Genomic DNA, 52,394 nt, shown 5'->3' on the forward strand with positions numbered 1-52,394 from the left:
CAAGTCCAGCAATGGATGAGCACCTTACCCAGTTATATCAAGGGTTTGTTTGCCAATCTAAGCTGCGAAAGTTGAGTTAATAAAATTGGGGTCTTCCAGCGTGTCTATAGCCTTCAGTTCTTTGCTTCCGCGGGGAATAGCCAGGTTCGCCACGATTCCATCGTAATTCGCCGCTTCCCAAATATTCGTAAATTTACTTGATACGATCGGTGTAACTTCCGGCTCATTTTCCTTGATCGTCTGGAACATAGCTTCCATATCCTCGAGAGATTTCACGCCATTGATATCGAACTTGTACTTGTCAACCAGTTTCTTGTCGAGCAGAAAACCGAAGCCCTGCCCGAACTCCTTCTTGGTAGGAAGCGCGTACAGCTTGCCCCCGATTCTCGAGCCTTTAATGAAATCCTCACCGAGAATCCCTGGAATATCCTTGCCGTATTCGGCCATTAATTCGTCAAGTTCCAGATACTGCCCCTTGGCCACATCCTTCGCATACGAGAACCAGCTGGCCGTAAACATCAGATCGAACGGTTCGTTGGATATCTTCATCAGATTGGTTTTATCGTCCCAGGAAGCCCATTCGATAGGTTTAAGCTCAATCGTAGCATTGATCTTTTCCGTCAAATATTTGCTCATTTCATCCTGCACAAGCTGCAGATCTTTGGGTGCGGTCGCAGGGTATACAAGCGTGATTTTGTAAGGACTGGTACCTCCCGTCTTTGTTGCGGGCGTAGTTCCGGAATCCGTTGTCTTTCCGGCTTCCCCTTTAGCGCAGCCTGTTAAAGCCAGCATTCCGCATAACATAATCATCCAAACTAAATGGTAGGTTTTTTTCATGTCATGGCGTCCCCTTCCTCGTTTAATCTTTGTAAAACATGCATGGAAGCCGCAGTATCCTGCCAACCTCACCTCCTCTAAGGCATCCGATTCTATCTAACCTTTGACCGCGCCGCTCGTAATCCCGCTGATGTAATATTTCTGGAAGAACGGGTAGGCGAACAATAAAGGGGCAATTCCGACAATGGCAAGGGCCATCCGCACCGTTTCGCGCGGCATTTTGGCAAGCAGCTCGCCGACCTGGGCCGAACTGTTGGACTTCATCAGAAGATATTGGATATTGGTGAGTGTCTTCGTCATCAAATATTGGATATTGTAGAGCTCGGGCTTATCGATAAATAGCATGCAGTTATACCAGTCGTTCCAGTAGGATAATGTGTTGAACAGCCCGATCGTAGCCATAATCGGCAGAGAAAGCGGTACGACGATTTGAAAAAATATTTTCAGCTCACCGGCCCCGTCAATGGTTGCGGATTCGATGACCGATTCGGGGATGGTCGAGGCGAAGAAGCTGCGCATCAGCAGCACGTTAAATGCGCTAAGCAGCAGGTTGGGAATAATCATGGCAAAAATCGTATTCTTCAGATTAAACATCGTTACATAGGTGATGTACCAAGGCACCATCCCTCCGCCAAACAGCATCGTGAAGAAGATATAGAAGGAAATGGTGCGGCGGAAGGGAAGGTCCGGCCGGGATAACGGGTATGCAAAAAAAGCGGTGATCAACAGACTGGCAGCCGTGCCGACGAGAGTGGTCAGTATGGTGACTCCATAGGCTCGCGCGATTTCTGAAAAATCATTGAACAGAAATTGATAAGCCGCAAAGCTGATTTCACTCGGAAACAATGAGTAACCATTCTGGAGAATAGATTCCTCGCTGGATATGGATACCATGAATACAAGAAGGAACGGAACTATCGAGGCAATGGTAAATGCCCAGAAAAACAGGTGAATCAAGGATGAGCCCATGCGTTTTTTCAGGGTCAATTTCACCGCAATTTCTTCCTTCTTCCCGTTTAGGTTCAACTCCATTCCCATTTCCCCCTTGTCTAAAATAATGCGTCCCGTTTATTGATGCGTCGGACAGCCGTATTCGCCGCCAAGATGAGAACGAAGCAGACTACCGATTGATAGAATCCCGCCGCCGTCGACATTCCGATATCGCCCGATTGAATCATGGCCCGGTACACAAAGGTATCGATCGTATTTGTCGTCGGAATTATCCGAAATCCGACCGCAGGATGCCGCTGATTGCAAGCAGAGTCATGGTGATGATGACGGGTAATATGAGCGGAATCGTAATCCGGGTCATCTGTTTCCACTTGTTAGCGCCATCGATAGTGGCGGCTTCATAATATTCCTTGTCTATTCCTATAATCGAGGCAAAATAAATGATGGAGAGATAGCCGACATTTTTCCAGGCGTTAACAATGACGAGAATATACGGCCAATACTTCGGTTCGCCGTACCAGGATATCGCCTCGGCGCCGAACCATTTGATCAACAGCCTGTTCACAAGACCGCTGTCCGCATTCAGAAAGCTGTACACCAGATAAGCGACTACAACCATAGAGATAATATTCGGAAGCAGGAAAGTGCTCTGATAGAACCGGCTGATCACTTTGTCCTTGATTTCATTGATCAGAAGCGCCACCAGTACGGATAGAACCAAATTCAGAACGATAAAGACGAAATTGTAGAGGAAGGTATTCCGGGTAATGATGTAGGCGTCCTGCGAGTTGAACAAAAATTTAAAATTATCAAGCCCGGCCCACTCGCTCCCCCAAATCCCATCGACATAATTATAATTTTTGAATGCAAGGATGACGCCGTACATCGGGATGTAATTGTTGATGAACAAATACACAATTCCCGGCAATGTCATAAGAAGCAGCCATTTGTACTTTTTCAGACTTTTCCTTAAATGCGACAACCTTCTCATGATCCAGCCCCTTCTCATCAAGGTGAAGTAAGCCCTTACAACTTCATTCTATATTGCAGGCGGAATAGCCGGCCACCATCCTTATGACTTTCTGATGCCACAATGATGACTTCTTCCAAAAATAAAAACCATCCCCTAAACTTAGGAGATGGCTGCTTTTCAAAGCTATTTATCATTGTCGCGTTTCGGCCAAATACTCTCTCTGGAGAAGCCCCATATGAACGATGTCATGCCATGCCCCTCCACGGAACAGGCACTGCCGGGAAATCCCCTCATGTTGAAAGCCCAGCTTCTCATACAGCTTGACCGCTTTGTCATTGAAGGAAAAGACCCTGAGCGACACACGATGCAGGTTCATTTCGAGAAACGCATAATCGAGCAGCAGCCGCAGCGTCTCCTTCCCGTATCCTTGTCCCCAGTACGCTCTATTTCCAATATCGATAATGCATTCGGCATTGCGGTTTTTCAGATCGATATTAATTAATGAAGTGATTCCGATCGGCGTTCCGGTCTCTTTATCCATAACGATGTAGCTCTTCGAGGAGGGAGAGCCCAGGATCACCTGCTGGACGAAGCTTCTCGTCTCCTCCAGCGGATAAATATCCAAATAAGGATTGGTCGTGTGCATCACTTCCAAGTCATTGCGCCACTCATGATAGAGCTCTGCATCCTCCGCCGTCATTTTTCTGAAAGTGATTTTCGAAGATTCGAATAACATCACTGTTGCTCCTTTCCCGCCGTGAGGCTAATGGTTGACCGGACCCAGCATTCCCTGCAATGAGAAAAGCAGAGCCTCAAGCTGCTCCTTGACCCGGGTTCTCTCCGACCCTAACTGGTACGTGTCCAGCATCAATCCATCCATAAATGAAATTAAATATAAAGCGACAGACGCAGGAGCCAGCCGGGGCTGAAACTCTCCCTGCTCCATCCCCAATTCAATAAATCTCGTAATAGCGTCCGCCAAAGCTTGATACCGCTCCGTAACATAAGGGTGGGCCTGCGAATTTCGCACATCATGGACCGTCAGGAAAAACTCCGCCTTAGCCCGCAGAAGAGAGTTCCGGATGCACTCTATGCTCCCTTCTTGCTGTCGGATCCATCCGGCTAACGCCGTCCACGAAGGGGCTCGCTCCTCCGATGCGAAGAAGAGTAGCTCCCGCTGGTCCTCCTGCTGCATAACCTCTACAAACACATGCTCTATATTGTCAAAATAAGAGTACAACGCCCCTCTGGATACTCCAGCCTCCTCCATAACATCCTGCATCGTCGCTTGAGTCAGACCTTTGCGAACGAACACTCTCTCCGCGGCTTCCAGCAGTTCTTTCTTCTTCTGAATTTTGTATTCATCGCTGACCTTCGGGGCCATGAAGCTTACCCTCCTTTGTAAAACGACACTGTTGTCGATTTATGATTATTATAAACGACGATGGTGTCGTTTTTCAAGGAAGATTTTAGCCCGCAGCATGATTCTGGGGAACCCGCTTCGGGCTATAGGTGTTATGGGGAGCGGAGTGGCGAATATAGGGGTTACAACGCCCCTTGTTTTATCATTTTCTCTATTTCGTACGTAAGTTATTCAAAGTAGGTATCTTTTTACTGATTCCACATTTTTTATAACCAGACATGGTGTTCGAAAAAAATAAATTATTAGACTTGGGTCTTTGCTGTCAAGTGATTTTCGAGTTGGAAAATTGTCAGCTTTTGAGAAATAAGTATTAGACTGAAGTCGATTTGTTTTCTGATAAGATAAACAGAAAATTATTGTCATTAAACAATCGTAATCTCCACTAAAAGCTCAAAAACTCCTATTAATTTACTCAACAGGGGTTTTGGGTTTTCTCACTATAACTATATGTTCTTCCATCATCGTCTTTATTTCATTTTTACGTGTTACTGTAGAATTTATATGATGGGGTAATCTTTTAAAAGAATATTGTCTGTGCAAAGTAATAACTTTATCGTATCCAAGAGATACAAACCAATCGTTTAATACTTCTGCCATATCTACAGTAATGGAACCTAAAATTGTTCTATGCCCTACAATCCATGCTTGAACTCCACCATCTACTAAAATCCTATCTGTCTGCTCTACAACTATATACAATTCTTTGAAGAAATGTAGCACTGACTTGACCCTGCGGGGCAAAGCAGTTACTTTTCTATTAAGTGTATCCTTAACATATGGGAGCTTACTAGCTAATTCTTGAATCAATTCAGAACTACGATCAACCTCAGTTAATTTATTCATAAACATTTCAGTTAGTTCTCTTGCTCTTACTTTAATTTCTTTGTTTGATAATTCTCCTGATTTATTGAGCATCCTATAGTAATCCAACCGAACTCTCTCTTTGGTTAGCTCAAATAACTCTTTATTACTTATTAATATACTAATATCAGAATTATTTTCTTTTATACCTTTCATAACTTTCATCAATTCATAGACTAAATCCTGATAATGTTTTGCATCTTGTTGACATACTCTTTTCATTTCTAAAAATAATTTCTTTAAGGTTTTAGAGGAACGAATTACATGTCTCAGTGAAGTATTACAAGCTGATTTTTTCCCACCTAATAAATACTCATCCACATTATCAACTGTAGTGGTGATGCCTAGATAGCGAGATAATAAATCTTTAGACCATTGTAGTGATAATCTTGAGAATTGTCCGTAAGCTACAGTACTTTGAGAATCACCATACGGTGGTGATGTAAGAATCGCATCAATTTTCTTACCACTGAGATGTGATAAATCCTTTGCATTCTTCATTTGAATGTCAGTTATTGTTTTACTCTTAGATATCTTCTTGGTCTCGACTAGCAAACTTAATAAATTCTCTATTTTATCTTTAAAGACTAGCAGAGAGTCAATATTAAACTTATCAATATCACCAGGTGACATTCGATATAATTTAAATTCGCTATTCCGTGTTAATGAACTCTCACGTATAGTTGAACTGAAAGCAGTTAGTAAAATCAATGCAAAAGTTTCCTTGTACTTTTGTGAGCATCCCTGTAAAAAGATATTTATCTCCTGCTTTATAAAAGACAGCTCTTTTATAGTCTGAGGCTTAAACCAATATTCAATATTATCAAATTTAGAAAGCTCAACTAAACTTGCAGTTTTATATTTTTGATTGATTGAGTCAGTAAATGTTTTTAATGACTTCTCAATATATGATGTGTTAGTTACAGTTAATGACTTTGTTCTAGCTAATAAAATTGATAATGGATTTAGATCAGATCCATAAAAATCCAACCCTAGATATTTACATTCCAACGCAACAGTGCCACTACCAACAAATGGGTCCGAAACCTTAGTGATCGAGTATTCTTCTTTTAATTTTTTTAGTAAAGAAACCACCATTTCAGGAACAGCCTTTGCTGGATAGGAATGGATATTTCCGTTAGACGAAAAGAAAGATGCAAAGTTATTTTCTCCAGTATAATTAAGATCCAGATCTTTCCACCATTCTTTTTCAACACTAGCTACCACGTCCAACACCTCCAAACTGAATCCAGGATTAAAGCCGCGCATTAATAGAATGCACGGCTCAAGCATATTATACTACTTATAAACATCCTAAAGCAATAAAATCAAACTTATGAGAGCAATAACCCGGGAAGCGCCTGTCTTCCCTGATATTCTGTACTCTGCTTTATTACATTCATTATATATTCATCATTTAATCTCGCGATTCTGGTTAAAGTAAATCCTTCTTCGTCTATTAGATCAATTTCATTAGGAACAATAATTCCATTCTTTAAGGAAACTTTCTTTACTTCACTATTTATCGAAGCCTTAAGTTCCTCAAAGGTTATTCTCTCTTTTTCGTATCTACGAAATTGAGCCGCTATATTTTCATGTTCAAAGTTTTTAAGCCCAGAAATAAATCTATCTATGTCTTCTAAATAATACCTTTTTGATATTGTTGGCATATATCTTGTCCTGTCTAAATTTTCATATTTCAATAGTGCCTCTCCGTTGGGATCTAAAGAACACAAATCTAATATCCTAAAATCAATTTGATAAATATTCTTTAAATCAAAATCAATCATCCCATACTTATTGTTTATTTTAATAAAGTGCACTTTGATTTTATTTGGAACATTATTTCCAACAGATCTAGTATACCCAGGTGACCCATATTCTAAAAACTCACCTTTAATTAAGTTTGCATTTTTAGTGCCCCTCCGTACTTTACCATTATTTTCACGCAAAATGGTGTCACATGGCTGAGTAATGAGCAAAAAAACACTTTTGCTACTTCTCCATTTACCCTCTTTTTTATTATAATTTGTTTTAACAAATAAATCTCCAGTATAAATACAACTTCCCAATAAATTCACATTGTAATCCCATTGTTCAAACGAGTGAATTGGAATAACCTTATCATCTTGAGTTATATCAGAAATGTTATTGCCTTTTGTGGCCGCAACTAATTTCATGCTTTCCCTTGTCGCTTCACATTCAAATTCGACTGGGGATTGTATTTCTTCTAGAAGCTCTCTGTTTCTTAATAAACTTTCTACATATTTGGGTTCAGTAGAAATAATCTTATGAAATGATTTATACGCCACAGCACGTCTAATTCGTAACAGGGTGTCACTCAATTGTGAACCTTCTGAAAACGAACTTCTAAAAAATGCATCTAAATCTTCAGGTTCAAGAAATCTTAGAAACTCATCCGTCTCGGCTTCTGCCTTTTGATTTAAATCGTTATAAATTTTCAATGTGTTATGTAGGGTTACTCCCTTGAGAACATTTTTCACTGAACTCATTAGATCGGTTTCAATTTTATCTTTCCGCAATACCCAAAGAAAACTGGTTGCTAGTTTCTGGTGTTTTTTTAAGTTATCAACCACAAATGCACTTATCTGACTTCGGTTAGATAAATTACTATCATCATTAGTTATGATTAAAGCTACATCTTCGTTTTCTATAATAAATTCAAGAGTCTCAAATACTTTAGTGCTGTCTCCGCTTATCTCCCTATCGAGAAGCCATAATGTCTTCCCTTCCAACTCCTCTTTAAGTTGACTGCTGTATTGGCGTGCATTTCTTACAGTAAACCCTTTTTCTATTAGCTGCTGTAGTACTCCTACAAGTACGGTTAATGATTCTTCGCCAGCAATAAATTCAGAAGTTGAAGAAGAACTTGTGCTTAATATAATTCTATTAAGCTCATCTTTATCCGAAGGTAAAAGTTCCCTATATAGTGAAATAAAATCATCTTCATCTGTAGCAGCTATCACCAAATCAATAGCACTAGGATCCTCAAATTTGCTTGTTTCTTCTAAACAGATTTGAGTAATATCAAGATTATTTTCAAGCAGCACACTGAAGATAGACTCTTCAGTGTGCTGATTATCTGTTAACCATCCATCATCAATACTAATAACATTATTTATCGACCATTTTCTTAATAGTTCAACAAGCACATCGATTGGTTCAGTCAAGGTGATTTATCTCCTTTTATAACATAGCTTTTGAAAAATCAATCTCAAATATGAATCTCCTATTATGCATATTTTTTTCTGGGAGTAGCCTTATAGTCGACCCACTGATTTCCAATATGGAACTAACAATATATAGACCAAGGCCCCTTCCTTCATTCTTTTGAGTTTCGAATGGTAAAAATAAGCGATCTTCTATAATTGGATCAATACCTAATCCACTATCCCACACTCTGACTAACCCCTTGGAAGTAAGCTGAATATTAAAAACCTTTTTATCGATTTCTTTTGCAACATAAAAATATTGCAACCAATACTCTGAATTAATATATAGATTGTCGAATACTTGAATAACCAGACCCAAAGATGACTCAACTATCACTTCTGCATCTTGAATTAAACGTATCTCTATACCATTCCTCTCTGCTCTCTCAGCTATTACTCCTTGTTTATAAATATTATTGAGTTCTTTGTTAAGGTTTACCTTTTCATTTGTCCTTCTACGCTTTCTAAAACCAGGAGCTAAGTGCCTTACTTGACGATCTATGGAGTTACTTTCAGCCTCAATTAATCTGGCCTCTCCATGTGATTTTTTTAGAAGCTCCATTATTTTTTCGTTGTTAGCATCTTTCAAGCCACTAACCATATATTTCTGAATACTTTGTGCCCTAAATCTTGTATTGGTAATAGATTTATTCATTTCATGAGTTAACGCTTCCGCAATAATCCCCAATGCAGACAATTCTAATAAAGGAGCCATCTCTTCTTGAGAATATTCATATAAACGCTTTGCAGCTTTTATTTCTTCAGATGCCTTCTCTAAATTACTTGTAATATTTATAGTCTTTTCAACGATCTTTATTAGAGATTCACCAGCTTGGTTAATAATTTCTTCTTTTTCTTCTGCATCAAACAAACTTAATTGATTCTTGTATTTTTCTTCAGTTAGTTTACTAGCTATTTTTTTTGTCTGTGATAGCATATCCTTAACATCCAACGAGGTTTTTGATATAATTTCATTCGCTTCTTCATGAGCATTTGGAGCAGATATCCTCGGATACTGTTTTCCAAATTCATCCGCTTGCCTTCTAACTTCTCTATAAACTAGAAAAGCCACCTCCCGACAAATAGCTAGAAAGTTTTCGCCGTAAGCATCGAGTATAAATCCTTGCCGATTGGTCATTTCCTTTAATTGTGCATTATCTAATGAATTAATTTCCACATAGCCAATTGTATTTGCAACTTTAGGAGCAAGATAACTTCCTGCACTTTGAGAAATTTTAGTCAAGCCTAACCAATCACTCTCTTCATTACCATAAGGTAGCACTCTGAATTTATCTCGATATATTTTCACACCTGCATTACTTTTTAAAAACTCTTTTACTTCTTTATCATTTTCAAATAAATTTGGTACTTCTCTTGCTAATGCTGTATAAAATTCATTAAGTTGCTGTTCTACTGCATAGTTATAATTAAATAGAACACCATGAAATTTTCCAGGGTTAGCAAAGTCAACTTTATTTTCCAAAATACTTTTCTTTAAGATTCTTCTCAATTTATCATTATCTTCTAAAATATTTATTACCTTAGACTTATCTGATATAGGAATATGATTCTCCTCATAATTCCTAGGTAAATTCTTCCTAGGTTCTTTTCCTTCTAGTTTTTTATAAAACATTGGTTTAAAAGAATAATCCATTGTTAAGAATGGATAATTAAAATCGAACTTTATTTTATACATCGAAGCATTTTCTAAGAAATCCTCATCAATTGCTTCTGTTTTTATTATTTTATTCGATACATGCTCGTTGGTTAATTCAATTGTTATGTCGATACTGTCATTCTTCTTAAATGGTGATACTAGTCTCAAAACCTCATTCCCTAGAATTTTATCAATTCCTTCTTGATTCCAAAAACTAATATTATTCAGGCCCAATAAATTCAATTGAGTGAAACCAAAATCACCATCATCAACTTGTTTGGGGACGTATGACTTTATGTGAATGTCATCAAAATCTTTCATATTTTTTATGTTAATTTCATTTGTATTCAATTGGGCAGATACACTTCCTAAAGTAACATTTTCATTAAATCTACTCCAATCAATAGAGAGTAAATATTCGTAATTATGTTTCCAGCCTTTTGTACGAAGGTTCAAAAATGATGCCAATCTCTGAGTAGAAAGTCTTCCGACTCCTTTTTCACCTAAAGGCACTCTATCATGCCTTATGCTTCTTAGCTTTTCGGTTTTGTTAATAGTAGAAATTAGCAAAAACCCATTTGAAATTTGCTCTCTATTCATTCCATTCCCGTTATCAGTTATTTTAATATATCCTTGTCCACGATTTGTTAAGGTAAGCGTATTGATCTCAATAAATACATGTTTAGCATCAGCGTCATAACTGTTTTTTATTATCTCTAATAATGCAACTACTTCATTTTCAATTAGTTGCTCACCTAATTGAATAACAACTCGCGCCATTGCATTTATCGGCAACTCTTCAAAATCAGCTGTAGTTATAAAAACTTCTTCCTTTTCGTTTTGATCCAATTTCATCATCCTTAAGGATTTTTTAAAAGGCATATACTAGCTAATTAATTTTCTTGAACAAAGAACTATGAGTATCAGTTTGAGACCAAGGAAAACTAACTATATAAGTTGAACTAAATAATTTCCTGAAGCTCGCCTGATTCCATCCTGATGCAAACGGTCAATGATCTTTAGGGGATCTCCCTTGATCTTATCCATGAATGCGTGCACGTTTTTGCGAATTTCAGAAACCGTATGGTAGAAGACATTATTCACCACATCCGCCTTTAACCATTTCCATAGCCCTTCTACCACATTCAACTCAGGACTATAAGGCGGAAGGAAAATGAGGGTGAGTCGATCTTGCTGTTCTTTAAGAAATGATTCCAGCAGTTTCGCATGGTGAATTCGAGCATTGTCCAATACCATTGCGATTTTGCCTGTAGGGTATTCCGACATAACTTTCTGTAGAAACATCAGGAACTTATCGGCAGTGTATTGTTCATCTTCTTGCCAAACGATTTTGCCAGTGACATAATCCACCGTGGAGAATAGTTTTATGCCACGATGTTTACCGGTTGTTTTTAGGATACGCTGCTTCCCTTTGGCAAACCACGTATGTTGAAGCGCTTGGTAATCACGAATCATGGATTCATCTTCAAACAAAATATGATCAATTTCGCCATCATCGTAATTTTTTTAACCCTGGAAAGGTTTTTTCGACAAACTCTTTTTGCTTTTCTTCGTCAGCGGCTGCCAAAGTATAGGTGGGTTTTGTGTAATTCATGTTTAGACGATGCATCAGCTTGGAAGCCCCACGGAGGGAGTAGCTTTGTCCAAATTCCCGCTGGATGAACGCACAAATCAGTTCAAGGGTCCAATTGAACTTTGCCGAAAATCCAACCTCATGGGGAATAGTTTCCATGATTGTCTTTTTCAGTTGAGTTTGTTGTTCTCCGTAAGCCGTTCACTCCTGCCTGGAGGGGACTGGATCTGCAAGCCATCAAGACCCGACTCTCTATAGTGTTGTATATACGTTCGTACTGTTCGATCCGATCTTCTAATAATGGAAGCAATTTGCTGATTATTGTATCCAAGCAGATGTAAACGAACAGTTTGGTAACGTTCGAACATTCGGCGGCTCTTTTCCTGTATTAATCGGTTTTCAACTTCTTTTAATTTTGTTTTCCAAAGTCATCACCCGTCCATAAAGTGGTTCTCACTTATTCGACGTTTGAGGGTTGGAATTCCTTCCTCATAATAGGAAACTTACTGGTTCAACTTATATAGTATGATTCTAGGTACAATTTTACAATTTGTTTCTTCTATTTTACTATCTTTCTGCACTTAAATCACAGTAAATTTTCCAAATACTCTACTAGCTAATCACTAAATGTAAATTTCGATAATGTTTCAACTTCTCAACTATCATACCAATAAACCGATCAAGTACTTTGCTATCCCAATTGTACCTCTGTCAATAGAGTAGAAACATAGAACCGAGAAACTGATGAAAAACGGTGCATACGTTCTTATTGTTTATCCTATGGACGAATAGATTCTTTTCCATTGTACGAGCATGTAATATAGGAATGATGTCACGGTAGTAACATTGACTTCAGGAACCAATTCCAACTTTACAGCAGGAAATAAAAATTGTATCTAATGAGATTATGGAGCCTGTCTATAACTCGAACGGGACATTTAAATCAGTTAAGGCTTGGGTTTATTACTATACTTCAATGTCAGAGTACGTCTTTACACAATTCAAGGCATTGCGATACATGAATTAGGTCATGGTTTAGGACTTGCCCACGAATCAGAAAGAACATTCTTAGTGATGGTGCCATCCGTCTTATTTTCAGATGGAACGTTTGCCCGTTATCAATACTTTCCTGGAATTGGAGATGAGAACTCTGTAAACAAAATTTATGAGAGTAATTTTTCCTTAATCGAAAACAGCTTAAATGAAAATGATTTTATAGAAAGTACTTGGAGTAATTAGAGGACCTTGCTAGGGATACAGATTTAGTTGTTAAAAAAATCGTAAGAGCGAAAATAGGCTCGGTTATTACAGGAGAGAACTATTAGATCACCACATCAAAAACCCAGCTTTGCAATTTGTCTTGATTAGCGATAAAACAAGACACAAGAAACAATATCAGAGTAAGTATTAATGCAATTGCCTTTCTCTTATCAAATCATCCTTATTCATCTGATGGTCGCTTCTAATTTTAGGTTTTGCTAGTTTAATTACCATCACTTATATGTTAAGACGCTTTCAATCAATGAGCAGTTGGTATTTTCTAATAGTCGGTACCAAAAAGAGAACTTGAGCTTAGACCGATGCCATCAATTGTAACGCGCGAAAGACTTCATTTGCGATGATTTGGATAAAAGGCTTGGGGTTGCCTTGGTCCGCCTGCTCCAACGCAGTATAATATTCTTGCCGGTCCTCATTTCGGATGATCGCCGGAGGAAAACCATTTTGCATCAAGATAAAGTTCATGGCTAAGCGCCCAACCCGCCCATTGCCATCCGAAAAAGGATGGATAGCAACGAATCTATGGTGAAACAAGGCGGCAAGTTCTACCGGATGTTTCTTAGACTCCTCATACCATCGTATCAAATTCTCCATTTCTTGCTGAACCTGAACATGTGATGTGTAATGATGGATTTTCCCTGAAATCGTTAGGACATGATTATCTTTCTTTTTATATTCGCCCGGCTGAAAATCAAGATTTCGAACGCCCTGAAAGAGGATGGCATGAAAATCCTTAATTAATCTTTCGGTGAGCTTTCTGTCTTGGATAGCGTCCTGGAGATAATCGATTGCTTCGGCGTGGTTTACAATTTCAAGATGTTCCCGCAACGTCTTTCCCTTTATGGTAAGTCCCTCACGGAGAAAAAAAGCGGTTTCCTGATATGAAAACGTATTGCCCTCAATAGCATTGGAATGATACGTCCACTCTTCACGAAATTTTTGAGCGATTGTTTTCATTAGATCCGGATGCAACGGTCGCTTCGCATCAATCTGACGCTTTAAATCATCGATTTGTTCCCACATTGGATTGATTCCCTTCCATTTTCAGAAAATTTCATCATTGTTATCGCTACTTTTTTTGTTGTTCATGTAACGTTTGAACCCTTAATAGTCTTGTCCCTAATTTCAAATCCTCATAGGTAGTTACTAAACATGAGGTATCTGCCAGGTATGTTGAGGAATTATAAGAATTTCAAATCCTCATAGGTAGTTACTTAACCCGTAAAAACAGCGTCATATAAACATTCTACATCCTGCTCTTATGTCCTGCTTGCTATTTCCACCAAAATAAAAAAGGATGATTACCTCACGATATCTTTACTTTTCTCCGCATTCCTACGATCAGTTGGATTTGGACGGACATGAGAGCCCTTATTTCGTTAAATTAGGCCATTCTTTTATTCTAATGGAAGCAGATGCGCTTATTTTATAGATTTCTTCTATTTTCGCCTACATTTTTTTGAATAAGGTCATCTGAGTCCGGTAAAGTTGCTGGCCCTTTTGGACCGATTAAGGTCTCTGGTGTCCCTTATAGTCCGACCGCGCAGGTTTTCGTACGAACGGAGATGGCCGCAGGTCTGTTTGGTGTGGTCACAAAGACGGAGCCGTGTAATCCCGGCTCCGTCTGATGGTTCAATCCTCTTCCACTGCAAGGCTTCCATGCGATTTCAACGCTGCCCGCGAAGTCCTGAACTCTCCGGGAGTTGTGCCGTGGATCCGCTCGAACACCCTGAAAAATCCTGCGAATTGTTGTATCGCAGCTTCCGGGCGATTTCCACCACTTCATGCCCCCGTAAAAAAATGGAGCCGCTGTTTCGACTGGTCAATGATCTGCCCCGGAACCGGTTAATGGTCGGCTATCCCGTTTTCCTCTTTGCCGCTTTCCACGGCATTGGCTTTGTTGCCTTTTGCTTTGTTCCCGGGCTTGAACGCCAAGCCTATTGACTGCAGCGCATTCCGAAGAATAGGCATTGAACGCGGTCCAATCCCGTGAATTTGCAGTATCTCGTGTTCGGTATAGGCTGACAGCTTGTGTAATGTAGTGATTCCATGGTGCTCCAATGCCCGTCTGGCCGGGCTGGAAAGCAGTAACAGGAATCCGGTGTCCGGCTTCTGCTCTTGTTCGCAAACCGGACAGACTGGGCAGTCGCTGCTTTTGTAGTATCGATGTCCTTTGTCACAAATCCTTAATGTCTTCTTTGAGGCCGCCATTTTGTTTACCACCTTCCCGAAATTTAACTTTAAGATCCATCCTCCGCCCCATTCGATAAGAGCCCCTTCTCCAGACAAACCCGGATGGAGAGCTTCTTGACTCCCCTTTGGAACCGTATGCTGATGCTTTCCTCACTTAATTCGACGATTTCCCCGTGTCCGAAGACGGAATGCTTTACCGTCTCGCCCATCTGCAATTCCGATAGAGTCCTTATCGCGTGGGGATCGATTGCCATGGGCACCTGTCCCTGACTGCCCTTCTTCCCCCTTCGCCCCTCATTTCCGCTCCCTGCCTTCCCGGCCTGCGAAATCGGCTTCGGCGGGTTGAGGATATTTCTGACTTCCGTAACGAATACGGATTCCTCCGTCTTTTCCCCATCCCTCTCCCGATAGGCCAACAATTCCAGGTGCGTTCTTGCCCGCGTCATTCCCACATAGAAGAGACGGGCCGCTTCCTCCATCAATGGTGCCCCGCCCGAATCGTCCTTCCGGTCTTCCGAAGACGGAATAATGCCCTCGATCAGATCGATCATGTACACCCTGTCGAACTCCAGGCCCTTCGCGCTATGAAACGTGGACAGCGTCACGGCGTCCTGCCCCTTCCGCGATTTCGCGGACTTCAGAACCGACTCCAAATATTTCAACCGTCCTGCAAACTCCTCCATCGTCTCTAGGGAATGGGCAATTTCCTCCAGTGTATTGAGAATTCCGATCAGGGATTCCTTGCGGAACCCGAGACGCTCACACATCTTCTCCAGAGCCTTCTCGTAGCCCAACCGTCCGCGAATGACCCGGATGGCGTGCAGCGGAGGCATTCCCTTCATTTGTCGAAAGGTTTCCTGGCACATCTGCAGGGCTTTAACCTGATAATCCTGCAGCGGGACATGATTCAGCAAATTGTCGAAGACCGATTCCTGATTGTCGATCTCCTTCAAGGCCGCCATCTGCCGCTTGCTGATGTACCCGTTAAATTTGAGATGGATTTTCTCCAGCAGGTCCGGGCGCTTGTCGGTAAAGGTCATCCTCATGAAGTTCAATATATCTTCCACTACCCAATGCGAGAAAAAACGATTATCCGCATCCTTCATATAGAAGGGAATCCCTGCCCGATCCAGCTCATTGATTAATGCAATGGATGAGGAATGGTTTCGGTACAAAATCGCCACTTCTCCAAGCAGTTCGGCATTCTGAATTGCCTCCGTCAAATATCGGGTCTGGTCTATGTAGCGGGCAAACACGTGAATCTTGGGAGGCTCTGAAGAGGCATTGTCGGTAAACATATTTTTGACGTAGCGATTCTTGTTGCGTCTGATGAATTGATTGGCCGCACCGACAATTTCCTTGGATGACCGGTAGTTCTGCTCCATTCGCATAATAACGGCCTCGGGGTAGGTCTGTTTGAAATTAAGCAAATAGGACGGATCCGCCCCTCTCCAGCTATAGATCGACTGGTCATCGTCGGCCACGACGCACAGATTCCGGTGCTCCCGAACCAGCTTCTCGATCATGGCATGCTGCACCCTGGAAGTATCCTGGCTCTCGTCCGTTAGAACATAATCATACCTCCCTTGATACCTGTGAAGCAGCTCCCGGTCCGTCTCCAGCGCATCGTTAGCAAGGATCAGCATATCGTCGTAATCGATCAATCGCTCGGGATGGCTCGACTCCTTGTACTTCTCGTATTCGCGCAGGACAGCCTCGGCTCCCGGAACGCCCACCTTAACCCCGGACCATTGGTCTCTAGGGACCATCCTGTTCTTGATAAAGCTGATATAGGTCGTCAGCTCGTCCATTTGGTCATCGGTGATCTGTTCGCCGACTATCGAATGGAACAGCATTCTCAGGATCATTTTCTTGTGGAGAGGCAGATGGTCCGGACCCGGTGCCTGGTTCTCCCCTTTCATATCCCCCTCAATGATTCGATAAGGCATTCCGGTTCGACGGAAGAGATCCCGCACCACTTCATAAGCGAAGCTATGAATTGTCGAAAATTCCACGGTCGGATGCTGCGGAAAAAAGAGCCGGTACCGTTCCTTCATATCGGTCGCCGATGCCCGGCTGAAGGTCACCGCCTTGATTCGTGAAGGATTCACGCCCTTCTCTTCAATCAGATAGCCTATCCGCATGATAAGGGTCGTCGTCTTCCCCGATCCGGGCGAAGCTAATAGCAGCAAAGGGCCCTCCGTCTGAAGAACGGCTTGCTTCTGAATATCATTCAGGGCCACCCCAAGCCTATCTCGACTGCGGGCAAAAAAATGCTCTCGTACGGTCATTCCCATATTCCCATCCATTCCACCGGTCAAATTGTGTGTCCCTTCATTATAACATCGCACGGATAGGGAATAAATTCGAATGGGACCTTGATGGAGAGTGCGGATGCCCATTTGTTTCTGTAGCATCATCCTTATACTTTTCATTTACAAACGTATGTTCCTGATTTATGCTTGAATTATGGGTAATAATGGAGGGTGGGCCCTTTGATTTGTTTCATTCGGTGTCCTGAACGACCCATGTTGCACAGAGGAATGCACGGAGCAGGCAAGTAATAAAAATATGGTCAAGGAGCTGATCAGTAATGTCTTTAAGATTGTCCCCTTATCTTGTGATGGACGGAAATGCAAGAGAAGCAATCGAATTCTACCAACAAGTCTTGGATGCCCAACTCGTCTTCAGCCAATCTTTCGGAGAGATGCCGGAGAATCCGGACTTCCCTCTGCCGGCGGAAGCGAAGGACCATGTAGCCCACGCCATGTTAAAAGTCGGCGAAACCGATCTTATGTTTTCGGACACGTTCCCGGGACAGCCTCATCAGAGCGGGAATCAAGTGACCATCTGTATCTCGACGAACGATAAGGAGAAGGCGAAGCAAATGTTCGAAGCCCTGCAGCAAGGCGGCCGTGTGAACATGCCATTGCAAGAAACCTTCTTCAGCCCTGCTTACGGCAGTGTAACGGACAAGTTCGGCGTCACCTTCCAAGTTTTCACCGAGGGCCTTCAGTAAGGAATCGTTGGCCAAACGAATTAAGAAGGGGGCGGCTAACCCCCTTCCACTCACCTTACATGTCGGTCCGCATGCGGCGGTTCCCAGAGAACAAATATCCAAATAATGTTAAAAATGATATTTTCTCCCTTTTCTCTTTCCACGGGAAATCGAATGGGGCTTTATTTATGTTCCGGACATTGGCATCCTCTCTTAAATGTATTTCGAAGAATCCCGATCCCCTGGATTTCCGCTTCGGTTACATCCCCATCCTGAAGCCAGACAGGAGGTGTCATGCCCATTCCGACACCTGGAGGGGTACCGGTGCTGATCACATCCCCCGGCTTCAGCGTCATCGTTCTGGACAAGAACGATACCAGATAAGGGATGTTAAAGATCAGCTCTCTAGTATTGGAGCTCTGCATCGTTGTTCCATTCAGCTTCAAAGAGATAGACAGCTCATCAGGATGTCTCAGCGAATCGGCCGTTACGAGCCATGGCCCCATCGGGGCAAAGCCATCGATCGCCTTCCCCCGGGTCCATTGTCCCTCCGTCAATTGAATATCCCTGGCGCTAACGTCATTAATAATCGTATAACCGAATATGTGCTCAACCGCTTGCTCCTCGGTAATGTTCCGGGCGGTTCTGCCGATAATCACCGCCAGTTCCACTTCATAATCGCATTGACTGACCTCGTCCGGGATCCAAATGTCTTCCTCCGGCCCGGCTATGGAGTTGTTATACTTGGCGAACAAAACCGGCTTCGCGGGAATGTCCATCCCGGACTCCCTGGCATGATCCGCGTAATTCAGCCCGACAAAAATCAGCTTCTCCGGATCGGTAAGCGGTGAACACAGCGTGACCTGCGACATGGGAAGGCTTGAAGTTAGCTCCTCCGCCTCTATCTCTATCTGCCGCTTATATTCGGGAGTATGGCTCACCTTCTCGATTAATTGTCTCATCGTCCCTGAGAAACTGAGAGGGATGACCTCTCCGTTCCGGTTGACAGCTCCTAAACGAAGGGCTGCCTCCTCTCCCCTAGCCGCCGTCCCTTCCCGGTCCCATGCCGTGTTTGGAGACCTGTTCCCTTCTTTCATTCGGTATTGTACCAGCTTCAACGGTTCCGCTCCTTCCTGCTTCTGTCTTTTTACAAGCTAATCTCTTTACCGGATTTCGCCGATTGCAAGATGGCCCCGGCAACTTCAATCCCGTGAACCGCATCTGCAAAAGAAGTGTACTGCGGCTCTTCTCCTTGCGCTATACATTGGCATACATAGTTCATTTGCTCCCGCAAAGCTCCGAACCGTAAACCGTTGATGTCCCGGTGAATCGCTAAATCCGGTGTTAGTCTTCCCCCGCTGTTCCAAATCTGCACACCAGTCTCACGCGTATCCACATGAGCGGTTCCCTGCTCTCCAATAATTTCAGCGGTGTCGGCGATGGCAATGCCCGCTTCATCGGGCGTCATCCAATGACTTTCCAATACAGCAAGCACTCCATTGTCAAACTCCAGGTTCGCCCACAAAATTTCCGGACACTCGGGGTCCGTCAGCGCTATCTCATAGGCCCTTACCCTGCGGACCCGGCTAGCCGCGTACCAGATGGCCAGATCAATATCATGAATCATAAGCTCATAAACGGTATGGGTTCTTCGGTAGGTGGCAAAGAGCGACCTGGCTCTGCCCCTTCTTAAATAAATGCTTCGTGGTTTTCCTATCGAGCCGCTGCGAATCCCTTCGTAAACCTCGGCATATTTGGGATCAAAACGAAGCAAATGACCTGGGATAATACTGCGATTCAGATTGATAGACGCATCCCGCATTTCGGCTGCTTCCTCCACGAGCGTCGCTACCGGCTTTTCCACGAGAACACGCTTACCGGACTTCAGGGCTTTTAGGGTCGGCTGCAGATGGTCCTTTTCGAACGTGACGACACTGACCAAATCAATCTCTTCCAGTTCACAAAGCTGCTCATAATCCGTATACCTTCCGCGAACCCCGTATTGGTCTGCCAAGCTGTGTACTCTCTCTTCACGGATATCGCATACGGCTGCAATTTCAACATAAGGGAGGGAATGAAAAGCTTGAAGATGGCATTCCCCCCAGCTTCCGAGTCCTATTACGGCTACCCTTACTTTTCTCAACCGATTCTCCCCCCTGACGCATCCAATAAAATCTTGCCATGATGGACTTGGCCTGCCACTAAATCCGCAAAAGCCTGGCCGCCTGAAGCAAGAGGCCTAACTTCCGTCCATCCCTCCTCTGTAACTGCCCCGCGTACAAGAAGCTCTACCGCTTCGGCAAAATCCTGGCGGGTGTAGCAGAAGGAACCCAGCACATTGATTTCGCTGCGGATCAGATGATTAACCGGCAGGCTGGTAGCATCTATTCCCAAACCAATATTCATTAAAGTTCCACCTGGGTTAAGCAAAGCCGCTGCAGCGGACCGGGTCGGCTGAAACCCTGCGGCATCTACGACCACGTCTACTCCCTTATCTCCATACATCTCCGCGGCGGCCTGTTCTACGGATCGCTCCAGCGGATTAATCACCATGTCCGCGCCGTTCACCAGTGCTATTTCCAATCTCCGGGAATTCGTATCCACCATAAGAACGGATTCGGCCCCAAGCAGCTTCGCCGATTTGGCGCAAAGCAGACCAATGCCTCCCGCTCCAAAAATAACCACATTCGGAAATACATATCCTTCCATCGCCCTCCTCACCGCCCTAAGCGAACAGGCGAGCGGTTCGGCGAGCGCTGCCCGATAAGGAGAAATACTATCCGGCAGCCGGATAACCGATGATACGGGAACCGTGACCAGTTCTCCATAAGCTCCCGGACGGTGAATCCCGATAATCTGCCGGTTTACACATAATTGAGGCGAGCCTTTCGTACAAGATCGGCAGCGGCCGCAAGCCAGGAGCGGATTAACAACCACCCTGACTCCTATGTCAATGAATTCATCCGCCTTCGATCCCGCCTCCTCTACGATGCCGCAGAACTCATGCCCCATTATGAGCGGCGGAACCCGCAAGCTGTTATGTCCCAGATATCCTTCGATTTCCGATCCGCAGATACCGACGGCTTCCACGCGGATCAATAGCTCATCTTCCCCCGGGCGAGGGGGCTCCACCTCGGTCCATTCCATCTCATTAGGCGCAGTCCAGATCAGAGCTTTCATCCATTCTCTCCCCCTTCCCCTTGAATCCCGGCCAACAGCGGAGCCAGCTTGTTCAGCAGCCTATCGACATCGTCCTTGTCGTTAAACAAGTGGAGAGAGATCCGGAACCGGCCGTCTCCTCCCCAGATATAGATTTGTTCCTTCAGCAGTCCCTCGGCAATTTGCTCTCCCGCCTCGTGCCTTACCGATATGTTTCCCGCCCGTTTCTCCGGCTGTACCGGAGTCATGACCTCAAGTCCCAGCTCCTTGAGCCCCCGGATGAGGTAACTTCCCAACTCAAGCACATGGCGCTCAATATTGGCGATTCCAATATTCAGGAGTAGTTGAACGGTAAAATTCATTGAGTAAAGAGTCGGATAACTCGGATAGCCCAGCTCGAATCTTCTGGCATCATCCTGCAGTTCAAAAGCTTGAAACCGATTCGGACCGAACATATCCTTGACGCTTCTCCAGCCTACATAAGCGGGGACCAGTGATATCCGTTCCCGGTTAATCCCGAATACGGCGGCACCATGCGTGGACAAAAGCCATTTATACGAGCTGCAGACGACAAAATCCGCCTCGTACATTTGTACGGGAACAACACCGAGAGACTGGGTTACGTCCAGCAGAAGCAGAGTGCGGGTCTCTTTCAGCTTGCGGTATAGAGAACGGTAATCCAGCCGCGCCCCGGTCAAGTAACTGACATGGCTGGTCATAACCAGCCTGGTCCGCTCATCGGTGACCCGAAGGATATCGTCGGCACCTACCTCGCCATTCGTATCCTCAACTATCCGGATTTCGACGCCCTTTTCCTTCAGCTTCAGCCACGGCAAAACTCCGGAAGGAAACTCCAATGTATGGAGGATCAGATTATCTCCGGCCTGCCAGTCCATGGAGCTGGCGATCATCGATATCACTTCGGAAGAATTGGACATGAATGCAATATCTTCCGGCCGGCCATTCATCATTTGCGCCAACAAGGCTTTGCTGTTGTTTTCCACGGACGTGTTGCGGTCCCTTCCGATCGGCCCCAGGCTCCGTGAACGCATATAATCCTCGACAGCGGCCATACTCCCCCTGTGCGTGGGGGTCTCCGCGCCGCTGTATAGCCAGGTCGTATTCTCCAGTCCCACAAACTCCGATTTATCTATAAGTGCTCTCATCATATCCCAATACCTTTCTTCATCCGTTGCCGGAATTTGTGCTTGATGGTTAATCTTCTTACAAGTTGGGCGGAATGTCCAACCTCACGAATTTCTCATGGGCCATCTCGATATGTTTCCACGCTTGAGTATTTAGGAAAGGGCCATGTCCGGGATAGAGCGCGTCTATCTTCAAGCCGTGAAGCCGCGCTATCGACCTCGCATAGTCTTGAATGACGCAGTCCCATGTGTTTTGCAGAACAATCTTACCTCCGGCAAAAATAACATCCCCGGAAAACAAGCTCTGTTTTCCTTCCTTTTCCCATAAATAACTGACATGGCCGCGGGAATGTCCCGGGGTATCGATCACGCGAAAGGTAACGCTGCCTATTCGGAGCTCATCCCCATCCTGAACCGTCCCTGCAACCGGGCAGGCGGGATAGGAGAAGTCTCTGGCGTAAACCCCGGCTTCTATCGCCTGATTCAAGCTGGTCTTGTCCCGATCCCCCTGTTCCAGCCACGGAGCCGCTTCTTCGGACACGATCACTTTCCAGCCATAAGTATTCTGGAAATAGAACGCTCCGGCAGCGTGATCCCCATGAACATGGGTAAGCAGAATGTGGGTGATCCGTTCAAGCGGAATACCGCTCTGTTCAATATTGGAAAGGATAGCCTGCGGCCGGACTCCCCCTCCGGCATCGATGAGCACAGCTTCCTCGCCGCAATCCACGAGGTAAACATTGCAGTCCTTCAAATCGCTGAGCTGCATGCCGAATTGGCCGCTGCCCACGAGATACAGATTATCGCTGATCTTCATCCGCTTCCTCCTCGCCTGCTATTTCTTTCTCACAACTTACGGTACATAGGCGACGCACTCGATTTCCACACACATTCCCGGCGGGAATTTCACGATCTCCACCGTGCTTCGGGCCGGGGGTTCAGCAGCGAAGACCTTGCCGTAAGCTTCGTTGTATTCTTGAAATCTGTCAAGTTCATTTATAAATGAAAGGACTTTGACTACATGCTCCAGGGAAGTGCCGGACGCTTCCAGAATTTCAGATATATAATGCAGAACTAGCTCTGTCTGCCGTTTCATGTCGCCGGGATACAGCACCTCGCCTGTAACTAAATCAAACGGACAAATCCCCGATACATAGACCATGTCCCCGAGACGAACCGCTTGTGAATAAGCTCCTGAAGGGACCGGCGCTTTATCGGTTCTGATGATTTGTTTTCTCACATGGCATCACCTCCTTGGCGACTTTCCGAACTGACGGGCAAGCTCCTTGTAAAACTCGGCCGCCAGTTCTACTTCATCCATAGGTACCCATTCCTCATCCGTATGTGCCTGCTGGATGGAGCCGGGGCCGAATACGATGCTCGGAATCCCCTTCCTCTGCTGAAGCTTGCTGGCATCGCTGCCATAAGAAGCGCCGCATAATGCGGTGTTGGTCCCCAATCGTCCGGCTGCCGCAAGGGCGCTTCTCACAACCTCGGATTCAGGCGGAGTATCCAATGCTTCATCCAGCAGCAGTTCATGAATGGCAAATTGTACATTTTGCCCATGCAGGAAAGCGGCCAACTCCTTCCTGATTTCGTTCAGTACTATATCCGGCCGTTCCCCGGGAATGAGCCTGCGGTCCACTTTAATCACACACTGATCGGGGACGATGTTAATTTGGCTGCCTCCATGAATCGTTCCTACCGATAAAGTGGGTGCGCCGCACAGCGGATGAACCTTGCGTTCAAGGTCCCCCTTGGACCTCTCGAGATACTCCATCACCTTCATCATATCGGTAATAGCATTTCGGCCTTCCCATGGCACCGAGCTGTGCGCAGCCTTACCCAACGTTTCCACTTCAAATCGGACACAGCCTTTATGAGCGATAACAATATCCAGATTGGTCGGTTCACCAACCACAGCCCCCTGGATGGGCAGATCCAGGTCCATGAATGCCAGCAGCCCGCGGTAGGCATGCTCCTCATCTACCGATGCGCACATAAGCAGATCGGCCTGCAGCTCTTCCCGATGCAGTGAGAAATATTCCATCGTATGAAGCATAGCTGCAAGCGCTCCCTTAGTATCGCAGGCCCCACGCCCGTAGAGGCGGTTTCCTTCACGCCTTGGCTGCAGCGGATTAGGCATCCCCCCAGGGATACGGTGTCCATATGGGCTTCGAACAGCAAGGTCCGCTGGGGATGACCGGTCTTTAATTCAATGATGAGGTTATCCCGGTTCGGCAGAACCGGCTGCCGATATACGGACAAGCCGGCGGCTCTGCAGCGCTGCTCAATGAATCGGGACAGCTCCATCTCTCCTTCCGCTCCTTCTTCATAAGCCGGGTTTACGGAGGGAATAGCAATCATTGCTTCCAGCAGCTCCAGCACTTCGGTTTGTTTGTCTGCCTCCACTTATACGCCCTCACTTCGTTCCATGATTTATTTATCCAACCGGGGCTTTGTCATCAGGAAGCAATTGGCCTAGGGCGGCCAAGGGCTTGGCTTGAGCGATCTTGGGGCCCCATTCCAGCAGCCATTCCCAGGGAAGGCTCTCGCCTCCGACAATGTAAGCGACCCTTTCCTTGGAGGCAAATTCCTCTCCCAGATCGGCTTCGAATTGTTTGCGGTATTCGTTAATCACCATCGGAATGTAATACTCTCCAATGGCCACCCCCGTCCAGGTATGCTCCTTCGAATCGAAATAATTTTCTTTGATCATCCGGTAATCCTCCTCGGCAGCGGCCAGAGCCTTCCGGGCAAAATGACGGAGCAGCTCCCGATTTTCCGGCATGTTCTTCTTGGCCTCCAAATAATGGTTGTAGGCGATTCCGGCTTCAGCGACTGCTTTCATGCGCAGCGCCATCAAATGAGTTGCCGAGGCACATTCTTGCTGTAGGCTGGTTAGACTGGAGCTTTGCAGAATGGCCTCCAGCGCGGCGATAACCGCTGCAGCCGAATCGAGGCATTGCTCCAAATACAACCGGCCCTCAGGTCCGATGTATTTGTTAGGCATGAATGGAAATGAAGGAAGCTCCGCACAAATTTGGGTTTCGTGAATACATGGAATTGTCCGGATGATGCGCTCGTAGGCAGGCCCATGCTCCGTACCGAACAGATGCCGGCTCGCCACGGCCAGGAACTCGTCTTGATCGAGCCTGCGGCTGTTCCACCCGTATTGGGCCGTTGCGAGGAAGTACAGCTCGTGACCGTACCACTCAAAGCCATAGCCGTTGATTCCCTTGCAGCCTGCATTGGCCGCCCCCTGAAACTGGGCGATGTCATTACGCAGGTGTTGAAAAGCGTAATTGCTGAGCTCTTCGGGGAACGTATCGGGAATCAGATAAGGGATTCTTCCTAGACTGGCGGCGAATCCGCTGCCTTCGCAGTTGCGAGAATAGATTCGTTCTCTTCCGAAAATATTGACCCACTTGATAAATTCCCGGTCGTCATCCTCCAAACCGGGTGCCCAGAACAGATTGACCTTGGGCGGAAGGAGAGACGCCCATCGCTTGAGTGCATCCGGCTCTTTAACAATCGGCGGTTCACGCAGCCACCTTACGCCGACGAGTGTATCCGGGTTAAGCACCCGGACATAATCCTTCAATAAATCGACAGAAACCTGGTGCTTGGCATCGTTGGGCGGCAAATGTCCGTAGGTGTTCCGGCAGGCGGAGCATTGGCAGAACCACTGCACCTCCTCGCTTTCCTCGAAGACAAGGCCGTTAAAGCCGAGACTTTCGATTTGCTTTACGCTTGCGATCAAGTACTGCCTTACCTCTGCCTTGGAAGGGCATAGCGCATCATAATTGTTCACATGCCCGGATTCCTTCAACTCTTCGGAAAGGACCGCCCTCATTTCCGGATGACGGACAGCATATCCTCCGCTGTATGAGTTGAGACCGATATAGGCGTATACGTCAATCCCTCGCCTGTTGGCATATTCGATAACTTCAGACAGGAAGGGCTGGAGCAGGTTGGGATGAGTAAACGAAACCTCCATCCACTGGCCTGTCTCTTTACACCAGGTCTGAACGGGCAGGTCCCTTAGAACGGTTTCCGGATATTCGGGAAACTCAAACGGCCAGAAGCCGTACATGACAACATTCAGCGCGTTCACTTTATGCCGGAAGCACCAATCGATAAAGGCTTTCCACTTCTCCCCGTTCCACAACTGCATGCCGAAGCCGGCTCTGGCATAGCCCGCATACCAGGTCAAGGTAGGAGAAATCACCCGTTTTTCCACATCGGGGCCATCCAGCATTTGCAAGCATGGGATGGTTTGCCTGCCGCTTTTGCCGATCATTTGGGTCAGCGTCGTCAGTCCGTACAAGGCTCCCTGAGCGGTAAGGGCAGCCAGTCGGATCCCATCTTGCTTCACAGCCAACACATACGATTGCTCCGGGACAGGACAGCCATTCAGCCGGCCGGCCTCTTCTTCGGTTAATTCCTCTTTCAGCGCAAATCGCAAATCGCACGATTCACCTTGCGATAACCATTCGGTCCCTTCTGCTCCGGCTTCCGTTAATTCCGCTGCTATGATGTCTTGAACCTTCGTAAGACTCTGTGGGACGAACACCTTCCAGCGAGATGCCGGCAGGGTGTATTCCCCGGGGAGCGACCCGGTCTCTTTAGGAGTAGGGAACAGAATGAACTTCTCTTCAAGGTTAACGTTCACTAAAGCTCAGCCTCCTCTAGGTATTCTTTAATCACTTTAAGTACTCATCCACGTTCTTGGCGGTAACGGGAACATAGTCGATCAATTCTTTCTTCTCGAATTTTTCCCCTTTGATCAGACCTACCGCTACTTCAACCGCCCGTTTGCCCTCTGCCGTCACATTATCCAATACCGTTGCCGCCAAACGCCCTTCTTTGACCGCTTTCAGGGCATCCGGTATACCATCAATTCCCATGACCACTATGTCTTTCCCTGCTGCTTCCACTGCCTGCAGCGCCCCCATCGCCATCTCGTCATTCTGGGCAGCGATCGCATCGATCTCGGGGAAACGCTGCAGCCAGTCTTCCGTTATTCTCATTGCCTCATCACGATTCCAGTTTGCCGTTTGCTGAGTTATCAGCTTAATATCCGGATACTTGTCGAATAGAGCTTCCTGAAGTCCCTGCCCCCTGGTAATCTCTGCGGAGTGGCCAATCTGCCCCTGCAGCAAGGCGACATTGCCTTTGCCGCCCAAGACCTCCGCAAGCATTTCTCCCATAAAAATACCGGACTGTTTGGGATCCGTACCGACAAATACGTCATAATTTTCATTCTTCGTAAATGTAATAACCTCTACCAGGGGAATGCCGGCCCCCTTTACCTGATCCACAGCAGGACCCAGGCCTACAAAGTCAACCGTATTCAAAATGACGGCATCCACTTTTTGCGTGACCAGGTTATCGACCTGGCTAAGCTGGGTTTCAATTTTATCCTGGCTGTCCATGACGAGCAGTTCGACATTGAGCTCCTTCGCTTTGTCCTGCATAGCTTCCACAAGAGCTTTAATAAACTCGTGCGATAATCCCTGGGCAGCAACGCCGATTCGGTATTTTGCATCCGATCCGCCGCCTTCCTTCCCGGTTCCCCCTTCACTCTGCGGCGGATTCCCGCAGCCGGCCAAACTTATACATAAGATAACAAGCAAACCTAGGATTCTGTTTTTCCAAGCGCTTCTGTTCATCTTCTGCACCCTCCATTATTGGGTTTTATTTTTTGGCTCTTTGGTCCAAGATGACTGCTCCTGCAATAATCACCCCTTTAATAATCTGCTGATAATAGGAAGACACATCCATCAAGTTCAAACCGTTATTGATAACCCCGATGATCAGCACTCCAACGACCGTGCCCGTCAATGTGCCGACACCCCCGAACAGACTGGTGCCTCCGATAACTACAGCGGCAATCGCATCAAGCTCGTACCCCAGGCCGCTATTAGGCTGACCGGAACTGATTCGGGAGGCCAGCAAGATTCCGGCCAGTCCGGCCAGGAGACCATTCAGCACATAAACCGAAATTTTGGCCTTCGTTACATTCACTCCCGATATTCTGGCCGCATTCTCGTTTCCCCCTATCGCATACACATACCTCCCGAACTTGGTTTTCGTTAACAGAACTCCAAAAATGATGCATACGCTTACAAAGATGACAACCGGTGTCGGTATGGGGCCGATATAACCTTGACCCAGCGTCAGAAACGGCTTGGATTCAATGACGATCGGCCGGCCGTTGGTATAAATCAGGGCGATTCCTCTCGCAATCGTCATCATCGCCAACGTTGCCACGAAAGGAGCCACGTTGAGCTTGGCCGTCATTGTCCCGCTGACTCCGGACAACGCTCCCGAAGCCAGCATTCCGGCAGCAACGGCCAGGAGGACATAATCGGGATTCATCTGAACAATACTCGCCGCAATAACCGCGGACACGGCCATCAATGAACCAATGGACAAATCAATCCCGCCGGTTAATATAATAAAAGTCATCCCCACGGCCAGTATTCCTATAATGGATACCTGGCGCAGCACGTTCATCATGTTGTTCCAGGTCAGGAAAGCATCGGAGATGGAGCTCAGCACCAGCACCATCAGAAGCAGGATGATAATAATACCGTATTTTCTCATCAGATCCGCCGAATGCTTGCTTTTCCAAGCCTTGAAAATACTTCTGTCGTTTACTTCCGCCGTCAATTTAGACAATTCCGTCCCCTCCTATTGCACATTCCAATATTTCCTCCTGAGTCACCCGATCTCTCCAAAATTCGCCCTTGATCCTCCCCTCCCCCATGACCAGAATCCGATCGCTCATCCCCATTATTTCCGGCAGTTCCGACGACACCATGACAATGCACATCCCCTGACAGGCAAATTCCGAAATAAGCCGATAAATTTCCGCCTTGGCCTTTACATCGATTCCCCGGGTCGGTTCATCAAGGATAAGCACTTTGGGACGGTTAATCAGCCATTTGGCCAATACCACTTTCTGCTGATTTCCTCCGCTAAGGAAGGAAACCTGCTGGCCTAAGCCGCTCGCTTTAATGGATATCTCTTTCATCATCAATTCACAGAGCCGTTTCTCCTCCCTGGAGCGGACAAATCCGCTGCGGGCAACTTTATGAAGATTCGCCAGGGAGATGTTCTCCCTTATTGAGCGGCTTAGAACAAGGCCCTGCTCCTTCCGGTCCTCGGTAACCATGGCCATGCCCAAGGCGATGGCATCGATCGGACGGCGAATGGAAGCCTTCACGCCGTCTATCCATATCTCCCCGGAATCAGCCCTGTCGATCCCGAACACGGCTCTCATGACTTCGCTCCGCCCCGCGCCCATTAATCCGGCAATACCAAGAATTTCTCCCCTGTGCACCTGAAAGCTGATCTCTTCAAACACCCCTTTCCTCGTAAGGCCTCTGACCTCAAGAACCGGCTCACCTATTGCGGCCTCTGTTTTTGGAAAAATACTGGTCAAGGGCCGGCCTACCATCATCGTGATCAAGCTTTCCTTGGTCAGATTGGAAATCGGCTCCGTTCCGATATACTCCCCGTCTCTCAAAACCGTAACCCGATCCGCCAAAGCAAAAATTTCTTCCATTCGGTGGGAAATATAAATGACGGGAACCCCTTCCTGCTTGATTCGCTTAATAACTGCAAACAGAGTCTGCACTTCTTCATCCGATAACGCGGAGGTAGGTTCATCCATAATAATCAGCTTGGCATCATAAGTAAGCGCTTTAATAATTTCGAGCATTTGCTTCTGGGCTACATTCAATTCTTTCACTTTCTGATTCGGAGTCAGGCTCAGATGGTATTCCTGCAGCAAGCGCTCCGTATCTTCATGAATCCTTCTGCGATTGACGAAGGGCAAGTAAGAATACCTGCTTTCTCGGCCAAGAAATAAATTTTCGGCAATCGTCATCTCGGGAATGGGGTTCAATTCTTGATGGATCATCGCAATCCCCATATCGAGTGCAGCTTTAGGACTGCCGATCGTCACCCGCTCCCCCTGAAAGTAAATCTCTCCTTCATCAGGCTTTACCAATCCGGTCAGCACTTTCATCAATGTAGATTTGCCTGCGCCATTCTCCCCCATCAAAGCGTGAACCTCGCCTTTTCTAATTTGAAGGTTAGCTGACGAAAGCGCTTTAATTCCAAAGTAAGATTTAGTGATTCCTTTCATTTCAAGCAGTATCTCATCCATCCTGGAGCCTCCTTATCGGCTGAATCCTGTTTGAGGCCGGGTTCCGACGAAGACGAGCAGCCGGTTTAAAACCAGGCCTGCTCATCATGCTCAATGACCCCTTCCTGAAGCTGAACGTACTCTCCATAAGAGCGATAAATATGCCTTCTCATCGTTTTCTCGGCATGTTCCGGATTTCTTGACGCCAAGGCCTCCACCAGCTCCTGGTGCTGTTCTACCTCCTTGCGCTTGGTCGATTCCCGGCCAAGAATCCGGTTGACCATGGAAATTTGGAAAGATATCGAATCGTAAGTCTGAATCAAACGGGAATGGTTGGAAAGCCTCATAATCGTCTGATGAATGTGCAGGGAGTCGCTTAACAAAGAGTCGACGGCAGGGTCTTCCTCCTTCCGCTTCATTTCTTCATAAAACTGCTTAAGGGAATCGATATCCTCCTCCGATGCGTTAAGGGTAGCTAGACGAATGGCCATCCCTTCCGTCACCGCTCTCAAGGAATAAATCTCATAGACGTCTTTCTGATCGAAGGTTCTTACCATCGGTCCCTTGTTGGGTACAACAATGAGAATTCCTTCTCCGCATAGCTGGCGGATGGCTTCCCTGACCGGGGTTTGGCTGATCCCCAGATCTTTGGCCACTCTCGTTTCCACTATGCGGTCTCCCATATTCAATTCACCGTCTAAAATCAACTGCTTAATATGATCGACCAAATCCTGGCTAATGCTCTGCTTATCCATAAAAAACTGTTTATTTCTCATAACGCTCATCCAATCACCTGCTCTGACAAGATTAATGGTTGCTTTGTTAATAAAGCCGATAAAGTTAACAGTTCAAGACCAATGTTCGGATTATATATTATGGATTATATATAATATATAATTTTGGTGCAACATATTTATTTTCTAAAGAATAGAAAAAGAGCGTCGGCGCGAACGTCAAAAAGCCCCCACCCTACGATGGGAGCCGCAATATGGAGATTAAGAGATTAGCTGTATTTGACCGTACCTCATAAGGACAAGAGAATGTCGCAGCGGGCTAACGGACACTGTGAGGCTTATTGGCAACGTTGGCCTTTTTGAAAAAAACGGGGCTCACTGACCTGAATTGACTGATTTCCGGGCTTGTATACGTATCGAAAACACCAATTAAACATCAACGGTGTCCGTTACAATCAAAGAGACATCCTACGAGACCTATTCTATTAAAGGACCCCGGAGGATTGGCGATTAATGGTGTACAACCAAAGATCATGCGAAAATCCTGCACGGTTTGGTTTTAACGGAACCCAGAGACCTTAATCGCACTAAAAAGGGCCTCTCGGTCATTTTAACGGAACCAGATGACCTTATTCCCAAGAAATGCTCGCGAAAGTAGAAGAATTCTAAGCAATAAGCGCAACTGTTTCCGTTAGTCTAAAAAAACCGCCTATTTTGACGAAATAAGGTCTCCCAGATCCGTTACGTTTTCGCTCTTGGACTTTTCACTAGTCAACATCCTGTTGAACGCCTTTCCCACTATGAATCGACAGTCTCCCCAAGTCCGTTACATTTCGCTTTCTCCATTACCGGTTTCATTGATTACCAATTGGACTTTTCACTAGCACAACATCCTGTTCTACACCTTTCCCATAATGAATCGACAGCCTCCCCAGGTCCGTAACTTTGCAAAAGCTGCTCCATAAGGGATCAGCGGCTTACCTCCTTCTTGGCTATATTTTTGGTCAGGTGATGGATTCATTAAGTTCGAATTGGATAATTTCGTAGAATAATATGGCTACTGCTTGATTAGTTCATCCATTTCGGCGGCCATTTCCATCTGGATCTCCGTGGCTCGGACAAGCCTCTCCAATAACGCTTCGGCCGCGGAACCCGCAGATCGTTCCTCCTCCGGCTTATTGACCTCCTCCGTGACCTTCCTCAGAAGCTTCGGGACCTCCCAAACAGAGCGTGCGGCGCAGGAAATGTTGAAGCCCAGGCGGATGTCTCGCTCGTCCCCATTCCACCCCAATTGACGCATTCCTTCTATGTATGAACCTATAAAAAGCTCCCGATATTCGTCCAGGCATTCGATAGGCGCACTTCCTCTGCTCATCGTCAGTCCGTAAAAACGGCCCAGGTCTTCCCCGATGCCGGATAAACTCGCAAACTGCCAATCTATTACCCTAAGCCGGGCCTGACCGGCAGCATCGCGAGTGATCATCAGATTACTTTCATAGAAATCTTGATGGGCCATCGTTCTTGGCAGACGTTCTACAGCTTGAAGCCAGTTGTCCATCTGATGATTCACCCGCTCAAACTGCTCCACAATCCGCTCCAGCCGTTTGTCCTTCCCGCGTATCTCCGCAGAAGCTAGCGATGGCCGCGGCTGATATTTTCTGCACTCGTTGATCCAGGAGCGCAGCCAGGCCCGGTTAAGCCAAGGCTCCACCGGAAGCGGCTCCCCAAGGCAGAATGCCGCCTGGAATCGCCCAAGCTCCGCAGCCGCGAATGCGTAGTCTTCTTTTTGCCAGACCGGTTGTGTATGTTCCCCGATATCTTCTAACCACAGCCAGAGGGAACCGTCCGGCTTATTCTCAACCGCATAACAAACAGGAGTATGCAGTTCGCCCGGCAACCGCTCCAGCAGCCCGGACGAATACACCAGCGCTTCTCTCTTCCAGTAATTATAGTGTGCCGGATCATCCCGATCCGGGTCGGGACGCAGTCGCTTGACCACCATAGACCACGACACGGTCCCTGCGCCCGCCTTCGAGGTGCCCTTCACCCGGTAAACCCCGTCAGTAACAAAATTCCCGGCCCCCGCCCCTATAGGCGTACCTGTCCATGTTTCCATTTTCCCATCTATGCCGGCAGCGCGGTTGGCAGCGTACTCCAACACTTCTACATTCAAATCATGCCGTTTGTCAATCTCCCGGGTTTGCCCCACCTCGTCATCCCTCCAGGAAGGAAAAATAGGATCATTTTCCCTGTACTTTTTCTATTCATCTTACCGAACATATTTTCGCCCGACAAGTATTTTTTATTAATGGCCGGGGAAATGAAATTACAGAAAACACTTGATTGAAATATAAATATGCGATATATTGCATATTAAATATTGAAGGAGAGAGAGCCATGCCCATTCCCAGCAATTTTTCAAAACCTATTCGATTGTCTGCCAAAGAACGGGCTTTGTCGCAAATTCAGAGATGGATTATTGACGGTACGCTGCAGCCCGGGGAGAAATTGATGGACGCGGAATTGGCGGAAGCGCTCGGCGTCAGCCGGACCCCGGTCAGAGAAGCCCTGCAGCTTCTGGAGGTTCAAGGACTAGTGGAAATGCATCCGGGGAAGGATACGAGAGTAACGGCTATTCAGAAGGACGACATTCTCAAGATGTATCCAACCCTTGCTTCTTTGCATTCCTTGGCGGTCGAACAAGCCTGTCCGCATATTCTGCCGGAGCATCTTGAGCAGTTAAGAGAGTTCAACCGGCAGTTTGCCGCGGCGATTGATCATGGTCAGCCCTATCAGGCGATGGAATATGACGAGCTTTTCCATAACTTCCTGGTGGAGATGTCGGACAATCCCTATATTTCTTCTTTCAGCTCCTATCTGCAAAATCATATCCGCCGGTTCAAGTATGTTTTCCTGCAGCAGCCCGAGCCCTCTACTCATTCCTCCGTGCAAGAGCATGCCGGCATCATTGAAGCTTTGGAACGCAAGGATTCGGACACGGCCGCGGCCATTATGAAACAGAATCTGTTAAGACCTATGCGAGAGCTGTATGAATGGATTTCATCCCAAAACAAGGAGTGATGTATGATGTCAGAACAGCGGGATTTGAGGATTCGCAGCAAGGTAATCAGTGAAGGGGTTAACCGCGTGCCCAACCGGGCGATGCTTCGCGCGGTCGGCTTTCAGGATGAGGATTTCCGCAAGCCGATGATCGGCGTCGTCAGTGCCTGGAGCGAAGTAACCCCATGCAATATTCATCTCGATGAATTAGCGCGGGAAGCCAAGCAGGGGGCCCGGCTGAACGGAGGGGCTCCGCTTATTTTCAACACGATAACGGTATCGGATGGAATTTCTATGGGGCATGAGGGCATGCTGTTCTCTCTGCCCAGCCGTGAAGCGATAGCCGATTCTATTGAAATCGTAACAGGAGCGGAACGCTTCGACGGCCTAGTCGCCATCGGAGGCTGCGACAAGAATACTCCGGCTTGTCTGATGGCGATAGGCCGCTTGAACCTGCCGGCCATCTATGTGTATGGAGGTACCATTCAACCGGGAAAGCTGGATGGCAAGGAGATCGACATCGTCTCCGCGTTCGAGGCGGTAGGACAGCACCAGGCGGGCAACTTGGATGATCAGACACTGCATCGGATTGAATGCCATGCTTGTCCGGGAGCGGGAGCTTGTGGAGGGATGTACACCGCCAACACGATGGCGGCCGCAGCCGAAGCAATGGGCATGAGCCTGCCGGGTTCATCCTCCACGGCCGCTATATCCCCCCATAAGGCCGTTGAATGCGCGGAGGCCGGGAAACAGGTGATCCGGCTGCTGGAGCGAAACATACGGCCCCGGGATATCATGACCAAGGAAGCGTTCGAGAACGCCATCACTTTGGTGATGGCCCTTGGAGGCTCTACCAATGCTTTCCTCCACCTGATGGCTATCGCCCATTCGGTTCAGGTTGATCTGAGCCTGGACGATTTTGAGCGAATCCGGCGGAGGGTCCCCCATCTGGCGGATCTGAAGCCAAGCGGAAAATATGCGATGCAGGATCTCAGCGATGCCGGAGGAGTCCCGGGCGTCATGAAGCTGCTTCTGGAGAAAGGGCTGCTTCATGGCGATTGCCTGACGATTACAGGGCAGACCTTGGCCGAGAATCTCGCATCCGCCCCTCCGTTGAAGGAAAATCAGACCGTCATCCGGCCCTTTGACAATCCGATCAAACCCGAAGGCCCCTTGGTCGTGCTGAAAGGAAATCTGGCCCCCGAAGGAGCTGTGGCCAAGATGTCCGGGCTCAAGAAGCTTCGCTTCTCCGGTCCGGCCCGCGTCTTCGACAGTGAGGAGGAAGCCACTCGGGCAATTATGCAGGATGAAATCCGCCCGGGGGATGTGCTGGTCATCCGATATGCGGGGCCCAAAGGCGGGCCGGGCATGCCCGAGATGCTTTCGGTGACGGCCATGATTGTCGGCAAAGGGCTGGGCAGCGAGGTGGCTCTGCTCACCGATGGAAGATTCTCCGGAGGGTCGCACGGCTTCGTCGTCGGGCACATTGCGCCCGAAGCCCAGGTAGGCGGCCCTATCGCTTTACTGCAGGATGGAGACCTCATTACGATTGACAGCGAAACGCAGGAGATTCACTTCGATGTCACGGCTGAGGAATTGGAAGCAAGAGCGAAAAGCTGGGTGAAGCCCCCGCTCAAATTCACCTCCGGCGCACTGGCCAAATATGCCCGGCTGGTCTCCTCGGCTTCCAGAGGGGCCGTAACCGACCTTGACCTTTCCGAATAAGGCGCGGCTGCGGATTGACCTGGTTAATTATTAAAGCCGCTTACCTTTAAGCTGATTTAGAAAAAGCCCTGAACCGGATTTTCGGATTCGGGGCTTTTTTGCTATGGAGTGCGTTATGTGAGATATTCCGCTGATATCCAGGGAGAATGGCGCCCTTTCCGGCATTGATGTCTGCCTTGGAAACTGGAGATTCTTGCTGCAATAATTCATCCAATTTCATCATCTGGTGGCGCGCCCCGCAGCGGGTTGTGCATCTAACTCGATTTCTTCCAGCTAGTTTGCCCCTTTAGGGGCGAAAATCAGAATCTACCTTGAAAATCCGTCTATTTTACCGTCTGCAGGCATCGTTGCAAGCGGGCGGCACGTCTAACTGTATTTTGTACAGGTAGATTCAAGCGAATGGGCGAAAATGATCAAACTAACTGGATAAACTACAGTTAAAATGGGCAACTTTGAGCGAAACGGCTGTTTTGGAGCAAACTAGCTGTAGGTTTTCCAGTTAGTTTCCATATCTCTTCCGAATATAGAAATCTAACTGTATGAAATCCATTTAGTTTTCAAATTTCACACTATTGAAGGTAGTACCAAGAAATTTGTATAAGCTAGTAGGTTACCTATCGAATGCGATGGATTCTATTATTGCAGCATTCTAGTCATATTGGGCCTGATTGCATGACAGGCTCGGATTTACTTTGTTCCGCGAACCGGAATCAAAACAACGCCGCCCCTGCTTCTACTGGTCAGGCTTCCCGCTTCTTCTCCGGAATAATCAGGTTCAGGACAACCGTTGCCAGCGCCCCGACAGCGATTCCCGAGGACAGGACATAATTGGCGAAATCCGGCAAGCCCTGCAGAACCTCCTTGGGGAGAACGGTAACGGCGACGGTCAGCAGGATGGGAACACCGATAATCAGCATATTCCGCTCGTTGATCGATATGTGCTGAATGACCTTCATTCCGTTCGTCAGCACGGCGATCGCGACGATGCCGAAGATGCCGTTAATGACCGGCTCCGGCACACAGGTGATAAGCGCCGACAGCTTCGGCAGCAGGCCTAAGCATACGAGCAGGACTCCGCCTGCCATAATAGCCATCCGGCTGGCGACCCCGGTCACCGCAATCAGGCCCGCATTGGAGGAATAGCCGGTCATCGGAGTGCTGCCGACCAAGGCTCCGACGAAGCAGCCGAGTCCTTCCCCGCCCGCGGCGCGGTTCAGCCGTTCCTCCGTCAGCTCCTTGCCGGTAACCGACGAGACGACGAACCAGGTTCCGGTCGTTTCTATCAGAATAATGAGATAAACAAAAACCATGGTCAGCATGGCGCTCCAGTCAAAAACCGGGGTACCGAACGGAAACAGCTTCGGCAGGGAGAACCAGTTCGCCGCCAGGACCGGGCTAAAATCGACCTTGCCGAAGAACGAAGCGGTAATGGTGCCGACGATAATCGCAACGATAACGGAGACCAGACGGAAGAAGGTGCCTGTCCCGCTCATCTTGCGCCCCAGCAATATACATACGCCCAACGCCCCGGCGGATACGGCGGCAATCAGAACATTGTCCCCGATGCTGCCGGGAGACCCATAAATATTGTTAGCAGCTATGGGCATCAGCGAAATCCCGACGACAACGATCACCGTGCCGCCGACGATTGGCGGAATGATTTTGCGCACCGCTTTGGCAAACAGCTTGAGCGGGTAACCGAGCACGGCAATAAGCAGCGCCCCGGGAATCAGACTCCCCGTCACGGCTCCGAGTCCCAGCTTGCTCCCGATAGCCCCAATCGCTCCGATGGGGACATACGATGGGCCCTGGACTACCGGCAGCTTGATGCCGAAGCCCACCTGAATCAATGTGGCAATCCCCGTCGCAAAGAAGCACATTTGGATAAAAAAGGAAGTATTGACCGAATCGAAGGACAATAGCCCCGCAATAATGATCGGGGCTATATACAAGTCCATGGCCAATACATGCTGCAGGCCCAGCAACAAGGCCTTGCCGTAACCGATTTTTTCGTCGACGCCTACAATCAGATGAATACTATCGTCCTGCTTCCCCTGTTTCACGTGTTAGTCCCCCATCACTATATTTTCCCGAATGATTATGTCCATATTATAGTTGAATGTTGCTGAATTGCAAATAAAAACTTACATTTTACTCAAAGCATATTTCAAATGTTCGCCTTTTCGTTGACTTTCCGTATATACACGCCTATAATGGTACGCAAGAGAATTCAATCGATTTTTTACAGAGAAAGGATGTCTATCCGCATGTTGGTTCAGGACCCCGTATTGCACCGGGAATGGATCGCCGTCTGCCGTTCTTCCGATGTTCAGGACAAGCCTGTACAGGTTACATTAATGGGCGAGCGTATCGTCGTATTCCGTACGGAAACCGGCATTCACGCTTTCAAAGATCTGTGTATCCACCGCGGAGCCGCATTATCGCTTGGATGTGTGCGCAACGGCAACCTCGTCTGCCCCTATCACGCTTGGGAATATGACCCCTCGGGCGCCTGCGTCAAAATTCCGCAATTGCCGGAGACGCAAGCCATTCCGACCAAAGCGAAGGCCATCGCCTACGGCTGCCGAGAGCGCTATGGTTTCGTCTGGGTGAATCTCGGCGGAGAAGACGCCGGGATGTTTTCGCTTCCGGAATTCGATGATCCGGCATTCCGCAATGTGATTTGGGGACCGCAGGAAGTGAACGCCAAACCGCCGCGGGTGATTGAGAATTTCCTGGATGTGGGCCATCTGGCTGTTGTTCACGAAGGCTATCTCGGTGTCGAGACTCATAGAGAAATCGGCGATTATCGCGTTCACAAGACAGAGAACGGCTGCATCCGTTCGGACGAAATCGCCATCTTCCAGCCCGATCCCGACGGAACCGGGCAGGCGAAGCACGTCTACTATACCTACGAAGTACTGCGGCCTTTATCGGTCAAATTCACCAAGCGGGATGAAGAGAACGGCAACCTGATGTCGATCCTGCTGACGGTGCTGCCGCTCACGGAGACGAAGTCTGTCGCGTTCGGCGTAATGTCCTTCAACTATGAAACGGATTTAACCGATGAAGAGATGGTTAAGTTTCAGGATATGATTTTTGCACAGGACAAGCCGATCGTGGAAAATCAGAAGCCCGAGGACCTTCCGCTCGATCTTCAGATAGAACTGTCGCTCAAGAGCGACCGGATGAGCATCGCGTATAGGCAGTACTTAACCGAACTCGGTGTCACCCATGGAACTGCGTAGATAATTACCAAGAGTGCTGTTTCATAAGTCGATTATCATTTTTCACGCCCCACCTGGAATTAAATATGACTGCGCAAGGATAAACGGCTATCGCCGTCCTTGGGACAGGCGCGTTTACCGATGAAATATAAGAATAGGTATAAGGTGAACTTAAACTTTCTAATGTGGTAAGAATAAGAACAGGTATAGATGATAACTTATACTTATATTTTAAAAAAGGACCCCTTCCCCGCTCCATAATGGGATTTGAGGTCCTTTTTTGCTTCATTTAGGGACGTACCCGTTTTATGCGAACAATATGGGGACAGCCTCTCGTTTATTTTTCCAGGCGTCCTCTTCCTTCCGTTCATCCTCCTTCACCTCCATTCCTAGAAAGACAAAAACACTTCGAACCCCACTTGCACCAAAATTAATTCTCTCGTATACTGTATATTGTGTATATTCTGTGTATGTATGACGTTAACAGTTATCCAGAAAGGGCTGTTCCATGAAAATAATCATTAGCAATGTGTCGGATCAACCTTTGTATCTACAGATCAAAGAACAAATCAAAGCCGCTATTTTACGGGGAGAATTGCAGGCGGGAGAGCCGCTTCCTTCCATCCGGGCATTAGCTACAGACTTGAATGTCAGTGTTCTGACGACCAGAAGAGTCTTTGAAGAGCTGGAAGCGGAAGGCTTTATTATCACCAAAGCAGGGAAAGGCTCGTTCGTAGCCCCGGACAACCTGGAGCTCTTGCTGGAATCCAAGCGGCTAATGGTGGAAGCCAAGCTGATAGAGGCGTGGGAGATCGCCCGGAATCTCGGGATTTCCAGGGAAGAGCTGTATTCAATGATGGATTTAATATTCGAGGAGGATGACCAATGAATCCGATTCTGGAGGTTAAGGGACTGGCCAAGGAATACCCTTCCTTTAGCTTGAACCATATCGATTTTTCATTGCAGGAAGGCTGTATTACCGGTTTTATAGGGGCCAACGGTTCCGGCAAAACAACGACGATCAAAGCCATACTGGGACTCACCTTGAAAGATGCCGGCAGCATTACTTTTATGGGCCGGGAGCTGACGGAGAAGGAACGCGAACTGAAGAACCGGATTGGGATCGTGCTGGACGAGGGATATTTTTATGATGAGATGACGATTGGTGAAATGAAAAGCGTGATCGCTCCTGCATACTCCAACTGGGATGAATCCGCCTTTAGAAGCTATCTGGATCATTTCAGCCTGCAGCGGAATCAGAAAATCTCCACACTGTCCAAAGGAATGCGGATGAAATACGCCATCTCTCTGGCCCTTTCCCACCATCCCGATTTGTTAATCATGGATGAGCCGACGAGCGGTCTGGATCCGTTGATACGGAGTGAACTGGCGGATATCCTGCTGGACTTTATGGGCAAGAAAGGAAAGAGCGTATTTTTCTCCACCCATATCACCTCCGATCTGGAGAAGGTTGCCGATGTCCTTATTTTGATTGACAAAGGAAATATCGTTTTTCAAGAAGAGAAAGATGTCTTATTGGACACACATAGCTTGATTAAAGGGGACCGGAAACTGCTTAACGAGCATACGAGACCGTTGTTTCTATCCCTGCGGGAAACGAATTATGGATTTACGGGGATTACCAGGGAAAAAGCGGCGATACGCGAACAAATGAAAGATGTGCTTGTGGAAAGACCAAGTATCGAGCAGATCATGCTGGCGTACATTGGAGGGAGTCATTATGCTTTTTAGTCTTGTGAAGAAGGATTTGCTGCTTGTCAAAAAATACTTGTTGTTCATGGTCGTGTTCTCCATTATTGCTCCCATGTTCATCACGGTTAAGATCAGCTTCCCCGGTGGAGGCCTTCTGGGCTTTTTCATTACCGTTCTTTTCACAGAATATATTTTGCTCAATACCCTTTCGAGCCTGGAGGACAAATACAAAGGGGCCGTGCTTCTTAGTGCAACCCCCTATACAAGGAAAACACTGATCCACGCCAGATATTTATTTTCCTTAATTATTTTTGTCGGTGTCTATGCCATATATACGGTGACCTCTTTCGTCTCCCCGGTTCCTCTGGAGCAGCTGAATCTGTTTACAGCCGGGCTGTCGTTCTTGTTCATCACGGCCTATTTCGGCGTACTGCTTCCGGTTCAATATAAGTACGGGTATGAAAAGACGAAATTTATCTCTTCCCTGTTTGTTATTTTAACGCCTTTTGTCGGCCCTTTCGTAATTAAATGGCTGCAGACCAATTCTGTCAATCTTGATGTCTTACCGGCTTTGCCCCAGCCGGCCGGCCATGCACTTCCTGTCTTAATGGCCATTCTATTGGGTTTGATTTCGATGACCACATCGGTCAAAATCTATTCGCAAAAAAATCTATAACTCCGCATAATTTTAAGCAAGGATAAACGACTATCGCCGTCCTTGGGACGGGCGCGTTTACCGATGAAATATAAGAACAGGTATAGATGAAATCTTATACTTTCTTATATTTCAAGAAAAAAAGAACATCTCCGGTCGAGCCGAAGATGTTCTTCTTTATTACTCTCTATCCGTAATTATTGAATAAACTCCACGTTATAGCCTCTCTCCTTCAATAGGTCGACGATCATTCCCTTGATGACAAAATGGCCTGCGCCCACCACAACGAAGTGTGTATGTTCCCCTTCTTGTTCAAGCAATTCAGCCAGCTTCTTCGCCATGTTCTTGTCCCTTTCTCCGAACAGACGCTGAGCGGGTTCACTCTTGACATATTGCTCGGAATCCATAAAAGACTTGGTGAAGCTGTCCAAATCCCCTTGTGCCCAATACTGCTGCCACAGGCGGAACTGTTCGGCGCTATTGTCGTCTTCGGACGGGTTCAGGATGGCATCCATTACCTCATTCAATTCTTTCTCCTGCACTTCCGGAGCTACGTTGTTGAACAGATCTCCTTGCAGCTTATGGCCTTCCAGCTCATGAATCGGCTTCCCGGTCAGAAGCGCATTCTGCAGGAAGTATAGGTCTACACCCAGAGCCTGGCCCAAAGCCAGATCTTCAACGGTATTGGACAGATGGAGCATCGATATGTTGTTCGCAGCGACCCATGGCTTGAAGGTGTCGAATATATCGGCGGGGAGCCCAAACATTTCAACAACCTCTTGCAGCTTCTCATTGGTTTCCTGGGAGACATGATCCTTCAAGGTCGTTCCATCGCTGTATACCATTAATTGATTGAAATACTTCAGCGGTTCCGGATCATCGTTCATCATATTCACTTCCACCCATAGATCATCGGAGGCAGCGAAGGCGTCTCTGATCTCTTTATCCATCGGGTACATTTCCGGGGAGCCCAGATGAATAGATCCCAATAAATAAAGAGTGTTGTCCCCGTGAGTCACCTTCCAGAATAGTCCTTGGGCTCCGCCTTGAGCGGTGTCATATGTATATTGAACAAGCCGGCTGGCCAATACGGTGGCCTGTTCGACCGTACAGAGCTGTTCCAGCTCCAGACCGCGATCGGTTCCTTCGATGATGCCTTTCTGCTGTAAGTATTCTATCGGGTCGGATTTATCGATCTCGAACGCCTCGGGCAGCTCATATTGAGCCAACAAAGCGTACAAGGACAGAACAACCGTTTCTCTGGTAATTCCGGCCTCGGACGAGGAAGGAAGCTCGAGATCCCCTTTCTTGGTTAGTCCCAGCTTATCCAGCTTTGCGGCTGTATCATTGAGCAAGGACTGCAATTTATCAGCGGAAATCGCCTGCCGGAAGGTTCCGTCATAGTACCAGCCCAGCGGGAAAATCCCGTATTTCTCCCCTTCGTTAAGAGTGGTTACAGACCATGGGCTGATGTCCGGAACGGCCGGTTCATCGTTGGCATGCGCGGATAAGGCACTCCCCAGAATAATGGACGATCCAAGCAAACTGCTGGTCAAGACACGGCCCAGCTTACCCCACAACTTTCCTTTCACATAAACTCTCCTCTCAAAAAAAATAATAGACAGCAGCAATAATAATTGCCTCTATCTATTATATCCCACGAAAATGGCGATCACAAATTTTTAGATAGATTTACAATATTATGCAGAATCTGTCTTATTGTTAGATCAGCATCCGGTTTATTTTAACTCCTTATCCTAATAGGTTCACTGCTGAAAAATATCTTTATTCCCTTTGGAACGGTTCATTCTCGAAAAATCAACTTTGGAAAAGGCGATGGTGGACAGCAATAAAAATAACAGCCCGAAGGATAGAACCAAGAGGATACTGATTTGAGGCGTAATGACAAAGTGGTTTATCTTGAATGCAAGCTGTTCAGCGATTAGCTCATCTGCGGGCAAGGACATTTTCTCCAAGCTCAATGCTCTGAAGAAAGCCGCAGCGTAGGTCATCGGGTTCAATAGAGCGATGAACTGCAAGCCATCCGGAAGCAGGCTGAGCGGGACATAAACGCCGCATAAGAAAGTAATCGGAGTCGTTATGGCGACCGAAACAATCTGGAAGGTCTGGGAATTTCTAACCGATGTGGCGATGAATAGGCCGAAGGCCGAAAATACCAGTCCCACAAAAATCATAAATCCGATAACCGCCAGCGGCGTAGCGGCAGAGGAATACTTCATACCGATCAGATAGCCTACCGCCAGAATCAATATTCCTTGCAGGGTGGCGATCGTTGTGGAGGACAAGATCTGGCCCAGAGCGATCTGTATTCTCTTAACCGGGCTGACCAGCACTTCTTTCATATACCCGGAGACGATATCCTCAATCGTGGAAGTGGCTATATTCAGGGACGTCTGAAAGACGACGATAATCACAATGCCGGCCAGCACATAATTGACCGAATTGCTGACATGGGTGCTTTGAAAAATGGTACTTAACAAATACAAATAAAAGAACGGCATAATCAAAATTAAGATCATCTGCACCCGGTTTCTGACAAACAGCTTTACATTTCTTAACCATAAGGCCCCGATAATGCGCATCCCAGCCTACCCCCTTATGTCCTTTCCTGTAATCTCGAGAAACACATCGTTCAAGGTCCCCTTCTTGATTTCCAGCTCTTGAATGGCTGGCCTGTGCTCGCTGATGACCTCCATCAATGAAGGCAGATTGCTCCACTCTACCGAATGATAACCGCCGTTTCTAGTGAAGCTTATATTAAATTTGGTCAGAAGTGCTTCCAACCCCGGCACATCCGTGCTCGTGATGTCCGCTTTGTTCTTGGTGTAGCGCTGCTTTAACGCGCTCGGTGTATCGAAGGCGATAATTTTGCCATGATCCATAACCGCCACTTTATCGCTGATTTCAGCTTCATCCATATAATGGGTCGTTAAGAAAATGGTCAGGTCTCTCTCCTTCTGCAGCTTGATGATATACTCCCAAATATTCGATCTTGTCTGAGGGTCAAGACCGGTCGTAGGCTCATCGAGGAACAGCACTTTAGGCAGGTGCAGAAGGCTGCGGGCGATTTCCACCCGTCTCTTCATCCCTCCAGACAGGGTGCTGACCATCGCTTTCTTCCATTCGACGAGGTCAACAATTTCCAGGGCGAAGTCGATCCGCTCATTCATGACCGATTTGGGCAAGCCGTAGAAATAACAATGCATCTTCAGATTTTCTTCCACCGTCATTTTGCTGTCGAGGGTAGAATCTTGAAAGACAACACCGATGACACTTCGCACTTCGTCTCTGTCCCGGCTGACATCTTTGCCGTCGATCAGCAACGTTCCCGAGGTTTTATCGATAATCGTACACAAAGTGTTGATGGTGGTGCTTTTGCCTGCTCCGTTCGGTCCCAGGAAGGCAAAGATGCTCCCGCTTTCCACCTCGAACGAAACCTGGTCCACCGCTGTAAAATCCCCATATTTCTTCACAAAATCTTTGACCACAATAATAGGGTTCACGGCCATCACCTGTTTTTATTTTTAAAAAAATGCAGCACGCTGTACACCTTATCCAAGGCATTGCTTACACCTTGAGAATGGGCCAGTTCTTCGCTCAGCACTTCCTCCAAAGCATCCAGGACCTTGTGGCACTCCATGAGGCCTACGCCTGATTTCTCCGATACTTTGGCAGCCACTTCGGTTTTATTCATGGGAATCCGCTCCTTTATCGCGTATATTTTTCGGACCTTGCCCGATCATTTCAAGAACATAGCTAAAGCTGCCTCTCTCTGCCCCCAGAGTCTTTTCCATTACATAGGTAAAGGCTAACGCTTTCTGCATCCATTCCTCGGGCGACCAATCGAAAATTCCTTCGTCAAATAAAAATTGGGAAGACACAAGCAGAAATTCTACCGTTTCCTTCGGATAAGGAGTCCGGAAGGCGCCTTCCGCTATTCCTTGTTCAATCACCTCCGTCAACACAGGGGTTAGCTGGAGGATCGTCTCCACCAAGCTTTTCTGATGCATTTCCGCATTGTTGACTTCATGCAGCTGCTCGATCATTTGTTCCTTGCGGCCGGCGTCAGGCTTCTGGGCCATCAGGATCTGAAAGATTTTCTCATGGGCCTGCAAATCAGGATTTGCGGCAATCTGCTTGGCTGCCTGCACCCCCAGGTCTATGAATCGCATAACAATGGCGTCCATCACTTCTTCCTTGGATTGAAAATAGTAATAGAACGTCCCTTTGGCGATCCCGACCTTGTTCAGAATGTCATTAACGGTCGTGTTGGAGTATCCTTGGGTCGTAAACAGCATCTCCGCAGCGTCCAATATTTCGTTTCTTCGTTCTTCAGGTTTTTTGGAAATTCTCATTGTTCATTCCTCCACCGTCATCGACCGACCGTCGGTCTATAGTGACTGTAACATTATTCCAAGCAGGAAGTCAATGGGTAAAAAAGAACCCATTGGGATTTGAGCTCCTAATGGGTTCCGGGTAAATTTTGTGCTAATACATTTCTTTCTTCATCTTCCTTCGCGTAATCATGCTTCCCAGGAGCCACAGTCCAATAATCCAAGCCAGCAAATAGATAAGCTGTCCCTTGTACTCCAGCATGGCGCTCCCGTTTTCTATTCCCTGAATCAGTGTCATATAGGCCTTCTGGGAGTCCTACCAGTTCCAAGGCTTCCTTCACCTGATTTTCCAACTGTTTTCCTTTAAGATGGTACAGTCCCGCAAAGAAACGCACGTTTTGCCAGGCGGTCATTTCTTCATAGATGGCCAAATCCTGAGGGACGATTCCAATCCCCTGTTTGACCTGCTTGGCGTCCCGGGGTAGAGAATGGCCCAGAATCGTCACTTCCCCTTGATCAGCCGTTAATATAGTGGCCAATATATGGATCGTCGTACTCTTCCCCGCCCCGTTAGAACCAACAATTTCCCCTTGTCGGACTACGAAACTGATACCGTCCACGGCTTTTTTGGCAGCATAACTTTTCTCCAAGTTTCTAACGGTCACAATGTTATTCATTGGATCTCCTCTTCATTTCAGATTCCGTTCTCAGTCTTGCAAATTCTTTCATGGCTCTCGATTGAACTTCCGTCAGATTGTCCCGTTCGAATTCGATCTCCTCTTCAAAACCGCTCTGCTCCTCACCGTCAAAACGATACAGCTTCTTCAACAAGCTCCACAAGATTTCCATCTCTTCCGTAGTGAAATGTTTAAAAGCTTCGGCGAAAAAGTAAATCGACTTTTCACCGCACTCCATGAGCACTTGCTTGCCGGATTCCGTAATTTCAACATTGACTGCGCGCTTATCCTGCTTGCTGGGGACCACGTTGACATTGCCCTTTTTCTCCAAAATGTCGATCAGCTGCTTAACGCTCTGTTTGGTGGTGCCCAGTTTCCTCGCAATATTATTGAGCGTCGCTCCGCCTTCCGGCAAATGGACGATGGCCACCATAGCCATACACTGTCTTGACGTCAAGCTCTGCAGGTACTGATCCCCTTGCACCTGAAGCTTGTTGGTCACCGAGAAAAGTGTAGAGTAAGTTTGCTGCATTAAAAATAAATCCTTGTAGAAGTCCATTGGTATCTCCCTCGTTTTAGACAATATAATGACTAAATTTATCATAACAGAACCATTTTGAATTTGTCAATATACTGTCTAATTTTCGAGTCAAAAAAACGGGGCTCTCTCATTCCATGGATATGAGTACAGAGAAAGCCCCGCTGCTTCTATAAGATATTCACTTTTCGGGCAGCAGATGAAATAGAAAAATCCCTTCAACAATAGAGAACAAGTCGTTGTAATAGTGATTAGGGAATCTTGTCTTGTTTGTAAGCTTCGCATATTCTGGCGGATGAACATGATATGGTTCCGTCACCGTTTGATACCTTCTATCCTCATGCGGCTCGCCATGATACTTTCCCCAGACAGTTTTCTCATCTGGTGCAATCCAGTCGTACCAGTATTCTACGATTATCTGTTGTTTATTCAGCTTTTCGGTCACATACAATTTAGAATTATCAGAAAAAAATATGGTTGCTCGTTGGGCGTAAATCGAGCTTGACATGCCCGTACTGTCAGTGTCTCTTATGGAATGTATAGCATGTCCAAAAGCTTTTATTAACACATCCAAATTTGTAGCAGGTTTGCCAATCATAAGTCCTTTATCTCTTTAAGTAATGACTTCCATTCTTTCCCTTCCCTCGCCCAAATCCAATCCTCAGAATCATCAGGATTCCCTTTTTCTACAATTACTTCTGAATATGGCTTTCCATATCGTTTCTCGAAATAGTTAATGGTTTCAATAATGTATCGGATACGGTTAAGATTCCCTCCATCGTCAGAGATGGATGAATTCCCTCTTCTCTGTTTTTGTTCATAAATTTCTACAATATCACGAACAGGTATTCTTTCTTCGGTAGGCGAAATCCAGATTGTATTTTCCGAAATACGTGCTTGCTTATTGCGTTCCATTCGTTCGACCCCTATAAACCGTCTACCGGTTATCCAGTTATTGATCGTCGTAATACTAACCCCGAAAAACTTTGCCAACTGCCCTGTGGAATAAGTTCTTCCTACTTCTTCTTCCTGAGCAACGCACATCAAAATTTCTCCGAGTTTTTGCAAATCTTCCTGCACTAACGCATGATTCGCCTGGTATGGGTATTGATCAAGAAGCTTCTTCACTTCGCTTTGAAGATCAATAGTTATTGAAGTGGTTTTTTTTATTACATTAAATAGCACTTTTAGTGTGACTCCAGCTTTCTCCGGATCACTTCCCACCTCAGCAATTACCCGTTCAAATGTCTTTCTTTCGGCTTCACTTATGGCCATGTACTTCACCTCACTTACCCCCTATTCTAAGAAAACTGAAAGTTAACTGCAAGCAAAAACTAAAACAAAACTACAACTTCTAACTACATATATAGTCAAAAGTTAACCGAAATATCCCTGGATGAGTCTAAAGGATTTACCGAAAAAAGACTCAACGGATTTGACCATTGAGTCGGATCGTAAGGCTTATGGGCAAGGGGCAAGATACGCTGGATTCCATATGACCTATATCATATTTTTCATGCCTGCAAAGCACAACTGAAGCATAGGCGCGGTATAGGAATCAAATTTCTTATCATCGTCCAAGCGGACCCAGGCAATTTCAACAATATCCCGATTGGATTCATTCTCAGTGTCCAAATAAAGTTCACCGCCCACAAGCTCCGCCAGAAAAGTAAATTTCCCGTTCTTTTCGTGCAGTCGTTTCGTGATCCGGATATCGTATCCGGTCTCCTCCTTTACTTCGCGGATACAAGCTTGCTCCGGGGTTTCGTTCCCCTCTATTTTTCCGCCCGGAAAGTTCCATACGATATCCCCTCGTTGAACAAACTGCTTGACCATCAGCACTCGGTTATTTTGAATAACGATACCTTGTGAAATCATTGGCGGCCTCCTCTAATATCTGGTTTTAATTAAATCGATAAAATTTTGAGCGGCCTTGGACAAGTAATGATTCTTCAACCAGATTAAACCGACGGAGGCAGACAGGTTGGCCCCCGATATCTGGTGAGCCTGGATAGCATACCCCGGATGGCGTTTAAGCATCGTTTCCGGGACAATAGAAGCGCAAAAGCCGGATGAAATTAAATCCATCAGCAGAGTAATATCCGAGCACTCGCCTACGATGTTCGGTTGCAGATGGAACCGTGAGAACGCCTCCAAAATCAAATAATGGACCCCCAATCCCTCCGTACTTGGCAGTATGAGCGGATAATGCTGAAGCTCCTCCAGCGAGACTTCGCGATCGAGCGGTTCCTGTTGCGAGGCAACGAAATAAAAGGGCTCTGTATGAAGATGGAGCACGGAAAAGTCGTCCAGCTCCAGCGGCAAGCGGGTAATCGCCAGCTCTACGACCCGGTCTCTCACCAATTTGCAGAGATGGGCGGATTCATTTTGCTGGATTTTATAGGTCACCTTGGGGTATTGTTCTTTGAATTGACGGAGGATTTCCGGCAACTTCGCTTCCGAAAACGTATTGATGCCTATCGTCAGCCTTCCTTTTGCCCCATTCCCGACTTCCCGAACCTCCAACTTGGCTTCTTCCATTAGCTGAGTCATCTGTAAAGCATATTTATATAGGGCTTTGCCCGCCTCCGTTATCTCGAGAAATTTCCCGCTTCTTTCGACTAGTTTGGAGCCTAGCTCCTCCTCCATAGCCTTCAGTTGTTGGCTTAACGGCGGTTGGGAGATATGAAGTCTCTCCGCAGCGGCGGAAATTTTCCTCTCTTCTACTATCGCTATAAAATACCGCAGCTGTCTTATGTCCATCGAAGGAAGACACTCCTTTTAATATATGAAAAACTTAAGCAAAACTAATTTTAATAATATTTTTCATATAACCCTCCTCATGTTAGCATATTTGTAAATAAAGAAAAAGGAGCGATGATTATGTATCGTCTCTGCACGGTTTTATTGGTTGTTTGGCTTGCCGGATGTCAAGCTATTCCTGATACCTCACAAGATGTTATGAAAGAAACTCAACCAACCGAAAAGAAGGTGGAAATTATGAACCAGCAATTGATTCACTACGCAGAGCAAGGAGACACAGAAAATGTTCTGAAGCTGCTTGAAGACGGAGCAGATATCAACGCAACGGATGCTCACGGAAGAACGGCCGTACTGGCGGCAACCTACAACAATAAAACAGACACGGTCAGGGCACTGATCGATAAGGGTGCGGACATTAACCTACGGGATGAGCGCTTAAATAATGTCCTTCTATATGCGGGGGCCGAAGGGCTTCTCGACATCGTCAAGCTCGCCATCGAGGCCGGAGCCGATACGAAGCTGACGAACCGGTTTGGAGGGACGGCTCTAATCCCCGCTTCGGAGCGCGGACATGTCGATGTGGTTAAAGAGCTGCTTGCTCATTCGGATATTGATGTTAATCATATTAATAATTTACACTGGACAGCATTATTGGAAGCGGTCATTCTTGGCAACGGCGGAGAAAAGCATCAGCAAATCGTGCAGCTGTTAGTGGATCATGGAGCTGATGTCCACATCGGGGACGGAGACGGAATCACCCCTCTGGAGCATGCGCAGCAGCGCGGATTTGAGGAAATCGCAGCTATATTGATAAATGCCGGGGCATAAATAACGTTGAAATTATTGAAAGCCATCGGGCTGATTATGATGTGAGAGGAGACAACCGAAATGACGAATAAAGCCTATTGGTTAACGAACGTCCGCTTGGAAGCCGGTTACCTCCGCCAAGACGGTATCGTCGCGGGTACGGAAACGGAGCTATGTGATGTATGTATTGAAGATGGAAAAATGAAAGAAATCATTCCTGCCGGCCAGCCTTTGGAAACGGATTTGCCTGTGCGGGATGCGAAAAATTATTTAATGCTCCCCTCCTTCAGGGATATGCACATCCATTTGGATAAAACATACTACGGAGGCCCTTGGAAAGCGCCGACGATCCCTGCTAAAGGGATTTGGACAAGACTGGAGGAAGAGCAGGAGTTACTTCCCCGCTTGCTGCCTGTAGCAGAAGAAAGAGCAAAGAAATTGCTCGAATTGCTCCTAAATTCAGGCACGACTCATATTCGCACACATTGCAACGTGGATCTCGTCGTCGGGTTGAAAAATCTGGAGGCCACCTTGCGGGCCGTTGAAGCCTATCAAGGGAAAGCTTCCGTCGAAATTGTCGCTTTTCCGCAGCGAGGTTTATTACGCAGCCAGTCCGTTTCGCTGGTTCGGGAAGCACTGCGAAGCGGAGCTTCATTAGTGGGCGGGGTCGATCCTGCAACCATTGACGTCGATCCTGCAACCATTGACGGGGATATTGAGAAGTCCCTTCAGACGATCATGGAGCTTGCGGTGGAAGCCAATGCGAACATTGACCTTCATTTGCACGATCCGGGCCATCTGGGCCTGTTTACGATTCAGCGATTGGCTCATCTGACGGAGGAAGCCGGCTGGCAAGGAAGAGTGACCATAAGCCATGCTTTGGCCCTGGCCGATATTCCCCTTCAAGAAGCCTGCGAAGCCGCCAAGCTGCTGGCCCGCCATGGAATTTCGATTACCTCCTCGGTTCCTCTGACCAGGACGATTCCGATTCCTCTCCTGAGGGATCATGGAGTGGACGTATCCCTTGGCGATGACAGCATTACGGATCATTGGTCCCCCTTCGGGAAGGGAGATAGCTTGGAGAAGGCCGGGACGTTGGCGGAGCGCTTCAGCTTACGCGATGAACGTTCGCTTGGACAAGCCCTTGGATTTATTACAGGAGGGGTCACTCCTTTAAATAAAGAAGGGGAGCGCGTATGGCCCAAAGCCGGCGACAATGCCGATATCGTGCTGGTGGAAGCCTCCTGCTCGGCCGAAGCTGTGGCAAGAAGATCGAGACGGGTAGCTACCCTGTTCCGGGGAGAAGTCGTCTCTGGTTCCATATGAAAACAACCGCCGATTGACGGTACCGGTGACGCGTTTCCGACAGGGACGTTCTACTGGAGTTTCTGCAGCTAGTTCCACCTGTAGGGCGCGTCTTACTGGAGTTTCCGCAGCTAGTTCCCCTGGAGGGCGCGTCTTACTGGCGTTTCTGCAGCTAGTTTCTCCTGTAGGGCGCGTCTTACTGGCGTTTCTGCAGGTAGTTCCCCTATAGGGTGCGTCTAACTGGATTTCATACAGTTAGTTTGCCCCTCTGGAGCAAAAGACGGGGAACTACCTGGAAAATCCGTCTATTTTACCGTCTGCAGGCATCGTTGCAAGCGGAGCGGCACGTCTAACTGTATTTTGTACAGGTAG

At 46.9% G+C, this 52,394-nt stretch carries 45 protein-coding genes and 3 pseudogenes; 10 read left to right on the forward strand and 38 right to left on the reverse strand.

Annotation, left to right across the window (positions count from 1 at the left end; genetic code table 11):
- Positions 1-57 precede the first annotated feature (57 nt).
- The 9 genes and pseudogenes from FS806_RS14975 to FS806_RS15015 form a co-directional block, all read right to left on the reverse strand.
- Complete coding sequence (locus FS806_RS14975; protein ID WP_260982104.1) at positions 58-837, reverse strand: extracellular solute-binding protein; 780 nt, start codon at positions 835-837, stop codon at positions 58-60.
- A gap of 96 nt (positions 838-933) precedes the next feature.
- Complete coding sequence (locus tag FS806_RS14980; RefSeq protein WP_144938178.1) at positions 934-1,806, reverse strand: carbohydrate ABC transporter permease; 873 nt, start codon at positions 1,804-1,806, stop codon at positions 934-936.
- A gap of 80 nt (positions 1,807-1,886) precedes the next feature.
- Positions 1,887-2,779: pseudogene (locus tag FS806_RS14985) on the reverse strand (ABC transporter permease).
- Between the two features lie 172 nt (positions 2,780-2,951).
- A complete protein-coding gene (locus FS806_RS14990) occupies positions 2,952-3,497 on the reverse strand; it encodes a GNAT family N-acetyltransferase (RefSeq protein ID WP_144938063.1) in 546 nt (181 codons plus the stop codon).
- Positions 3,498-3,524: 27 nt separating this feature from the next.
- The gene (locus FS806_RS14995) at positions 3,525-4,145 is read right to left on the reverse strand and encodes a TetR/AcrR family transcriptional regulator (RefSeq protein ID WP_144938066.1); all 621 of its coding nucleotides are present in this window, start codon (positions 4,143-4,145) and stop codon (positions 3,525-3,527) included.
- A 447-nt stretch (positions 4,146-4,592) separates the two neighbouring features.
- A complete protein-coding gene (locus tag FS806_RS15000) occupies positions 4,593-6,272 on the reverse strand; it encodes a DNA adenine methylase (RefSeq protein ID WP_186328374.1) in 1,680 nt (559 codons plus the stop codon).
- Positions 6,273-6,379: 107 nt separating this feature from the next.
- A complete protein-coding gene (locus FS806_RS15005; protein ID WP_144938072.1) occupies positions 6,380-8,236 on the reverse strand; it encodes a hypothetical protein in 1,857 nt (618 codons plus the stop codon).
- 16 nt (positions 8,237-8,252) lie between these two features.
- On the reverse strand, positions 8,253-10,793 hold the full coding sequence (locus FS806_RS15010; RefSeq protein ID WP_222126673.1) for a sensor histidine kinase: 2,541 nt from the start codon (positions 10,791-10,793) through the stop codon (positions 8,253-8,255).
- 90 nt (positions 10,794-10,883) lie between these two features.
- Positions 10,884-11,897 (reverse strand): annotated as a pseudogene (locus tag FS806_RS15015) (IS630 family transposase).
- Positions 11,898-12,483: 586 nt separating this feature from the next.
- Between FS806_RS15015 and FS806_RS26210 the strand changes: the two are divergent.
- On the forward strand, positions 12,484-12,768 hold the full coding sequence (locus FS806_RS26210) for a zinc metalloprotease (protein ID WP_222126674.1): 285 nt from the start codon (positions 12,484-12,486) through the stop codon (positions 12,766-12,768).
- Positions 12,769-13,101: 333 nt separating this feature from the next.
- Here the strand turns inward: FS806_RS26210 and FS806_RS15020 are convergent, their stop codons facing one another.
- From FS806_RS15020 to FS806_RS15030, 3 genes and pseudogenes are all read right to left on the reverse strand, one after another.
- Positions 13,102-13,830, reverse strand: coding sequence for a Fic family protein (locus tag FS806_RS15020; RefSeq protein ID WP_144938078.1), 729 nt, complete (start codon positions 13,828-13,830; stop codon positions 13,102-13,104).
- A gap of 900 nt (positions 13,831-14,730) precedes the next feature.
- A pseudogene (locus tag FS806_RS15025) lies at positions 14,731-15,018 on the reverse strand (RNA polymerase alpha subunit C-terminal domain-containing protein); the annotation flags it as partial.
- Between the two features lie 29 nt (positions 15,019-15,047).
- Positions 15,048-17,291: an ATP-dependent helicase gene (locus FS806_RS15030; protein ID WP_144938181.1), complete on the reverse strand. Its 2,244-nt coding sequence runs from the start codon at positions 17,289-17,291 to the stop codon at positions 15,048-15,050.
- Between the two features lie 302 nt (positions 17,292-17,593).
- Between FS806_RS15030 and FS806_RS15035 the strand changes: the two genes are divergently transcribed.
- Positions 17,594-18,019, forward strand: a complete 426-nt coding sequence (locus FS806_RS15035) for a VOC family protein (protein ID WP_144938083.1) — start codon at positions 17,594-17,596, stop codon at positions 18,017-18,019.
- A gap of 161 nt (positions 18,020-18,180) precedes the next feature.
- On the opposite strand, the gene FS806_RS15040 is transcribed toward FS806_RS15035, so the two are convergent.
- From FS806_RS15040 to FS806_RS15100, 13 genes are all read right to left on the reverse strand, one after another.
- Positions 18,181-19,116, reverse strand: coding sequence for a fumarylacetoacetate hydrolase family protein (locus FS806_RS15040; RefSeq protein WP_260982105.1), 936 nt, complete (start codon positions 19,114-19,116; stop codon positions 18,181-18,183).
- Positions 19,117-19,145: 29 nt separating this feature from the next.
- Positions 19,146-20,141: a Gfo/Idh/MocA family protein gene (locus tag FS806_RS15045; protein WP_186328376.1), complete on the reverse strand. Its 996-nt coding sequence runs from the start codon at positions 20,139-20,141 to the stop codon at positions 19,146-19,148.
- A complete protein-coding gene (locus FS806_RS15050; protein WP_144938088.1) occupies positions 20,138-21,178 on the reverse strand; it encodes a galactitol-1-phosphate 5-dehydrogenase in 1,041 nt (346 codons plus the stop codon). The genes FS806_RS15045 and FS806_RS15050 overlap by 4 nt, the downstream gene beginning before the upstream one ends.
- Entirely contained in the window at positions 21,175-22,326 is a 1,152-nt protein-coding gene (locus FS806_RS15055) for an aminotransferase class V-fold PLP-dependent enzyme (RefSeq protein WP_144938091.1), read from the reverse strand. The genes FS806_RS15050 and FS806_RS15055 overlap by 4 nt, the downstream gene beginning before the upstream one ends.
- Before the next feature lie 55 nt (positions 22,327-22,381).
- Positions 22,382-23,119, reverse strand: coding sequence for an MBL fold metallo-hydrolase (locus FS806_RS15060; RefSeq protein ID WP_144938093.1), 738 nt, complete (start codon positions 23,117-23,119; stop codon positions 22,382-22,384).
- A gap of 36 nt (positions 23,120-23,155) precedes the next feature.
- Positions 23,156-23,542, reverse strand: a complete 387-nt coding sequence (locus FS806_RS15065; RefSeq protein WP_144938096.1) for a RidA family protein — start codon at positions 23,540-23,542, stop codon at positions 23,156-23,158.
- A gap of 6 nt (positions 23,543-23,548) precedes the next feature.
- The gene (locus tag FS806_RS15070; RefSeq protein WP_144938099.1) at positions 23,549-24,448 is read right to left on the reverse strand and encodes a M20 family metallopeptidase; all 900 of its coding nucleotides are present in this window, start codon (positions 24,446-24,448) and stop codon (positions 23,549-23,551) included.
- A gap of 297 nt (positions 24,449-24,745) precedes the next feature.
- The gene (locus FS806_RS15075) at positions 24,746-26,977 is read right to left on the reverse strand and encodes a glycoside hydrolase family 20 zincin-like fold domain-containing protein (protein ID WP_144938102.1); all 2,232 of its coding nucleotides are present in this window, start codon (positions 26,975-26,977) and stop codon (positions 24,746-24,748) included.
- Between the two features lie 31 nt (positions 26,978-27,008).
- Complete coding sequence (locus FS806_RS15080; RefSeq protein WP_144938105.1) at positions 27,009-27,977, reverse strand: substrate-binding domain-containing protein; 969 nt, start codon at positions 27,975-27,977, stop codon at positions 27,009-27,011.
- A gap of 25 nt (positions 27,978-28,002) precedes the next feature.
- Entirely contained in the window at positions 28,003-28,989 is a 987-nt protein-coding gene (locus tag FS806_RS15085; RefSeq protein ID WP_144938108.1) for an ABC transporter permease, read from the reverse strand.
- Positions 28,982-30,484, reverse strand: a complete 1,503-nt coding sequence (locus FS806_RS15090; protein ID WP_144938111.1) for a sugar ABC transporter ATP-binding protein — start codon at positions 30,482-30,484, stop codon at positions 28,982-28,984. The genes FS806_RS15085 and FS806_RS15090 overlap by 8 nt, the downstream gene beginning before the upstream one ends.
- Before the next feature lie 65 nt (positions 30,485-30,549).
- Positions 30,550-31,248, reverse strand: a complete 699-nt coding sequence (locus FS806_RS15095) for a GntR family transcriptional regulator (protein ID WP_144938114.1) — start codon at positions 31,246-31,248, stop codon at positions 30,550-30,552.
- Positions 31,249-32,254: 1,006 nt separating this feature from the next.
- The gene (locus FS806_RS15100) at positions 32,255-33,406 is read right to left on the reverse strand and encodes an oxidoreductase family protein (RefSeq protein ID WP_144938117.1); all 1,152 of its coding nucleotides are present in this window, start codon (positions 33,404-33,406) and stop codon (positions 32,255-32,257) included.
- A 188-nt stretch (positions 33,407-33,594) separates the two neighbouring features.
- Between FS806_RS15100 and FS806_RS15105 the strand changes: the two genes are divergently transcribed.
- Positions 33,595-34,278 carry a GntR family transcriptional regulator gene (locus FS806_RS15105; RefSeq protein ID WP_144938120.1) on the forward strand — a complete coding sequence of 228 codons (684 nt, stop codon included), beginning with the start codon at positions 33,595-33,597 and terminating at the stop codon, positions 34,276-34,278.
- 6 nt (positions 34,279-34,284) lie between these two features.
- Positions 34,285-35,982: a dihydroxy-acid dehydratase gene (gene ilvD / locus FS806_RS15110; RefSeq protein WP_144938123.1), complete on the forward strand. Its 1,698-nt coding sequence runs from the start codon at positions 34,285-34,287 to the stop codon at positions 35,980-35,982.
- 46 nt (positions 35,983-36,028) lie between these two features.
- On the opposite strand, the gene FS806_RS25780 is transcribed toward ilvD, so the two are convergent.
- Complete coding sequence (locus FS806_RS25780) at positions 36,029-36,205, reverse strand: hypothetical protein (protein WP_186328377.1); 177 nt, start codon at positions 36,203-36,205, stop codon at positions 36,029-36,031.
- Between the two features lie 517 nt (positions 36,206-36,722).
- Positions 36,723-38,045 (reverse strand): uracil-xanthine permease family protein, encoded by a 1,323-nt coding sequence (locus FS806_RS15115; RefSeq protein ID WP_144938125.1) that lies wholly within the window; start codon positions 38,043-38,045, stop codon positions 36,723-36,725.
- A 204-nt stretch (positions 38,046-38,249) separates the two neighbouring features.
- Between FS806_RS15115 and FS806_RS15120 the strand changes: the two genes are divergently transcribed.
- The 4 genes from FS806_RS15120 (at position 38,250) to FS806_RS15135 (ending at position 41,598) form a co-directional block, all read left to right on the forward strand.
- Entirely contained in the window at positions 38,250-39,230 is a 981-nt protein-coding gene (locus FS806_RS15120; RefSeq protein ID WP_144938128.1) for an aromatic ring-hydroxylating dioxygenase subunit alpha, read from the forward strand.
- Positions 39,231-39,717: 487 nt separating this feature from the next.
- A complete protein-coding gene (locus FS806_RS15125) occupies positions 39,718-40,098 on the forward strand; it encodes a GntR family transcriptional regulator (protein ID WP_144938131.1) in 381 nt (126 codons plus the stop codon).
- Positions 40,095-40,961 (forward strand): ABC transporter ATP-binding protein, encoded by an 867-nt coding sequence (locus tag FS806_RS15130; RefSeq protein ID WP_144938134.1) that lies wholly within the window; start codon positions 40,095-40,097, stop codon positions 40,959-40,961. Before FS806_RS15125 ends, FS806_RS15130 begins: the two co-directional genes overlap by 4 nt.
- Entirely contained in the window at positions 40,951-41,598 is a 648-nt protein-coding gene (locus FS806_RS15135; RefSeq protein WP_186328378.1) for an ABC-2 transporter permease, read from the forward strand. Before FS806_RS15130 ends, FS806_RS15135 begins: the two co-directional genes overlap by 11 nt.
- Before the next feature lie 176 nt (positions 41,599-41,774).
- On the opposite strand, the gene FS806_RS15140 is transcribed toward FS806_RS15135, so the two are convergent.
- From FS806_RS15140 to FS806_RS15190, 11 genes are all read right to left on the reverse strand, one after another.
- Positions 41,775-43,169, reverse strand: coding sequence for a TraB/GumN family protein (locus FS806_RS15140; protein ID WP_144938140.1), 1,395 nt, complete (start codon positions 43,167-43,169; stop codon positions 41,775-41,777).
- 174 nt (positions 43,170-43,343) lie between these two features.
- The gene (locus FS806_RS15145) at positions 43,344-44,180 is read right to left on the reverse strand and encodes an ABC transporter permease (RefSeq protein ID WP_144938143.1); all 837 of its coding nucleotides are present in this window, start codon (positions 44,178-44,180) and stop codon (positions 43,344-43,346) included.
- 6 nt (positions 44,181-44,186) lie between these two features.
- Positions 44,187-45,101, reverse strand: a complete 915-nt coding sequence (locus tag FS806_RS15150) for an ABC transporter ATP-binding protein (RefSeq protein ID WP_144938146.1) — start codon at positions 45,099-45,101, stop codon at positions 44,187-44,189.
- Positions 45,102-45,106: 5 nt separating this feature from the next.
- A complete protein-coding gene (locus FS806_RS15155) occupies positions 45,107-45,292 on the reverse strand; it encodes an HU family DNA-binding protein (RefSeq protein ID WP_144938148.1) in 186 nt (61 codons plus the stop codon).
- The gene (locus FS806_RS15160) at positions 45,285-45,953 is read right to left on the reverse strand and encodes a TetR/AcrR family transcriptional regulator (RefSeq protein WP_144938151.1); all 669 of its coding nucleotides are present in this window, start codon (positions 45,951-45,953) and stop codon (positions 45,285-45,287) included. The genes FS806_RS15155 and FS806_RS15160 overlap by 8 nt, the downstream gene beginning before the upstream one ends.
- A 107-nt stretch (positions 45,954-46,060) precedes the next feature.
- Positions 46,061-46,609 (reverse strand): ATP-binding cassette domain-containing protein, encoded by a 549-nt coding sequence (locus tag FS806_RS15165; RefSeq protein ID WP_144938154.1) that lies wholly within the window; start codon positions 46,607-46,609, stop codon positions 46,061-46,063.
- Entirely contained in the window at positions 46,602-47,168 is a 567-nt protein-coding gene (locus tag FS806_RS15170) for a MarR family winged helix-turn-helix transcriptional regulator (RefSeq protein WP_144938156.1), read from the reverse strand. Before FS806_RS15170 ends, FS806_RS15165 begins: the two co-directional genes overlap by 8 nt.
- Positions 47,169-47,328: 160 nt before the next feature.
- A complete protein-coding gene (locus FS806_RS15175) occupies positions 47,329-47,745 on the reverse strand; it encodes a toxin-antitoxin system TumE family protein (RefSeq protein WP_144938159.1) in 417 nt (138 codons plus the stop codon).
- Positions 47,742-48,431, reverse strand: coding sequence for a hypothetical protein (locus FS806_RS15180; RefSeq protein ID WP_144938162.1), 690 nt, complete (start codon positions 48,429-48,431; stop codon positions 47,742-47,744). Before FS806_RS15180 ends, FS806_RS15175 begins: the two co-directional genes overlap by 4 nt.
- A gap of 216 nt (positions 48,432-48,647) precedes the next feature.
- Positions 48,648-49,025, reverse strand: coding sequence for an NUDIX hydrolase (locus FS806_RS15185; RefSeq protein WP_144938165.1), 378 nt, complete (start codon positions 49,023-49,025; stop codon positions 48,648-48,650).
- Positions 49,026-49,037: 12 nt separating this feature from the next.
- Positions 49,038-49,910 (reverse strand): LysR family transcriptional regulator, encoded by an 873-nt coding sequence (locus FS806_RS15190; RefSeq protein ID WP_144938169.1) that lies wholly within the window; start codon positions 49,908-49,910, stop codon positions 49,038-49,040.
- A 237-nt stretch (positions 49,911-50,147) separates the two neighbouring features.
- On the opposite strand from FS806_RS15190, the gene FS806_RS15195 reads away from it, so the two are divergent.
- Together FS806_RS15195 and FS806_RS15200 are read left to right on the forward strand one after the other, a co-directional pair.
- Positions 50,148-50,738 carry an ankyrin repeat domain-containing protein gene (locus FS806_RS15195; protein ID WP_144938172.1) on the forward strand — a complete coding sequence of 197 codons (591 nt, stop codon included), beginning with the start codon at positions 50,148-50,150 and terminating at the stop codon, positions 50,736-50,738.
- A gap of 60 nt (positions 50,739-50,798) precedes the next feature.
- Complete coding sequence (locus tag FS806_RS15200; RefSeq protein WP_144938175.1) at positions 50,799-52,043, forward strand: amidohydrolase family protein; 1,245 nt, start codon at positions 50,799-50,801, stop codon at positions 52,041-52,043.
- Positions 52,044-52,394 lie beyond the last annotated feature (351 nt).

The organism is Paenibacillus sp. 32O-W (genome assembly GCF_007679495.1).
Lineage (GTDB): Bacteria > Bacillota > Bacilli > Paenibacillales > NBRC-103111 > Paenibacillus_L > Paenibacillus_L residui.

Bases quoted from the DNA above. Each gene is read 5' to 3' on its own strand.
- FS806_RS14975 (WP_260982104.1), bottom strand. From the start codon at position 837: ATGAAAAAAACCTACCATTTAGTTTGGATGATTATGTTATGCGGAATG.
- FS806_RS14980 (WP_144938178.1), bottom strand. From the start codon at position 1,806: ATGGGCTCATCCTTGATTCACCTGTTTTTCTGGGCATTTACCATTGCC.
- FS806_RS14990 (WP_144938063.1), bottom strand. From the start codon at position 3,497: ATGTTATTCGAATCTTCGAAAATCACTTTCAGAAAAATGACGGCGGAG.
- FS806_RS14995 (WP_144938066.1), bottom strand. From the start codon at position 4,145: ATGGCCCCGAAGGTCAGCGATGAATACAAAATTCAGAAGAAGAAAGAA.
- FS806_RS15010 (WP_222126673.1), bottom strand. From the start codon at position 10,793: ATGATGAAATTGGATCAAAACGAAAAGGAAGAAGTTTTTATAACTACA.
- FS806_RS15020 (WP_144938078.1), bottom strand. From the start codon at position 13,830: ATGTGGGAACAAATCGATGATTTAAAGCGTCAGATTGATGCGAAGCGA.
- FS806_RS15030 (WP_144938181.1), bottom strand. From the start codon at position 17,291: ATGACCGTACGAGAGCATTTTTTTGCCCGCAGTCGAGATAGGCTTGGG.
- FS806_RS15035 (WP_144938083.1), top strand. From the start codon at position 17,594: ATGTCTTTAAGATTGTCCCCTTATCTTGTGATGGACGGAAATGCAAGA.
- FS806_RS15050 (WP_144938088.1), bottom strand. From the start codon at position 21,178: ATGAAAGCTCTGATCTGGACTGCGCCTAATGAGATGGAATGGACCGAG.
- FS806_RS15055 (WP_144938091.1), bottom strand. From the start codon at position 22,326: ATGATGAGAGCACTTATAGATAAATCGGAGTTTGTGGGACTGGAGAAT.
- FS806_RS15060 (WP_144938093.1), bottom strand. From the start codon at position 23,119: ATGAAGATCAGCGATAATCTGTATCTCGTGGGCAGCGGCCAATTCGGC.
- FS806_RS15070 (WP_144938099.1), bottom strand. From the start codon at position 24,448: ATGCCTAATCCGCTGCAGCCAAGGCGTGAAGGAAACCGCCTCTACGGG.
- FS806_RS15080 (WP_144938105.1), bottom strand. From the start codon at position 27,977: ATGAACAGAAGCGCTTGGAAAAACAGAATCCTAGGTTTGCTTGTTATC.
- FS806_RS15090 (WP_144938111.1), bottom strand. From the start codon at position 30,484: ATGGATGAGATACTGCTTGAAATGAAAGGAATCACTAAATCTTACTTT.
- FS806_RS15095 (WP_144938114.1), bottom strand. From the start codon at position 31,248: ATGAGCGTTATGAGAAATAAACAGTTTTTTATGGATAAGCAGAGCATT.
- FS806_RS15105 (WP_144938120.1), top strand. From the start codon at position 33,595: ATGCCCATTCCCAGCAATTTTTCAAAACCTATTCGATTGTCTGCCAAA.
- ilvD (WP_144938123.1), top strand. From the start codon at position 34,285: ATGTCAGAACAGCGGGATTTGAGGATTCGCAGCAAGGTAATCAGTGAA.
- FS806_RS25780 (WP_186328377.1), bottom strand. From the start codon at position 36,205: ATGATGAAATTGGATGAATTATTGCAGCAAGAATCTCCAGTTTCCAAG.
- FS806_RS15120 (WP_144938128.1), top strand. From the start codon at position 38,250: ATGTTGGTTCAGGACCCCGTATTGCACCGGGAATGGATCGCCGTCTGC.
- FS806_RS15125 (WP_144938131.1), top strand. From the start codon at position 39,718: ATGAAAATAATCATTAGCAATGTGTCGGATCAACCTTTGTATCTACAG.
- FS806_RS15130 (WP_144938134.1), top strand. From the start codon at position 40,095: ATGAATCCGATTCTGGAGGTTAAGGGACTGGCCAAGGAATACCCTTCC.
- FS806_RS15135 (WP_186328378.1), top strand. From the start codon at position 40,951: ATGCTTTTTAGTCTTGTGAAGAAGGATTTGCTGCTTGTCAAAAAATAC.
- FS806_RS15145 (WP_144938143.1), bottom strand. From the start codon at position 44,180: ATGCGCATTATCGGGGCCTTATGGTTAAGAAATGTAAAGCTGTTTGTC.
- FS806_RS15155 (WP_144938148.1), bottom strand. From the start codon at position 45,292: ATGAATAAAACCGAAGTGGCTGCCAAAGTATCGGAGAAATCAGGCGTA.
- FS806_RS15160 (WP_144938151.1), bottom strand. From the start codon at position 45,953: ATGAGAATTTCCAAAAAACCTGAAGAACGAAGAAACGAAATATTGGAC.
- FS806_RS15165 (WP_144938154.1), bottom strand. From the start codon at position 46,609: ATGAATAACATTGTGACCGTTAGAAACTTGGAGAAAAGTTATGCTGCC.
- FS806_RS15170 (WP_144938156.1), bottom strand. From the start codon at position 47,168: ATGGACTTCTACAAGGATTTATTTTTAATGCAGCAAACTTACTCTACA.
- FS806_RS15175 (WP_144938159.1), bottom strand. From the start codon at position 47,745: ATGATTGGCAAACCTGCTACAAATTTGGATGTGTTAATAAAAGCTTTT.
- FS806_RS15185 (WP_144938165.1), bottom strand. From the start codon at position 49,025: ATGATTTCACAAGGTATCGTTATTCAAAATAACCGAGTGCTGATGGTC.
- FS806_RS15190 (WP_144938169.1), bottom strand. From the start codon at position 49,910: ATGGACATAAGACAGCTGCGGTATTTTATAGCGATAGTAGAAGAGAGG.
- FS806_RS15195 (WP_144938172.1), top strand. From the start codon at position 50,148: ATGAACCAGCAATTGATTCACTACGCAGAGCAAGGAGACACAGAAAAT.
- FS806_RS15200 (WP_144938175.1), top strand. From the start codon at position 50,799: ATGACGAATAAAGCCTATTGGTTAACGAACGTCCGCTTGGAAGCCGGT.